General features: G+C 71.3%; 46 protein-coding genes (1 of these 46 running past the window's edge). 29 read left to right on the top strand and 17 right to left on the bottom strand.

What is annotated here, in order from left to right:
• Both ABZ840_RS35665 and ABZ840_RS35660 read right to left on the bottom strand, forming a co-directional pair.
• On the bottom strand, positions 1 to 1,725 hold the 5' portion of the coding sequence (locus ABZ840_RS35665) for an acetate--CoA ligase family protein (RefSeq protein WP_361567564.1). 363 nt of this gene lie to the left of the window's left edge; 1,725 of the gene's 2,088 nt are visible here — the first part of the coding sequence; the start codon lies at positions 1,723 to 1,725; the stop codon falls past the left edge of the window.
• Positions 1,722 to 2,570 (bottom strand): SDR family oxidoreductase, encoded by an 849-nt coding sequence (locus tag ABZ840_RS35660; protein ID WP_361567561.1) that lies wholly within the window; start codon positions 2,568 to 2,570, stop codon positions 1,722 to 1,724. The genes ABZ840_RS35665 and ABZ840_RS35660 overlap by 4 nt, the downstream gene beginning before the upstream one ends.
• A gap of 219 nt (positions 2,571 to 2,789) precedes the next feature.
• On the opposite strand from ABZ840_RS35660, the gene ABZ840_RS35655 reads away from it, so the two are divergent.
• Entirely contained in the window at positions 2,790 to 3,434 is a 645-nt protein-coding gene (locus tag ABZ840_RS35655) for a TetR/AcrR family transcriptional regulator (protein ID WP_361567558.1), read from the top strand.
• A 199-nt stretch (positions 3,435 to 3,633) separates the two neighbouring features.
• On the opposite strand, the gene ABZ840_RS35650 is transcribed toward ABZ840_RS35655, so the two are convergent.
• From ABZ840_RS35650 to ABZ840_RS35625, 6 genes are all read right to left on the bottom strand, one after another.
• Positions 3,634 to 4,785, bottom strand: a complete 1,152-nt coding sequence (locus tag ABZ840_RS35650; protein WP_361567556.1) for a glycerate kinase — start codon at positions 4,783 to 4,785, stop codon at positions 3,634 to 3,636.
• Between the two features lie 39 nt (positions 4,786 to 4,824).
• Positions 4,825 to 6,243 (bottom strand): SLC13 family permease, encoded by a 1,419-nt coding sequence (locus tag ABZ840_RS35645; protein ID WP_361567553.1) that lies wholly within the window; start codon positions 6,241 to 6,243, stop codon positions 4,825 to 4,827.
• A 56-nt stretch (positions 6,244 to 6,299) separates the two neighbouring features.
• Positions 6,300 to 6,962: a response regulator transcription factor gene (locus tag ABZ840_RS35640; protein WP_361567550.1), complete on the bottom strand. Its 663-nt coding sequence runs from the start codon at positions 6,960 to 6,962 to the stop codon at positions 6,300 to 6,302.
• Positions 6,959 to 8,425, bottom strand: coding sequence for an ATP-binding protein (locus ABZ840_RS35635; RefSeq protein WP_361567548.1), 1,467 nt, complete (start codon positions 8,423 to 8,425; stop codon positions 6,959 to 6,961). The genes ABZ840_RS35640 and ABZ840_RS35635 overlap by 4 nt, the downstream gene beginning before the upstream one ends.
• Positions 8,412 to 8,735, bottom strand: coding sequence for a small secreted hydrophilic protein (locus tag ABZ840_RS35630; protein WP_361567546.1), 324 nt, complete (start codon positions 8,733 to 8,735; stop codon positions 8,412 to 8,414). Before ABZ840_RS35630 ends, ABZ840_RS35635 begins: the two co-directional genes overlap by 14 nt.
• A gap of 165 nt (positions 8,736 to 8,900) precedes the next feature.
• Entirely contained in the window at positions 8,901 to 10,430 is a 1,530-nt protein-coding gene (locus tag ABZ840_RS35625) for a UDP-N-acetylglucosamine 1-carboxyvinyltransferase (protein WP_361567544.1), read from the bottom strand.
• Between the two features lie 240 nt (positions 10,431 to 10,670).
• Here ABZ840_RS35625 and ABZ840_RS35620 point away from each other — a divergent pair, with 240 nt between their 5' ends.
• From ABZ840_RS35620 to ABZ840_RS35595, 6 genes are all read left to right on the top strand, one after another.
• A complete protein-coding gene (locus tag ABZ840_RS35620; RefSeq protein WP_361567542.1) occupies positions 10,671 to 11,786 on the top strand; it encodes a DUF1648 domain-containing protein in 1,116 nt (371 codons plus the stop codon).
• The gene (locus ABZ840_RS35615; RefSeq protein WP_361567540.1) at positions 11,786 to 12,157 is read left to right on the top strand and encodes a GntR family transcriptional regulator; all 372 of its coding nucleotides are present in this window, start codon (positions 11,786 to 11,788) and stop codon (positions 12,155 to 12,157) included. The genes ABZ840_RS35620 and ABZ840_RS35615 overlap by 1 nt, the downstream gene beginning before the upstream one ends.
• A 97-nt stretch (positions 12,158 to 12,254) precedes the next feature.
• Positions 12,255 to 12,887, top strand: coding sequence for a TetR/AcrR family transcriptional regulator (locus ABZ840_RS35610; protein ID WP_361567538.1), 633 nt, complete (start codon positions 12,255 to 12,257; stop codon positions 12,885 to 12,887).
• Complete coding sequence (locus ABZ840_RS35605) at positions 12,887 to 13,510, top strand: DUF4865 family protein (protein WP_361567537.1); 624 nt, start codon at positions 12,887 to 12,889, stop codon at positions 13,508 to 13,510. The genes ABZ840_RS35610 and ABZ840_RS35605 overlap by 1 nt, the downstream gene beginning before the upstream one ends.
• A 239-nt stretch (positions 13,511 to 13,749) precedes the next feature.
• On the top strand, positions 13,750 to 16,485 hold the full coding sequence (acnA, locus tag ABZ840_RS35600) for an aconitate hydratase AcnA (RefSeq protein WP_361567536.1): 2,736 nt from the start codon (positions 13,750 to 13,752) through the stop codon (positions 16,483 to 16,485).
• A 248-nt stretch (positions 16,486 to 16,733) separates the two neighbouring features.
• The gene (locus ABZ840_RS35595) at positions 16,734 to 16,958 is read left to right on the top strand and encodes a hypothetical protein (RefSeq protein ID WP_361567534.1); all 225 of its coding nucleotides are present in this window, start codon (positions 16,734 to 16,736) and stop codon (positions 16,956 to 16,958) included.
• Between the two features lie 74 nt (positions 16,959 to 17,032).
• On the opposite strand, the gene ABZ840_RS35590 is transcribed toward ABZ840_RS35595, so the two are convergent.
• The gene (locus ABZ840_RS35590; protein WP_361567532.1) at positions 17,033 to 20,863 is read right to left on the bottom strand and encodes a GH92 family glycosyl hydrolase; all 3,831 of its coding nucleotides are present in this window, start codon (positions 20,861 to 20,863) and stop codon (positions 17,033 to 17,035) included.
• A gap of 110 nt (positions 20,864 to 20,973) precedes the next feature.
• A complete protein-coding gene (locus ABZ840_RS35585; protein WP_361567529.1) occupies positions 20,974 to 21,615 on the bottom strand; it encodes a hypothetical protein in 642 nt (213 codons plus the stop codon).
• Between the two features lie 547 nt (positions 21,616 to 22,162).
• On the opposite strand from ABZ840_RS35585, the gene ABZ840_RS35580 reads away from it, so the two are divergent.
• The 17 genes from ABZ840_RS35580 to ABZ840_RS35500 all read left to right on the top strand — a co-directional run bounded on the left by ABZ840_RS35580 (position 22,163) and on the right by ABZ840_RS35500 (position 45,166).
• The gene (locus ABZ840_RS35580; RefSeq protein WP_361567527.1) at positions 22,163 to 22,942 is read left to right on the top strand and encodes a phytanoyl-CoA dioxygenase family protein; all 780 of its coding nucleotides are present in this window, start codon (positions 22,163 to 22,165) and stop codon (positions 22,940 to 22,942) included.
• Positions 22,943 to 22,983: 41 nt separating this feature from the next.
• Positions 22,984 to 24,837 (top strand): NAD(P)-dependent oxidoreductase, encoded by a 1,854-nt coding sequence (locus ABZ840_RS35575; RefSeq protein WP_361567524.1) that lies wholly within the window; start codon positions 22,984 to 22,986, stop codon positions 24,835 to 24,837.
• Positions 24,838 to 24,933: 96 nt separating this feature from the next.
• A complete protein-coding gene (asnB, locus tag ABZ840_RS35570; protein WP_361567522.1) occupies positions 24,934 to 26,772 on the top strand; it encodes an asparagine synthase (glutamine-hydrolyzing) in 1,839 nt (612 codons plus the stop codon).
• Positions 26,773 to 26,814: 42 nt separating this feature from the next.
• The gene (locus ABZ840_RS35565; protein WP_361567519.1) at positions 26,815 to 28,074 is read left to right on the top strand and encodes an MFS transporter; all 1,260 of its coding nucleotides are present in this window, start codon (positions 26,815 to 26,817) and stop codon (positions 28,072 to 28,074) included.
• Positions 28,075 to 28,088: 14 nt separating this feature from the next.
• On the top strand, positions 28,089 to 29,402 hold the full coding sequence (locus tag ABZ840_RS35560) for a UDP-glucose/GDP-mannose dehydrogenase family protein (RefSeq protein ID WP_361567516.1): 1,314 nt from the start codon (positions 28,089 to 28,091) through the stop codon (positions 29,400 to 29,402).
• A 347-nt stretch (positions 29,403 to 29,749) separates the two neighbouring features.
• Positions 29,750 to 31,180 carry an N-acetylglucosamine/diacetylchitobiose ABC transporter substrate-binding protein gene (gene ngcE, locus ABZ840_RS35555; protein WP_361567513.1) on the top strand — a complete coding sequence of 477 codons (1,431 nt, stop codon included), beginning with the start codon at positions 29,750 to 29,752 and terminating at the stop codon, positions 31,178 to 31,180.
• A 226-nt stretch (positions 31,181 to 31,406) separates the two neighbouring features.
• Positions 31,407 to 32,321 (top strand): sugar ABC transporter permease, encoded by a 915-nt coding sequence (locus ABZ840_RS35550; protein ID WP_361567591.1) that lies wholly within the window; start codon positions 31,407 to 31,409, stop codon positions 32,319 to 32,321.
• A gap of 19 nt (positions 32,322 to 32,340) precedes the next feature.
• Positions 32,341 to 33,246, top strand: coding sequence for a carbohydrate ABC transporter permease (locus tag ABZ840_RS35545; protein ID WP_361567511.1), 906 nt, complete (start codon positions 32,341 to 32,343; stop codon positions 33,244 to 33,246).
• Positions 33,247 to 33,303: 57 nt separating this feature from the next.
• Positions 33,304 to 34,566 carry an extracellular solute-binding protein gene (locus tag ABZ840_RS35540; RefSeq protein ID WP_361567508.1) on the top strand — a complete coding sequence of 421 codons (1,263 nt, stop codon included), beginning with the start codon at positions 33,304 to 33,306 and terminating at the stop codon, positions 34,564 to 34,566.
• Positions 34,567 to 34,605: 39 nt separating this feature from the next.
• Positions 34,606 to 35,544, top strand: a complete 939-nt coding sequence (locus ABZ840_RS35535) for a sugar ABC transporter permease (protein ID WP_361567588.1) — start codon at positions 34,606 to 34,608, stop codon at positions 35,542 to 35,544.
• A complete protein-coding gene (locus ABZ840_RS35530; protein WP_361567506.1) occupies positions 35,544 to 36,407 on the top strand; it encodes a carbohydrate ABC transporter permease in 864 nt (287 codons plus the stop codon). Before ABZ840_RS35535 ends, ABZ840_RS35530 begins: the two co-directional genes overlap by 1 nt.
• A 252-nt stretch (positions 36,408 to 36,659) precedes the next feature.
• Complete coding sequence (locus tag ABZ840_RS35525) at positions 36,660 to 37,859, top strand: ROK family transcriptional regulator (RefSeq protein ID WP_361567503.1); 1,200 nt, start codon at positions 36,660 to 36,662, stop codon at positions 37,857 to 37,859.
• 171 nt (positions 37,860 to 38,030) lie between these two features.
• The gene (locus ABZ840_RS35520) at positions 38,031 to 39,122 is read left to right on the top strand and encodes a substrate-binding domain-containing protein (protein ID WP_361567500.1); all 1,092 of its coding nucleotides are present in this window, start codon (positions 38,031 to 38,033) and stop codon (positions 39,120 to 39,122) included.
• A gap of 83 nt (positions 39,123 to 39,205) precedes the next feature.
• Positions 39,206 to 40,009, top strand: coding sequence for an ATP-binding cassette domain-containing protein (locus ABZ840_RS35515; RefSeq protein ID WP_361567497.1), 804 nt, complete (start codon positions 39,206 to 39,208; stop codon positions 40,007 to 40,009).
• Positions 40,006 to 41,295 carry a sugar ABC transporter permease gene (locus ABZ840_RS35510; RefSeq protein WP_361567494.1) on the top strand — a complete coding sequence of 430 codons (1,290 nt, stop codon included), beginning with the start codon at positions 40,006 to 40,008 and terminating at the stop codon, positions 41,293 to 41,295. Before ABZ840_RS35515 ends, ABZ840_RS35510 begins: the two co-directional genes overlap by 4 nt.
• A 241-nt stretch (positions 41,296 to 41,536) precedes the next feature.
• Positions 41,537 to 43,486: a 1-deoxy-D-xylulose-5-phosphate synthase gene (dxs, locus tag ABZ840_RS35505; protein WP_361567492.1), complete on the top strand. Its 1,950-nt coding sequence runs from the start codon at positions 41,537 to 41,539 to the stop codon at positions 43,484 to 43,486.
• A gap of 174 nt (positions 43,487 to 43,660) precedes the next feature.
• Positions 43,661 to 45,166 carry an amino acid permease gene (locus tag ABZ840_RS35500; RefSeq protein WP_361567489.1) on the top strand — a complete coding sequence of 502 codons (1,506 nt, stop codon included), beginning with the start codon at positions 43,661 to 43,663 and terminating at the stop codon, positions 45,164 to 45,166.
• Between the two features lie 7 nt (positions 45,167 to 45,173).
• Here ABZ840_RS35500 and ABZ840_RS35495 read toward each other — a convergent pair whose 3' ends face one another.
• Entirely contained in the window at positions 45,174 to 45,587 is a 414-nt protein-coding gene (locus ABZ840_RS35495) for an NTP pyrophosphohydrolase (protein WP_361567486.1), read from the bottom strand.
• Positions 45,588 to 45,687: 100 nt separating this feature from the next.
• Here ABZ840_RS35495 and ABZ840_RS35490 point away from each other — a divergent pair, with 100 nt between their 5' ends.
• Positions 45,688 to 46,437, top strand: coding sequence for a Clp protease N-terminal domain-containing protein (locus tag ABZ840_RS35490; protein WP_361567483.1), 750 nt, complete (start codon positions 45,688 to 45,690; stop codon positions 46,435 to 46,437).
• 38 nt (positions 46,438 to 46,475) lie between these two features.
• Positions 46,476 to 46,985 carry an NUDIX domain-containing protein gene (locus ABZ840_RS35485; protein WP_361567481.1) on the top strand — a complete coding sequence of 170 codons (510 nt, stop codon included), beginning with the start codon at positions 46,476 to 46,478 and terminating at the stop codon, positions 46,983 to 46,985.
• Between the two features lie 141 nt (positions 46,986 to 47,126).
• Here the strand turns inward: ABZ840_RS35485 and ABZ840_RS35480 are convergent, their stop codons facing one another.
• Complete coding sequence (locus ABZ840_RS35480) at positions 47,127 to 49,253, bottom strand: 3-hydroxyacyl-CoA dehydrogenase NAD-binding domain-containing protein (RefSeq protein ID WP_361567479.1); 2,127 nt, start codon at positions 49,251 to 49,253, stop codon at positions 47,127 to 47,129.
• Positions 49,250 to 50,470: an acetyl-CoA C-acyltransferase gene (locus ABZ840_RS35475; RefSeq protein ID WP_361567477.1), complete on the bottom strand. Its 1,221-nt coding sequence runs from the start codon at positions 50,468 to 50,470 to the stop codon at positions 49,250 to 49,252. Before ABZ840_RS35475 ends, ABZ840_RS35480 begins: the two co-directional genes overlap by 4 nt.
• A gap of 239 nt (positions 50,471 to 50,709) precedes the next feature.
• Between ABZ840_RS35475 and ABZ840_RS35470 the strand changes: the two genes are divergently transcribed.
• A complete protein-coding gene (locus ABZ840_RS35470; RefSeq protein ID WP_361567475.1) occupies positions 50,710 to 51,408 on the top strand; it encodes a PepSY domain-containing protein in 699 nt (232 codons plus the stop codon).
• Between the two features lie 86 nt (positions 51,409 to 51,494).
• Here ABZ840_RS35470 and ABZ840_RS35465 read toward each other — a convergent pair whose 3' ends face one another.
• From ABZ840_RS35465 to ABZ840_RS35455, 3 genes are all read right to left on the bottom strand, one after another.
• On the bottom strand, positions 51,495 to 52,769 hold the full coding sequence (locus ABZ840_RS35465; protein WP_361567472.1) for a ribonuclease D: 1,275 nt from the start codon (positions 52,767 to 52,769) through the stop codon (positions 51,495 to 51,497).
• A gap of 133 nt (positions 52,770 to 52,902) precedes the next feature.
• Positions 52,903 to 53,565 (bottom strand): response regulator transcription factor, encoded by a 663-nt coding sequence (locus ABZ840_RS35460; protein ID WP_030261220.1) that lies wholly within the window; start codon positions 53,563 to 53,565, stop codon positions 52,903 to 52,905.
• Between the two features lie 239 nt (positions 53,566 to 53,804).
• Positions 53,805 to 54,452: a DUF3000 domain-containing protein gene (locus ABZ840_RS35455; protein WP_361567468.1), complete on the bottom strand. Its 648-nt coding sequence runs from the start codon at positions 54,450 to 54,452 to the stop codon at positions 53,805 to 53,807.
• Positions 54,453 to 54,611: 159 nt separating this feature from the next.
• Between ABZ840_RS35455 and hemE the strand changes: the two genes are divergently transcribed.
• On the top strand, positions 54,612 to 55,676 hold the full coding sequence (hemE, locus tag ABZ840_RS35450) for a uroporphyrinogen decarboxylase (protein ID WP_361567465.1): 1,065 nt from the start codon (positions 54,612 to 54,614) through the stop codon (positions 55,674 to 55,676).
• 78 nt (positions 55,677 to 55,754) lie between these two features.
• Here the strand turns inward: hemE and ABZ840_RS35445 are convergent, their stop codons facing one another.
• Complete coding sequence (locus tag ABZ840_RS35445) at positions 55,755 to 57,137, bottom strand: FAD-dependent oxidoreductase (protein ID WP_361567462.1); 1,383 nt, start codon at positions 57,135 to 57,137, stop codon at positions 55,755 to 55,757.
• A gap of 202 nt (positions 57,138 to 57,339) precedes the next feature.
• Here ABZ840_RS35445 and ABZ840_RS35440 point away from each other — a divergent pair.
• The coding region (locus ABZ840_RS35440; protein ID WP_361567460.1) for a hypothetical protein at positions 57,340 to 57,671 on the top strand (332 nt) is incomplete at its 3' end.

Below are 57,671 nucleotides of genomic sequence, written 5' to 3'. Positions count from 1 at the left end.
CATGGCCTCGACGCAGAAGCCGGGCGGGGCCAGCCGGTCCGTCATGTCCTGTGCCGCGGCCCGTACGGCGTCGGCGTCCGTGAGGCCGAGGGCCACGCCGCCCGCGTCGGACTTGTGCAGCAGCCCGAGCGCCTTGACGACGAACGGACCGCCGCCGATCGCCCGGGCCGCCTCCGCCGCCCCGTCCGGGGACGCCGCCCGCCGGGCGGCGGGGAACGCCACGCCTGCCGTGCGGACCAGCTCGCGCGCGGTCCAGTAGCCGTCGTCGGTGACCGCCCCGCTGCCGGAGCCGTCCGGCCGGCCCGGCGGCTCCGCCGGTTCGGCGCGCCGGGCGAGCATGCCCAGGCACCGCGCGGCGTCCTCCACCGCCGCGAACACCGGTACGCCCTGCCGGCGCAGCTCCTCGCTGGTGGCGGTGTCGGGGCACATCGTGTGCACCACGACCGGCTTGCCGTACTCGCGGACCAGCGCGCCCAGTTCGGTCGCGGTGGCCAGCTCCGCCGCCGCCAGCCGTTCGCCGTAGCTGCCGTACCCGCCGAAGTAGCCGGTCAGCAGCGCCGCGTCGACGTCCGGCGCGGCGAGCAGCAGCCGCAGCGTGCGGGTGAAGGAGGCGATGTCCCGTTCGCCGGCGCCCGCGATGTCGACAGGGTTGCCGACGCCGGCGGAGGGCGGCAGCCCGGCCCGCAGCGCGCCGGCCAGCCCGGGGCCGAACTCCGGTACGGACAGGCCCTGGGCCTCGGCCAGGTCGCAGGCGACGGCCGCGTGCCCGCCGCCGTCGGCCAGTACGGCCACCCGGTCGGCGCGGGCCCGGCCGAACCGGTGCAGCGCGGCCAGCAGGTCGGCCATCTGCCGGGGGCTGGTCACCCGGTCGATGCCGGCCGCCCGGCAGGCCGCGTCGATGACGCTGCTGTCGCTGGTCAGCGCGCCGGTGTGGGACTTGGCTCCGCGTACGGAGGCGGCGCTGCCGCCCACGGTGAGCAGCACGACCGGCTTGCCCGCCGCCACCGCGTCCGCGGCCGCCGCGACGAAGGCCCGCCCGTCCCCGAAGTCCTCGCAGTACAGGGCGATCAGCTCGGTACCGGGGTCCTCGGCGCAGCTGCGGATGAGGTCGGCGGCGCCCAGGTCGGCCTGGTTGCCGAGCGAGGCGAAGCGGGAGAAGCCCAGGCCGCGGTCGGTGAGGAAGCGGCTCAGTTCGAGCGCCATGTTGCCGCTCTGGGAGATCAGGGCCACCGATCCGGCGGGCAGCGGGTTGGAGGCGAGGGACAGGCCGGTGGTGCTGTCCAGCACGCCGAGGCAGTTGGGGCCGAGGAGGACGGCACCGGCGGCGCGTACCCGGGCGACGAGTGCCGCCTCCCGTGCCCGGCCCTCCGCGCCCAGCTCGCCGAAGCCCGCGGTGATCCCGACGATCGCTTTGGCCCCGGCGGCGAGCGCGTCCTCCACGGCCGCCTCGAAGCCGGCGGCCGGCACCGCGATCACGACGAGGTCGACCGGCTCGGGGAGTTCGGCGAGCGTCCGGTACGTGGGCTCGCCGAGCACCGGTTCACCCCGCCGGCCGACCAGGTACACCGCCCGCCGGCCCTGCATCCGCAGCGCCTGTACGGAGAGCCAGTTGCCGTACTTGGACTGGTCGTTGCTGGCCCCGACCACGGCGACGGCGCGGGGTGCGAACAGGGCGGACAGGTCGCGCGCCCGGACCTGTCCCTCATCAGGGGCGAGCACCGTCATGGGTTGGCCTCCTCGGAACGCAGCGGGGACAGGGCCGGGGCGGGGTGCCCGGCGCCCCAGGCGTCGGCGCCGCCGTCGACGACCACCGTGGTGCCGGTGACGTAGGCGCCACCGGGCGAGGCGAGGAAGGAGAGCAGCCCGGACACGTCCTCGGCCCGCCCGAGCCGCCCCATCGGCACGGCGGCCGCCCAACGGTCGCGGTCCGCCTCGCTGTAGGTCTCTTCGAGCCCTTCGGTGGCGATGGTGCCGGGCGCGACGCACACCGTGCGGATGCCGTACCGGCTCCACTCCAGGCTGAGCCCGGCCGCCAGGTTCTCCACGGCGGCGCGGGCCGCGGTGGCGTGCACCATGCCGGGGATGCCGCGGCGCGGCGAGAAGGCGAGGAAGAACACCGCCCCCGACCGTTGCGGGATCATCGCCCGCCGCGCGACCTCGCGGGTGACGTTCCAGGCGGCGTCCACGGCGAGCCGGTGCACCGCCCGCCAGCCGTTGGCGCTGATCTCCTCGGCGGGCGCGGTGAACTGCCCGCCCGCGTTGTTGACCAGTACGTCGATCCGTCCGTACGCCGCCAGCGTCCGGTCCACGGCCGCGGTGACCTGCTCCTCGTCGCGGATGTCGGCGGTGATCTCCAGGCAGCTGCCGCCCGCCGCCTCGATCTCCTTGCGTACGTCGGCCGGCGGCCCGGGGCGGCGGCCGCAGACCACCACGCTCGCCCCGCCCGCCGCGAGGTCGAGCGCGGTGGCCCGGCCGATGCCGGTACCGCCGCCGGTGATCAGTGCGACCTTGCCTTCGTGGATGCCGGGCCGCAGCACGGACCGCCCGGCATACGGGGGTGATGCGCTCACCACAGAGCCCTCCTCATTGCGGACAACTCGTCTGACTGATGCGTCAGTCAGCCTCATCACAAGGGAGACCGTCAAGGGGTACGCAGCAGTAATCCCAAGGGGGTTGACGGGGGTGACGGAGGAGTGGTCTCGTCTTTGACTGACGCGTCAGTAGGCCGACCGGGACGCACCCGCCGGCACCCCCGGCGCGGGCCCGTGTCGCCGGACGCAGGAGGCAGGATGACCGACCGGTCACGTACGGACGAGGACCGCCGGCAGGCGATACTCGAAGCCACGTGGCAGCTCATCGCCGAGCGCGGCATCCACTCCGTACGGATCGCCGACATCGCCCGCGTCTGCGGCACCAGCACGGGCACCGTGCACTACTACTTCCCCGGCAAGAGCGACGTGCTGGCCGAGGCGCTCAAGTTCTGCGTGGAGCAGGCGTTCGTCCGCCAGAGCGAGGTGCTGCGGACCATCGACGACGCGCACGAACGGCTGCTGAAGCTCATCGACATGCAGCTGCCGCGGCTCGGCCGGGTGCGCGACGAGTGGTCGATCTGGCTGCAGTACTGGGCCGAGGCGGTCGTACGACCCGAATTCCGCGCCGCGCACAACGAGTTCTACGCCCGCTGGCAGGACGCCGTGATCCGCATCGTGCTGCGCGGCCAGCGACAGGGTGTCTTCCGCGCCGACGTCGACCTGGAGGGCGTGGCCCTCCGCCTCACCGCCCTCACCGACGGCGCCGCCATCCAGGTCCTCACGGGAGCCCCGCGCATGACGGTCTCGGTGATGCGCGAGCTACTGATCGACTTCGTCGGCCGGGAACTGGTGGCGCCGCCCGAGATGCGGAAGGGCGCCGCCGTCAGGTACAGTCGATCTTGAGCTCGCCGCCGGAAACCCGGCGAACGGCCCGGCGTTGGTGGTCCAAGGAAAGACGCCCCGCTTCCTGCGGGGAAATGCAGGTGCAAGGCCTGCCCAGCGCTCGTGACGAACCCCGGTCCCTCCGCACGGAGAGACCGGGGTTCTTGTCTTTCCGGGGCCGCCCGGCAGCCGGGAAGGCGCCCGGGGAGTCCCGTACCGGTCACGCGGCCAGCCGGGCCCCGAGCAGCACCATCCGCAGCGCCCGCTCGGTCGCGTCCGTGAGGAACTCGGTGCCTCTGCCGAGCGCCTCGTGCAGCGACACGGGGGCCGGCAGGATCGAGCTGTACGCGTCCACGCCCACGGCCTCGACCTGGTGCGCGCCCTCGCCGATGGTGCCCGCGAGCGCCAGGACCGGGCGCCCGAACCGCTTGGCGCGCCGGGCCACCTCGGCCGGCACCTTGCCGCGCGGCGTCTGGTGGTCGAGCGCCCCCTCGGCGGTGACCACGAGGTCGGCGCGGGCCAGGCGGGCGTCCAGCTCGAGATGGTCGAGGAGCACGTCGAAGCGGGGGAGCAGCCGGGCGCCGAGGGCCGCGAGCCCCGCGCCCAGGCCGCCGGAGGCGCCGGTACCCGGGGCGAGCCGGAGGTCGGTGCCGCAGGACAGGTCGCGCCCCAGGACGTACGCCCAGCGCTCCAGGGCGGCCGAGAGCTCCTCCACCTGCCGCGGCGTCGCGCCCTTCTGCGGCCCGAAGACGCGGGCCACACCGCGCTCGCCGCACAGGACGTTGTAGGGATTGCACGCGACGAGCAGTTCGACGTCCTTCAGGCGGGGATCCAGCCGCGTCGGGTCGATCCGGTCGAGGCGCCCCAGCTCCCGGCCGCCGGGCGGCAGTTCGTACCCCTTGGCGGTGAGCAGCCGGGCGCCGAGGGCCTGGAGGGCGCCGGCACCGCCGTCGGACGTGCCGGAGTCGCCGCAGCCGATCAGGATGCGGCGGACGCCCGTGCCGAGGGCGGCGCGGATCAGCTCGCCCACGCCGTACGTGGTGGTGGCTCCCGGGTCGCGGCGCCCGCGCGGCACCAGGGAGAGCCCGGCGACGGCGGCCATCTCGACGACGGCCGTGCCGGAGCCCAGCAGCGCGAAGTGGGTGCCGACGGGCTCGCCGACCGGGCCCGTCGCGGGCCGGGAGACCAGCCGTCCGCCGGTCGCGGCGGCCAGCGCGGCGGCCGTGCCCTCACCGCCGTCCACCAGCGGAATCAGATCGATCTCGGCCCCGGGGACCACCCGGCGTACACCGGCGGCGATGGCCTTCGCCGCCTCCTGGGCGGAGAGCGACTCCTTGAAGCCGCTGGGGGCGACGGCGAATCGGGTCAGCATTTCGGGGTTCCTTCCGGAAGGGCCGGCACTCGGGGAGCGTCAGGGCTTGAGGAGCGGTACGCCGAGCAGTGGCCACACCGCGAGGGCGAACAGCAGGACCAGGGCGGCGGTCAGCGGGGCCAGCACGGCGGACAGCCGCAGCAGGTCACGCGGGGTGTAGGTGGGGGCACCGGGCAACTCGGCGAAGAGTGCGACCGGCTTCGCCGAGGCGGGCAGGGTGTGGCAGAACCCGGCCGCCGCGGTGGACGCGAGCGCCGCGGCCACCGGGTTGACCCCGGCACCCACGGCGGCGGCCACGACGAGCGGTACGAGGACCGAGGAGCGGGCCGAGCGGGACTGCAGGACCAGATGGGCGGCCGTGCTGATGATGATCACGGCGGCCAGGAAGAGGCCGGGCGGCACCGCGACGGGCAGGCCGGAGACCAGCCACCGGGCGGCGCCGGAGTCGGCGAGCGCGACGCCCATCGCCATCGTCGCGGCCATGAAGAGCAGCAGCGACCAGGGCACGGATTTCAGCGCGTCCTTCAGGCGTACCGTGCCCAGGGCCGGGGAGGCCGCGACGACCGCGCCGGTCAGGGCCACCACCGCGGGCGGCACCTGGTGCAGCGGCTCGCTGCACCACAGCGCGACCACCGTGCCGAGCAGCAGCGCGCAGCGGGTCTCGTCGGTGCTGAGCGGGCCGGTGACCGGCTTGTCGCTGTGCTCCTGGATCTGCTCGGCGGTGATCCGCACGGGGCCGCGGCGGTCGGCCCGCCGGGTCGTCGTCAGCAGCACGGCCTCGGCGGCCAGATGGGACGACGCGACGGCGAGCGGCAGGCCGAGCAGCAGCCACCGGGTGAAGCCGATGCGCTCACCGGTCGCCTCCCACAGCACCGAGACGGTGATCAGATGGGCGCCGGCGCCGATCAGGGTCGCCACCGCGGAGAGCAGGATCACGGTGGGGAAGAGCAGCGCGAGCATCACGACCAGGCGCCGGCGGCCGGCGAGCACCTTGGCGAGTGCCAGGAACACCGGCAGCGCGAGCGCGGCCCGCCCCGAGGTGGCCGGCACGGCGAAGGCCGTGACCACCAGCGCCGCGGTCGTCAGATGCGTCAGCTGCCGCACGCTGCGGGCCCCGCTGACCAGGAAGGCGGCGGCCCGCCCCGCGAGCCCGGTGCGCGTCACGGCGGCGGCGAGCACGAAGGCGCAGATGAGCAGCCACACCGTGGCGTCGCCCAGGGTGCCGAACAGCGTCTCGCTGCTGATCACGCCGGTCGCCGTGAGCGCGAGACCGGCACCGAGGGCGATGTACGTGTCGTCGATCGGCGTGCCGATCCAGGCGCAGGCCGCCAGCGCGAAGACGCCGAGCGTCAGGCGGGCCTCACCCGTGAGCCCGGGGAAGTTCCCGGGGACGACGAGGAGGGCGCAGAGGCTGAGGGCCACGCACAGGGCCGCGGCGTGGCGGAGGTTCACACTCACCCTCACAGCGTCGGGCGACGCCGTGAGTCATCGATGAGCCGTACATGAAGGGAACTTCACGCGGGCAGCCGGTACCCCATCCCGCGTACCGTCTCTACCCGCTCGGCGCCCAGCTTCTTGCGCAGCGCCCGTACGTAGACGTCCACGATGTTGGAGCCGGGGTCGAAGTCGTACCCCCAGACGTGGGAGAGGATCTGCTCGCGCGAGAGGACCTGCCCCGGGTGGCGCAGGAACAGCTCCAGCAGCACGAACTCCCGGGCGGTCAGGTCCACCAGCCGGTCGCCCGCACGTGCCCGGCGGGTCCGCAGGTCGAGCGTCAGCCCGTCGCAGCGCAGCACCGTCACCTCGGGTGCCCGCGCCGCCGTGCGCAGCCGCAGCCGTACCCGGGCGAGCAGTTCCTCGAAGCGGAACGGTTTGGTCATCCAGTCGTCCGCGCCGCCCTCCAGCCCCGCCACCGTGTCGCGTACGGAGTCGCGTGCGGTGAGCACGATGACCGGCACGGTGACCCGGGCCTCGCGCAGCTCCCGCAGCACGGTGAAGCCGTCCCGCCCCGGCAGCCCGATGTCGAGCACCATCAGGTCGAAGCCGCCGGTGAGCGCGTACTCGTACGCCTCGTCGCCGTCGCCGACGACCGTGGTGGTGAAGCCGTTGGCGCGCAGGCCCTTCTCGACGAACGAGGCGATCCGCTCCTCGTCCTCGACGATGAGTATCCGCTTCAACTGCCCGCCCCGTTCCTCTCCGTGTTCTTCTCGGCGTTCTCGATCTCCAGGACGAAGGTGGCTCCGCCGCCCTCGGTGTCGTGCAGCCGGACCCGGCCCCGGTGCCCCTCGGCGATCGCGCGGACGATCGCCAGGCCGAGCCCGGCCCCGCTGGTACGTGCCCCGCGGCGGGCCGTACCGCGCCGGAACCGATCGAAGATCACCTCGGCGTCCTGCGGCTGTACGCCCGGGCCCGAGTCGGCGACGTACAGCTCGATGCGGCGGCCCGCGGCGCGTGAGCCGATCCGGATCGTCTGCCCCTGCGTGGTGTGCTGCACGGCGTTCTGCGCGAGCTGCACCATCGCCTGCGTGATGCGCTGCGGGTCAAGCCGGGCCTCGCGGTCGGCGACCCCGTCCAGTTCCCAGCGGCGCTCGCCCAGCGTACGGGCCTTGACGAAGACGTCCGCCGTGAGTTCGGCGAGCTGCACCGGTTCGGGGCGGACGAAGTCGGGCCGCTCGGCCTTGGCGAGGAGCAGCAGGTCCTCGACGATCCGGCTCATCCGGTCCAGCTCGTCGGTGACCAGCCGTACGGTCTCCTCGCGCTCGGCCGGGTCGTCACCCATCAGCTCCAGGTGGCCGCGGACGATGGTGATGGGGGTGCGCAGTTCGTGTCCCGCGTCGTCGACGAACTCGCGCTGCGCGGCGAAGGCGCGCTCCAGGCGGTCCAGCATCCCGTTGAACGTGTCGGCCAGGGCGGCGATGTCGTCCCGCCCCTGCACGGGGATCCGCCGGGTCAGGTCCTGCTCGGTGAGCTGGGCCGCGGCGGTGCGCACCACCCGTACGGGCTTGAGTATGCGGCCGGCGACGGCCCAGCCGATGCCGGTCGTCATCAGCAGCGCGACCCCCGAGATGGCGAGCAGGATCCGGAACACCTCGTCGGCCTTGGCGCGTTCGCGTTCCGGGTGGAAGGCGACGACGAAGGCGGCCTCGGGGCTGCCGCCGTGCCGGGCGACGTCGACCTTGGCCCAGCGGATCTCGCCGGCCGGGCGGCGCAGGGTGCCGGTCGGCCCCTTCGAGGCGAAGATGGCCCGGCGGGCCGCGGCGTCGTCGCGCAGCGGCCGCCCGGTGGGGATGTCGCGCGGCTGGACCAGCTTCGCGGGGTCGCGGCCCGCCCGGCGGACCAGGCCGATCAGTTCCTCGTCGGCATCGGCGTACTGCCGCTCCAGGAAGACCCGGAGCAGCCGGTCGGGTTCGGTGAACCTGCGGCCGGTCTCCGGGTCGAAGCCCTGCTCCTCGAAGTGGGCGAACTCGCCGGCCTCCTGCGCGAGCAGCCGGGTGATCCGGTGCTCCACGTCGCGCAGCAGGATGGAACGGGTGGTGGCGGCCACGGCGGTGAGCGCGACGGCCATCACCACCAGCAGCCAGAGCAGGATGCGGACCCGGGCGGATATGCGCCTGCGCGGCGCCGGTTCATCCGTCGTCACGGTCTCCGGCACCGTGGTCGTCACCGTCGTCGGAGGAGTCGTCGGCGCCGTCATCGGAGGCGTCGCCGGACGGCCCGTCGGAGGCGTTCCCTGAGCTGTCGTCGCTCACCGGGGGCCGCGGGACCACCTCGTCGCTGGGCGCGGGGCCGGGGCGCGTCGGGCCGGCCGACGGGGAGCCGCTGTCCAGCTCGACCTTCGGGGGAACCTTGGGGGATTCCGGGCTGTCGGTGAGGGCGTAGCTGGTCGCCGCGATACCGAGCGGTATCGCCACGACCGCGGCGAGCGCCGCCATGCGTTGCGAGAAGGCCATGGCGACGAGCCTGGGGGGCGTACCGCACCGTCACGATGAGCCGGAGATGAAGAAGTCTTCATCCCGCGAGTCCGTCCCCCGGGCGCGGGACGGCCACCGGCACCCGGGCGCGCGCGGGACGCGCACGGGTGCCGCGGGCCGGGACGCCTGTACCGCAGCCGCCACTCAGATGTCCCGGAAGATCTCGATCTGGGCGCCCAGGGAGTTCAGGCGTTCGGCGAGGTCTTCGTAGCCGCGGTTGATGACGTAGACGTTGCGGAGGACGGAGGTGCCCTCGGCGGCCATCATGGCCAGGAGGACGACGACGGCGGGGCGGAGGGCCGGCGGGCACATCATCTCCGCCGAACGCCAGCGGGTCGGGCCGTCGACCAGGACGCGGTGCGGGTCGAGCAGCTTGACCTGCGCGCCGAGACGGTTGAGGTCCGTCAGGTAGATCGCGCGGTTGTCGTAGACCCAGTCGTGGATCAGGGTCTGGCCCTGGGCGCTGGCCGCGATCGCCGCGAAGAACGGCACGTTGTCGATGTTCAGGCCCGGGAACGGCATCGGGTGGATCTTGTCGATCGGGGCGCTGAGCTTGGACGGACGAACCGTCAGGTCGATCAGGCGGGTGCGGCCGTTGTCGGCGGTGTACTCCGCGCTGCGCTCGTGGTCCAGGCCCATCTCCTCCAGGACCGCGAGCTCGATCTCCAGGAACTCGACGGGGACGCGGCGGATCGTCAGCTCGGACTCGGTGACGACCGCGGCGGCCAGCAGGCTCATCGCCTCGACCGGGTCCTCCGACGGCGCGTAGTCCACGTCGCGTTCGATGTGCGCGACGCCGTGCACGGTGAGGGTGGTGGTGCCGATGCCCTCGACCCGTACGCCCAGCTGCTCCAGGAAGAAGCAGAGGTCCTGGACCATGTAGTTCGAGGAGGCGTTGCGGATGACCGTGACGCCGTCGTGCCGGGCGGCGGCGAGCAGCGCGTTCTCGGTCACGGTGTCGCCGCGCTCGGTCAGCACGATCGCGCGCTTCGGGGCCACGGACCGGTCGACGTGCGCGTGGTACGTGCCCTCGGTGGCGGTGACCTCCAGACCGAAGTGGCGCAGGGCGGTCATGTGCGGGGTGACCGTACGGGTACCGAGGTCGCAGCCGCCCGCGTACGGGATCTTGAAGTGCTCCATGCGGTGCAGCAGCGGACCCAGGAACATGATGACGCTGCGGGTGCGCCGCGCCGCCTCGGTGTCCATGGCGTCCAGGTCCAGCTCGGCCGGCGGCACGATCTCCAGGTCGTTGCCGTCGTTGATCCAGCGGGTGCGGACGCCGATGGAGCCGAGGACTTCGAGGATGCGGTAGACCTCCTCGATGCGGGCGACGCGACGGAGCGTGGTGCGGCCGGCGTTGAGCAGCGTCGCGCAGAGCAAGGCCACGCAGGCGTTCTTGCTCGTCTTGACGTCGATGCTGCCGGACAGCCGCCTGCCGCCGACGACGCGGAGATGCATGGGTCCTGCGTACCCCAGGGAGACGATTTCACTGTCGAGCGCTTCGCCGATTCGGGCGATCATCTCAAGGCTGATGTTCTGGTTGCCGCGCTCGATGCGGTTCACCGCGCTCTGGCTGGTGCCGAGCGCCTCCGCCAGCTGCGTCTGCGTCCAGCCCCGGTGTTGGCGGGCATCACGGATGAGCTTGCCGATGCGTACGAGGTAGTCGTCTGCCATGAGGAAAACGGTATCTCAGATATGAGATGGATGTTCAATCGCCTATTGTTCTACTACTATGCGAACAATAGGCCGTACGGCGGTAGCGACAGAAGCGTCGCGACGGCTGCGGACGGACCGGAGGGGGAGCCGGAAATGGCCGGAGACTGGGGCATTACCGCAGGACAGCGAGGTGGCGGGGCGGGTGCGCGCGGGCGGCCGAACGTCCGCCGGGTGATCGTCGCGGCGGCACCCTTTCCGGTGGCCGCCGCAATCGTCGCAACGGCGTACGCGCGCCTCGCCGAACGGCTGCCCGAGACGCTGGCCACGCACTTCCGTGCCGACGGCCGCGCCGACGGCTTCTCCTCGGCCGGCGGCTTCCTCTCCGTCGCGCTCGGCACGCTCCTCGTATGCGGTGCGCTTTTCGGGATTCTTGTCCTCGCGCCGGCCGCCGGTCGGCGTACGAATGCCGTGCGGAGCGGGGCGGACGGGGGTCGTGCGGACGGCGTACGGAGCGCGGACCCGCGCCGTGCGACCGTCCGGGTGACGCCGCCGCGCTCCGGGCTCGGCGGGGCCCGCGCCTTCATCACGCTCGGTTACGGCCTCGCCGGCCTGCTCGGGTACGCCTTCGCGGCCACGCTGTACGCCAACGCCGCGACCGACGGCGACAGCGCCGCGGCGGGCCTCCCGCTCTGGCAGCTCGCCGCGGCCCTGGGGGCGGGCGTGGTGGCCGCCGCGCTCGGCCGGCTGCTGGCCGGCAAGGACACGCCGCTGCCCGACGACGGCGCCGGCGGCGACGCGCCCCGCCTCGCCCTCGCCGCCTCCGAGGTCGCGGGCTGGTCCCGGACGGTCACCTCGCCGCTCCTGTACGGCCTGGGGGCGGCGCTGCTCCTCGCGGGCCTGATCACGGGCCCGGCCGCCGGCTGGTCCGTGACACCGGGCCTGTTCGTCGGCGGACTGCTGGTCCTCGCGCTCGCGGGGCTGCGGGTGACCGCCGACCGGCACGGCCTCACCGTCACCCCGCCGCTCCTCCCGTACCCCCGGATGCGCATCCCGCTGGCCCGCATCCGGGAGGCCGACAGCCGGGAGATCGCCGCGCTGCGCGAGTTCGGCGGCTGGGGCTACCGGATGCGGCCGGGCGGCAGCGGGTTCGTCCTCCGCTCCGGCGAGGCGCTGTCGCTGCGGCTGGCGAGCGGAAAGGAGTTCGTGGTGACGGTCGGCGACGCGGCGACCGCCGCGGCCCTGCTCAACACCCTCGTCGACCGCTCGGGCGCCGACGGTACCGGCCACGCCCGCGGCCCGGAGGGGCCCGCGAAGGGTGCGGGCGACCCGGAGGGGCCCGCGAAGGGTGCGGGCGACCCGGAGGGCGGCGCCTGATGCTCGTCCGTATCGACCCGGCCTCCGCCGTGCCCCTGGGCGACCAGATCGCCGCGTCCGTACGGGGCGCGATAGCCGACGGCTCGGTGCACGCGGGGGAGCGGCTGCCCGCCGCCCGTACCCTCGCCGTCTCCCTCGGCGTCAACGTCCACACCGTCCTCCGCGGCTACCAGCGCCTGAAGGAGGAGGGCCTGATCGAACTGCGCCGCGGCCGCGGTGCGGTGGTGACCGGCGCCGCCTCCCCGGCCCGCGTCCGCCTCACCGACGCCGCCGCGGGCCTGATCACCCAGGCCCGCGCCCTCGGCCTCTCGGACGACGAGATCGTCACCCTGGTCCGCACGAATCTGAGCAGGTCGCTGGGCACCGGCTGAGCCCCGCCGGACCGACGCGACCGCGTACGTCATCGCCTCTGCGTCCACCGCCCTTGCATCTGCCGCCTCTGTACCTACTGGTATGTATGCTGACCGCATGACCCCAGTGACCAGGCCGGAGGGCGCGCCGGACGGCCGCGCGAGCGCCACCGCGAGCAGCGCCGCCGAACGCCTCATCGAGAGCACCCGCGAACTGCTGTGGGAGCGCGGCTACGTCGGCACCAGCCCCAAGGCGATCCTCCAGCGCGCCAACGCGGGCCAGGGCAGCATGTACCACCACTTCAGTGGCAAGCCGGACCTCGCGCTGGCCGCCATCCGCCGGACCGCAGAGGAGATGCGGGCCGAGGTGGCGCGGCTGCTCGACGGGCCCGGCACGGCGCTGGACCGGGTCGGCGCGTACCTGCGCCGCGAGCGCGACGCCCTCAAGGGCTGTCCGGTCGGGCGGCTCACCCAGGATCCGGACGTGATGGCCGACCCGGCGCTGCGCGCGCCGGTCGACGAGACCTTCGACTGGCTGCGCGGCCGTCTCACGGAGGTGCTGGCCGAGGGCCGCGCGCGGGGTGAGCTGGACGCGGGGCTGGATCCGGAGGCGACGGCCGCGAGCGTGGTCGCGGTGGTGCAGGGCGGCTACGTGCTCGCCCGCGCCGCCGGTTCGCCGGCCGCCTTCGACCAGGCCGTCACCGGCGTGCTCGGCCTGATCGAAGGCCACGCGGCCGCCGGGAGCCGCTGATGTACGCCGCGCAGTACGGGATCACCCTGCCCGCCGACTACGACATGGGCGTCATCCGCGAGCGGGTGGCGGCCAGTGGGCATCTGCTCGACGACCGCGCCGGGCTGGCCCTGAAGGCGTACCTGGTCCGCGAGCGCGGTGTGTACGGCTCGCCGGTCAACCAGTACGCGCCGTTCTACCTCTGGCAGGACACGGGCGCGATGGGCCGTTTCCTCCTCGGCGGGGGCGGCTTCCAGAACATCGTGCGCGACTTCGGCCGCCCCGCCGTACGGCACTGGACGGGCGCCGCCGTCGTGGCCGGCCCGGCGCGCGGCACGCCCCCGCGCACCGCCTCCCGCCGTCTCACCCCGATCCCGGCCGACCTCGGCCCGGACCCCGACGGCCTGGCCCTCGGCCGCCTCCTGGAAGCGGAGACCGAAGCCCTCCGGGAGCTGGCGCGGCACCCCGCCGTCCACACCGCGGCCCTCGCCGTCGACCCCCACCACTGGACCCTGCTCCGCTTCGTCCTCCGAACGGACGCAGCGCCCGAGGCCGATGACGGCAGCGGGGACAGCACCGAGCGCTACGAGGTCCTGCACCTCTCGGCCCCGCAGCTCTCCGCCCTCCCGGCAGGGCTGGTGTGACGGTGACATATGCGGTTGTCCCCGGGCGAGCGGAGCGAAGCGGACATCGGGCGGGCAGGGCATGACCGCACGGCAGCGATGTACTAGAGTTATCTCGACATCGAGATATCTGCCGAGAGGCGTACCGCTGCCGCGCTAGTAAGGCTCACCTAACTAAGCCTTACCTTAGCTGATGTGCTGGGGCCGGCGACGGCAGGATCGTGGTGGTACGCGCGAATTCATGCATGAAGGAGACTGTCGTGTCGGCGAACAGCTTCGACGCCCGCAGCACCCTGCAGGTGGGCGACGAGTCGTACGAGATCTTCCGGCTGGACAAGGTGGAGGGCGCCGCCCGCCTGCCGTACAGCCTGAAGGTCCTGCTGGAGAACCTGCTCCGTACCGAGGACGGCGCGAACATCACCGCCGACCACATCCGGGCGCTGGGCAGCTGGGACTCCCAGGCGCAGCCCAGCCAGGAGATCCAGTTCACGCCGGCTCGCGTGATCATGCAGGACTTCACCGGCGTGCCCTGCGTCGTGGACCTCGCCACCATGCGTGAGGCCGTGAAGGAGCTCGGCGGCGACGCCGACAAGATCAACCCGCTGGCCCCGGCCGAGCTGGTCATTGACCACTCCGTCATCGCCGACAAGTTCGGCACCAACGACGCGTTCGCGCAGAACGTCGAGCTGGAGTACGGCCGCAACAAGGAGCGCTACCAGTTCCTGCGCTGGGGCCAGACCGCGTTCGACGAGTTCAAGGTCGTCCCGCCCGGCACCGGCATCGTCCACCAGGTGAACATCGAGCACCTGGCCCGTACGGTCATGATCCGCAACGGTCAGGCCTACCCCGACACCCTCGTCGGCACCGACTCGCACACCACGATGGTCAACGGCCTGGGCGTCCTGGGCTGGGGCGTCGGCGGCATCGAGGCCGAGGCCGCGATGCTCGGCCAGCCGGTCTCCATGCTGATCCCGCGCGTGGTCGGCTTCAAGCTGACCGGTGAGCTGCAGCCCGGCACCACCGCCACCGACCTGGTCCTCACGATCACCGAGATGCTGCGCAAGCACGGCGTCGTCGGCAAGTTCGTCGAGTTCTACGGTGAGGGCGTCGCCGCCACCTCGCTCGCGAACCGCGCCACCATCGGCAACATGTCGCCGGAGTTCGGCTCCACCGCCGCGATCTTCCCGATCGACGACGAGACCCTGAACTACCTCAAGCTCACCGGCCGCTCCGAGCAGCAGGTCGCGCTGGTCGAGGCGTACGCCAAGGAGCAGGGCCTCTGGCTCGACCCGGCCGCCGAGCCCGACTTCTCCGAGAAGCTGGAGCTGGACCTCTCGACGGTCGTCCCGTCGATCGCCGGCCCGAAGCGCCCGCAGGACCGCATCGTCCTGGCCAACGCCGCCGAGCAGTTCGCCGTCGACGTGCGCAACTACGTCGCGGACGACGAGGAGGCGGGCAAGGAGTCCTTCCCGGCCTCCGACGCGCCGGCCGTCCACAATGGCGTGCCCAGCAAGCCGACCCAGGTCGTCGCCGCCGACGGCTCGACCTACGAGATCGACCACGGCGCCGTGACCGTCGCCGCGATCACCTCCTGCACCAACACCTCGAACCCCTACGTCATGGTCGCCGCGGCGCTCGTGGCCAAGAAGGCGGTCGAGAAGGGCCTGACCCGCAAGCCCTGGGTCAAGACCACCCTGGCCCCCGGCTCGAAGGTCGTCACCGACTACTTCGACAAGTCCGGCCTGACCCCGTACCTGGACAAGCTGGGCTTCAACCTGGTCGGCTACGGCTGCACCACCTGCATCGGCAACTCCGGCCCGCTGGACGAGGAGATCTCCAAGGCGGTCAACGAGGCCGACCTCGCCGTCACCTCGGTGCTCTCCGGCAACCGCAACTTCGAGGGCCGGATCAACCCCGACGTCAAGATGAACTACCTGGCGTCCCCGCCGCTGGTCGTCGCGTACGCCATCGCCGGGTCGATGAAGGTGAACATCACCGAGGAGGCGCTGGGCGCCGACCAGGACGGCAACCCGGTCTACCTCAAGGACATCTGGCCCAGCGAGGCCGAGGTCAACGACGTCGTGGCGAACGCCATCGGCGAGGACATGTTCAACAAGTCCTACTCCGACGTCTTCGCGGGCGACGCCCAGTGGCAGGCCCTGTCGATCCCGACCGGCAACACCTTCGAGTGGGACGCCGAGTCCACCTACGTCCGTAAGCCCCCGTACTTCGAGGGCATGACGATGGAGACCACCCCGGTCGAGGACATCGCCGGCGCCCGCGTGCTGGCCAAGCTGGGCGACTCGGTCACCACCGACCACATCTCCCCGGCCGGTGCGATCAAGGCCGACACCCCGGCCGGCAAGTACCTCACCGAGCACGGCGTCGAGCGTCGCGACTTCAACTCCTACGGCTCCCGCCGTGGTAACCACGAGGTCATGATCCGCGGCACCTTCGCCAACATCCGCCTGCGCAACCAGATCGCGCCGGGCACCGAGGGCGGCTTCACGCGTGACTTCACGCAGGAGGACGGCCCGGTCTCCTTCATCTACGACGCGTCGCAGAACTACCAGGCCGCCGGCATCCCGCTGGTCATCCTGGCCGGCAAGGAGTACGGCTCCGGCTCCTCCCGCGACTGGGCCGCCAAGGGCACCGCGCTGCTCGGCGTCAAGGCCGTCATCGCCGAGTCCTACGAGCGCATCCACCGCTCGAACCTGATCGGCATGGGCGTCCTGCCCCTGCAGTTCCCCGAGGGCGCCACCGCCCAGTCCCTGGGCCTGACCGGCGAGGAGACCTTCTCCATCACCGGCATCACCGCCCTGAACGACGGCGGCATCCCGGAGACCGTGAAGGTGAAGGCCGCCCGCGGCGGAGCCGCTGATGGTGACAGTGTGGAGTTCGACGCCAAGGTCCGCATCGACACCCCCGGCGAGGCCGACTACTACCGCAACGGCGGCATCATGCAGTACGTGCTGCGCTCGCTCATCCGCAAGTAAGCGCGGCGCCGCACGCGCGCACCGGCTGCCCGTAGCAGCCTGAAGGGCCGCACCCCGCTCCCGGGGTGCGGCCCTTCGCGCGTGCGCTGCCCGCCGCCGGCGCGGCCGTCCCGGAAGGCGCAACGGGGTGGGGCCGGACGGGGGGTCCGCTCGGCCGGGAGGGTGGTGTACGGGGCGGGGAGGATGGGGTGCTGTCGTTCCGAGGTAGATCTTCGCTCGTCCATATTCCCTGCTTGTAGGAGAAGCGCATGCGCAAGACCATCGGCCGCTCCGTGGCGGCGGCGGTGCTCGCGGCAGTCACCATCGTTCCGGTCGCGGGCGTTGCCCAGGCCGCCCCGAAGGCCCCGGCCGCCATGTCCTGGAAGGACAAGTGCGACTGCAAGAAGGGCCACCACCACGACGATGACGACTGGGGCCGTTGGGGTCACTGGGGCGGTGGCCTGCTCTCCGACCTGCTGAGGATCCTCCTCTGACGCGATGTCGGATGCGCTCGGGGCCGTACCTCCTGGAGGAAGGGGTACGGCCCCGAATGCTGTGGCGGAGCGGGTCAGGAGATCAGCTCCACCTCCGCGAGGGTGGCCCGGCCGGACGGGACCAGGCGGTAGTGCCGGTACGTGCCCGGGTGGTCCACCGCGAAGACGCGGGTCTGCTTGTCCCACGTGAAGGACTCGGCGGAGCGGCGGTCGACGGTGGTCCACCGCTCGCCGTCACGCGAGCCCTGGAGCGTCCAGCCGCCCGGCGCCGCGGCCTTCGCCGACGAGGTCAGCGTGTACGAGGTGACGCGCGCGGACTTCGTGAGGTCGGCGGCGGCCGTCTCGAAGGACGCCTCGGTGTCCGAGGTGTTGTCGAAGAGCGCCGAGCCGCCCGGTGAGGTCACGTCACCGGCCGGGGCCGGCACCTTGTCGTCCTTGGTGAGCGAGGTGGGCCCTGCGTTCTTGCCGGTGCCCCAGCGGGACGGCTCCGGGCCCATGGTGAAGTCGAGCGTGCCGCCGCGGGCCAGGACCGAGTGGGGGAGCGCCGTGGAGTTCCACGTCTTCCCGTTGACCTTCACGCCCTGCACGTAGATGTTGCGCGCGCTGTTTTTCGGGGCCTTGATGACCAGGTCGCGGCCGTTCTCCAGGTGGACCGTGGCCTTGGTGAAGAGCGGGGAGCCGATGGCGTACTCGGGCGCTCCCATCACCAGCGGGTAGAAGCCGAGGGCGCTGAAGACGTACCAGGCCGACATCTCGCCGTTGTCCTCGTCGCCCGGGTACCCCTGGCCGATCTCGCTGCCCAGGTAGAGCCGGGAGAGGACCTCGCGGACCTTCTCCTGGGTCTTCCACGGCTGCCCCGCCGCGTCGTAGGCGTACGCGATGTGGTGCGACGGCTGGTTGCTGTGGCCGTACATGCCCATCCGGGTGTCGCGGGCCTCGGTCATCTCGTGGATCACGCCGCCGTAGCTGCCGGCGAACTCCTTGCCGCCGGTCTCGGGCGTCGAGAAGTACGTGTCGAGCTTCTTCGCCAGGCCCGCGCGGCCGCCGTAGAGGTTGGCGAGCCCCTTCAGGTCCTGCGGGGCCGTGAAGGCGAAGGACCAGCCGTTGGTCTCGGTGTAGTCGTTGCCCCAGACGCGCGGGTCGTACTTGTCGGGCGACAGCCGCCAGTTGCCCTTCTCGTCCTTGCCCTGGAAGAAGCCGACCTTGTCGTCGAAGAGCTTCACGTAGTCCCGGGCGCGGTTGAGGAAGTACGCCGACTCCTCCTTGTACCGAGTCTCGTAGGTCTTCTTGTAGAGCGCCTGGCCCATGCGGGCGATGCCGGAGTCGTTCAGGTAGCCCTCCAGCGCCCAGGAGAGGCCCTCCTTGGTCTTCGTCGAGGTGTAGCCGAGGAAGGGGGAGGTCTCCATGCCCTTGCGGCCGACGCCGGGGCTGGGCGGCGCGACCGTGGCGTTCTTCAGCGCCGCCTCGTACGCCGCCTTCGCGTCGAAGTCCACGCCCTTGCCGTAGGCGTCGGCGAAGGCCACGTCGGAGCTGGTGCCGGTCATCAGGTCGGCGTAGCCGGGGGAGGACCAGCGGGAGATCCAGCCGCCGTCCTTGTACTGCTGCACGAACCCGTCGGCCAGTTCGCCGGCCCGCTTCGGGGTGAGGAAGGAGTACGCGGGCCAGGTGGTCCGGTAGGTGTCCCAGAAGCCGTTGTTGACGTGCACCTGGCCGTCGACGATCTTCGACCCGGTGTGCGTCGGGGTGTCGGGGCCGGTCTGCGGGGAGAAGGGGCTGGCGTAGCGGACCTTGCCGTCCACCTTCTCGGAGCCGGAGTTGGGGTACAGGTAGAGCCGGTAGAGGTTGGAGTAGAGCGTGGTGAGCTGGTCCCGGCTCGCGCCCTCGACCTCGATGCGGCCGAGGATGCCGTCCCACTGTGCGCGGGCCCGGTCCCGTACGGACGTGAACGAGGCGTCCTCCGCGATCTCCTGGCCGAGATTCGCCTTCGCCTGGTCGACGCTGATGAGGGAGGTGGCGATGCGCATGGTGACGGTGCGGTCGGCGCCGGGCTCGAACCGCAGGTAGCCGGTGACGTCGGGGCCGCCGCCCCCGGAGAGCTTGCCGCCGCCGGTGACCGGGGCGTCGAAGACCGCGTACACGAACATCCGGGTGGCGCCGGTGGAGAGGCCGCTCTTGACGTCGGAGAAGCCGCTGACCACGCCCTTGTCGGTGTCGAGCGTGAGCCCGCCCTTGTTGTTGACGTTGTCGAAGATCAGGCTCGCGTCGTCACCCGGGAAGGTGAACTTCATCATCGCGGCGTGGTCGGCGGGAGCGATCTCGGTCTTCAGCCCGTTGTCGAAGGTGACGCCGTAGTAGTGGGGCTTGGCCGTCTCGCGGGAGTGGTGGAAGGGGAGCGCGCGGGCGGTGCGGGAGGCGTCGGGGGTGCCGGCCGCGGTGGACGGCATCACCTGGAAGGTCTGCCGGTCGCCCATCCAGGGGCTGGGTTCGTGGCTGGCGCCGAAGGCCTGGAGGGTGGGGAGGTTGTCGGAGTTGTTCTTGCGCGCGTATTCGTAGAGCCAGTCCTGGGAGCCGGCGTTGGTCACCGGCGTCCAGAAGTTGAAGCCGTTGGGCACGGCGGTCGCGGGGAAGGTGTTGCCGCGCGAGAAGCTGCCGCTGGAGTTCGTGCCGCGGACGGTCGAGGCGTAGTCGGCGACGTGGGCCAGCGGCTTCTCGGGCTGCTTCTCCCGCACGCTGACGTCGTCCAGCCAGCCGCGGAAGGAGGCCGGACCCTTCGGGGAGTCGTACGCGATCAGGATCCGGTCGATCGTCCTGCCGTTCGCGACCTGCCCGATCCGCGAGGCGACGTGGTTCCACTGGTTCACGTACAGGCCCTTGGCGGCGCCCTGGCCCTGCGGGGTGAGGGCGAAGCCGTGCTGGTCGACGGCGTGCAGGTCGCTGAGGTAGCTGCCGTCCGTGAAGGCGAGGTCCACGGCCACGTTCGTGGCGGCGTAGTCGCGGTCGCCGTCGGCCATGGACGGGAAGACGCGGTAGGAGAGTTCGGTGTCGCGCCGGACGTCGACGTTCACGTCGAAGACCTTGTTGTACGAGTAGCCGTGGCCGTCGGCCGTGTGCGTCCCGGCGTAGCGCAGGGCGCGGGTGCCGGTGAAGCCGGCCCGGGCCTTGGCGGTCGGCGAGCCGCTCGGGCCGCGGTCGACGAGGGAGAGCATGTCGCCGGGGGCGGGGGTGTCGTCGCCGCCCACCGACAGCTGGACCTCGGCGAGTTGCAGCGCGTCGTCGGCGCCGTTGTTCGCGGTCACTTCGAGGCGATAGTGCGCGTAGTCGCCCGCGTCGCCGAGGTCGTACGTCCTGGTCTGATGGCGCTCCGGGAACGACTGGTCCGCCCGGCTGTCGAGGACCTTCCAGTCCTTGCCGTCCGTGGACCCCTTGAGGGTCCAGTCCGCGGGGTCGCGCTCGGCGTGGTCATTGGCCGAAGTCAGTGCGTAGGTGACGGCCTTGACGCTCTTGTCGAGGTCGAACTCCACCCAGCCGGTGGGCTCGAAGGTGAGCCATTTGCTGCCCGGGTCGCCGTCGGCGAGGTTCTCCTTCACCTCGCCGCCGCCGGTGTTCTCCGCACTGGCCCGGACGTCGGTGACATGGTCCGTGACATTGCCCGGGATGCCGGAGCTGTACCCGCCGTTGACGCCGGCGGCCTTCTTCCTGCCGTCCGGGCCGGTCTCCACGGTGTTCAGCCAGTCCGGCGCGGCGTCGCGTTCCTCGAAGGAGGAGCTGAACGCCCGGTCGGTACGGGCTGCCGCGTCCGGCTTCGCGACGGCCGCGCCCTGGCCCGCCACGACGAGGGCGAAGGAGAGCGCTCCGGTCATCGCCACGGCCGCCGGCCGGCGTCTGTGTCGAGGTCTGTGCCCCATCCGCGTGGTGCCTCCCTACGAGTTGGACAACGTTGTCAGCGTGCTCGCAAAGGACCAGTAGGGCGGCAAGCGGCAAGGAGTGTCAAGGGCGACGGCCGGGAAACGGCCCCTCAGGCGGGCGCGGACGCCGGGGAGAAGAAGCTCACCATGTCGACGTACTCCTGGTGCGGCGCGTCGTCAGCGGCGAGCCAGTCGCCCGGACCCACCCGCTCCTCCCACGCGCGGTGCGCCGCGGTGACGGCCTCGACGAAGTCCCTGGCCAGCTGCCCGGCTTCGAACAGGTCCTGGTCAGGGGACTGCGAGCTGGCCCCGACGATCTGCCCGCGCACCTCGGCGGAGTGCCCGTAGCGGAAGCCGGCGCTGCCGCACAGATGGGTGTCGACGAGGACCGCCTCGCCGTAGTTGCGTCCGAGCCGCCGGTGGCCGGCGGCCTTGGCGGCCGCGTTGGGCAGGAAGCGGTGGGCGTCCTCGCCGATGGTGATCACGCCGAGCACCGCGGCCTCGTTGGGTGTCCAGGGGCCGGCCGTGGGGTCCAGGAGGACGAAGCCCATGGCCGCGCGGGGGTAGGTGCCGAGGGGTGCGGCGGACGGATCGGCGGTGTGGTGGCGGTGGATGCTCGCCGCGCGCTTCCGCCCGAGCTCCAGCAGGAGCGCGTCGAGCCGGTCGCCGTCGAAGAGGTAGTCGTAGGGGTTCCGGCGATGCCGGGCGCGCACCGTCAGCCCGTGCTCCGGGACCGTCTCCTGAACGCTCATTGTCGTCTCCTCCGATGGTGTACCGGCCATGATCGCAACGACAGGGCGTGCGGGCCGTCGCAGATCATAGAGCGGGATCCGCCCGCTGCCCCGGGAAAGCCCGGAATTCCTCCCGGAGCGCGGGCCGTTACCCATTACGCAAGGACACTGAATAATTGTCACGAAGGCGGGCGCCCTCGAATTTCCGCTGGTCGGTGCGGTGTTCCGGCGGAAAGCGGAAGCGCCGATAGAAATACTTGACCGGCGGGACGGCCGCCCCTTAGATTGCTCGGCGCTGCGAAGAACGAAGGTCGAACGGGGGGCGATCGGATCATGGGTGTTCAGGGATCATCATGATTTTCCTGCTGCCGAGTACGTGGAGTAACTGACTCCGTATTCGTGCCCCGACCGCATCGGGCATCAGTCGTTCCGCCCGTTTCCCGGTTCGCGTTCAAGCATTACCGAGATCATCACAGATTCGGCGTGGTCGCCTTTCTCTGTCGACGTTTCCGCCCTGCCCGGGCTGAATGCGGCATGCCGTGCGACCGCTCATGGGGAAGGGTTCGGCATGACAGTGAGCGCTCATCTCGAAGTGGCGCAGGTGTTCCGGCAGGACGGCTTCGCCGCCACCGGACCGCTGCTCTCCGCGGACGAGGTCGAGATGTACCGGGACATCTACGACCGCTTTCTGAGCGGCGAGATAGAGAGCGGGGACAAGCGCTCCGACCTCGGCTCCCACGTTCCGCGCCGGGACGGCGTGCGGGAGAACATCACCCAGATCATGTGGCCCTCCGCGCTCCACAAGCCGCTGCTGGACCTCCCGCTGCACAGCCGGGCGCTGGCGGTGGCCCGCGAACTCATCGGCGACGACGCCGAGCTGGACTTCGACATGCTGATCCACAAGGACCCGCACACCGGAGTCCCGACGCCCTGGCACCAGGACGCCGCCTACTGGATCGACCTCCCCGACACCCGTGCGGTCACCGTGTGGGTGGCGCTCGACGAGGCCGTCCTCGACAGCGGCTGCATGTGGTACGTCAAGGGCTCGCACCGGCAGCCGCTGCGCCCGCACCGCCCGACCAGCGACGGCAAGAACATCGAGACCGACTGCGCCGAGGACGAGCCCGGTGCCACCGCGGTCCCCGTGTCGGCGGGCGAAGGGGTCGCGCACGACGGCCACACCCTGCACTACTCCCGCGGCAACACCACGGACGGGGTGCGCCGCGCCTACATCCTCAACTACCGCCCCGCCGGGATGATCCGGCTCGAACGCGAGCGGGGCGCGGACCACGGCCTGCAGGAGAACGTGCGCAAGGTGCGCAACACCGACGCCACCACTGCCGGCTGACCGTCCGCCGACCGCCCCGACCACGCCTGTGAGGTAATGCCATGGATTCCCCCCGTCGACCGGTGACGCTGAGCGGTGCCGTGATGGCGCATCCCAAGCGCCTGAAGGAGGCCCGGCTCCTCGCCGAGGCCGACCCGGAGGGCCGGATACGGGTCACCACCGACCCCGAGCCGGAAGGGCGGCCGACGGCGCTGCGCACCGCGCTCGTCTCCTGGGGCTGCGTCGCGCCGGACGCCACCCACCACCTGGTGCTCCAGGACGACGTCCTGCTGGCCGACGGGTTCTACGAGCAGGTCGAGCGCGTCGCGTCGCGGGTCCCGGACGAGGCCGTCTCCTTCTACGCCGGATGGGAGGCGCGCAACGGCGCCGTGGCCCGTCTCGCGGCGCTGACCGGCTCCCCGTGGGCGTACACCCTCCAGGAGCACGTGCCCTGCCAGGCGCTGATGCTGCCCGCCGACGTCGCCCGCGGGTACGTGCGCTTCCAGGAGGAGCACGGCGAGGGCTGGCCCTACGACGTCGTGATGCAGCAGTACCTCAACTCCCTCGGCATCCCCGTGCGGTTCACCACGCCCAGCACGGTGCAGCACGACGAGGTGCCCAGCATCGCCGGCAACAGCTACCACGGCTTCCGCCAGGCGACGCTCTTCGCCGACCGGGCCGAGGAGCCGGCGACGTACGACTGCCCGCGCTTCCCGGTCGTCCCCTTCTACCAGTACGGCGACGCCCGGTGCGCGGTGCGGCGCGGCACGGAGTGGGAGTACCTGGAGACGGAGCGGTACCTGCGGCGCGAGGGGCTGCTCGACCAGTGCCGTACGGCTTACGCGGCGGCCGGACCGGGCGCGCTGCCCGAGCGGGTGACCCGGGCCGTGTGGGCGACGGGCTTCGCGCTCGGCGTCGTCACCGCCGGGGCGCCGGAGCCCGACCCGGCGGTGGCGGCCGCGGTGCTGGAGACGCTGGTGCCGGGCGGCCTGTGCGAGGAGTACACCGCCGCCGAACTGCTCGCCATGGCTCCTGTGGCACGGGACCTGGCCCTGGCGGCGCTGGCGGAGGGACGCCGCGCCGAGTCGCGCCCCGTGGCCCCGGAGCCCGGCGCCGCCCGCCTCGCCGTCACCGGTGGCGACGCCCGCTTCGGTGGTCAACTGGCGCGGCTGCTGGGCGACCTGGGCCACCGCGCGGAATACGTGCCGGGCGTGCCGGACGCCGGGGACCTGGACGGTGTCCCGTGCGTGGTCCACCTGGGCTCCCCGGCCGACGCCGACCTGACCGACGCGGTGCTGACGGCGGCGGGCAAGGCGGGGGTGGCGCGGTTCGTCCTCGCCGGCTCGGCGGCCGTCTACCGCGGCAGCCCCGAAGGGCCCGTGCCGGAGACGGCGCTCGCCGGGCCGCCGGCCGACCCCGTCGCCCTGGGCTGGTGGCAGGAGGAGGAGCGCTGCCGCCAGTGGGGCGAGCGGACCGGGACCCCGGTCCAGGTGCTGCGCCTCGCCGCGCCGGTCGGGCCGCACGCGCCCGCCGGCAGCGCCCCCGTCGAGTGGGTCCACCTGGCGTGGACCCGCCACTCGCTCACCCTGAACGAGCGGCGGGCGCACCAGATCCTGGACTACCGGGACATGGCCGACGCGATCGGCGCCGTCCTCGCCGCCCCGGCCGACCGGCCGGTCCTCAACGTGGCCTCGGCGACGTACACCGAGGAGGAGCTGGCCGACCTGGTCTCCGACGTCTCGCGCCGTACGCCCCGGGAGGAGAGCCGGGAGCCCGGAGCGGAGCGGTGGACCATGTCGACGGACCTGATCACGGCCGAACTCGGCTGGCGCCCCGCCGCGTCGGTCTTCGAGGGCATGCGCGCCATGGCCCAGTGGTACGCCTGCGACATCCACGGCGACTACGACGTCCCGTAGCCGCCCGCTGCCGGCCGCGTACGCGCGAGAACCCCGCGTACGCGGCCGCGCGCCGCACACCCACCCCACGCTCACCGACTTCTCAAGGAGTACCGCATGTCCGGTATCGCCGGCCTGGTCGACTTCTCCCGCAACGTGGCCCCCGACCGGGACACCGTGCAGGCCATGACGGCCACGCTGGCCCGCCGCGGCCCGGCCGGCGAGGGCCTGTGGCTGTCGGGGCACGCAGCGCTCGGCCACCGGCGGCGGTCCGCGGCCGTACCCGAGGGCGGCGCGCTGCCGCTCGTCGTGCCGGACGGTTCGGGGCCGCGCGCGGTACTCACCCTCAACGGCGAGGTCTTCAACGCGCGCGAGCTGCGGAGCAGACTCCGCTCGCTCGGCCACGACCTCAGGACCGGGACCGACGCCGAGGCCGTCGCGCACGCCTACCTCGAATGGGGCGCCGACTGCGTCACGCGCATCGAGGGCACCTACGCCTTCGCGCTCTGGGACGTACGCCGCGAGGAACTTCTCCTGGTCCGGGACCGGATGGGGGTGAAGCCGCTGTTCTACGCGATCACGCCCGCCGGCGTGCTCTTCGGCTCCGAGCCGAAGGCGATCCTCGCCCACCCGGACTTCACCCCCGTCGTCGACGCCGACGGCCTCCGCGACATCCTCTCCGTCGCCCGGGTGCCGGGCCACGCGATCTTCCGCGGCATGCACGAGGTCCGCCCCGGCCACACGGTGCGGGTGACCCGGGCCGGCACGGTCGAACGACGGTACTGGGGACTGCGGATCGCCGACCACCACGACAGCCTGGACGCGACCGTCGACGCCGTCCGCGGCCTCCTCGAAACCGTCGTCACCGAGCAGATGGCGGGCGACACGCCGCCCTGCGCCCTGCTCTCCGGCGGCCTGGACTCCAGCACCCTCACCGCCCTGGAGGCCAAGGTGGCCGGGGAGCAGGGCCTTGGCCCGGTCCGCTCCCTCGCGGTCAACGACCACGACCCCCGCCGGCCCGCCGGTGAACAGGGCAACGACGACCACCTCTATGCCCGGCAGCTGGCCGAGCACGTCGGCACCGACCACGGCGAGATCTCCCTGAAGGACCTGGACCTGCTCGACCCGGAGCTGCGCGCCTCCGTCCTCGCCGCCTACGACGTGCCCCTGAACAAGGGCGACCAGTACGCCTCGCTGCACCTGCTGTTCCGCGCCGCGCGGGAGCACGCCGCCGTCGCCTTCTCCGGGGAGTGCGGCGACGACGTCTTCGGCGGGTACAACTGGAACCGGCTGCCCGAATGGATCGCCACCTCCACCTTCCCGTGGGTCGCGGAGGGCAGGCCGCGCTTCCGGGGCAATGCCGCCGTCTTCGACGCGGGCCTGCTCACCAAGCTCGACCTGGCCGGGTACGAGCACGACTGCCACCGGGACGCCGTCGCGGAGATCGCGGCGGACCGGCTCGACGACGCGGACGAGGCCCGCTACCGGGAGGTCACGTACCTGGCGCACACCCGCCACTCCCGGGTCCTCTTCGACCGCCTGGACCGCCTCGGCATGGCGTCCGGGCTGGACATCAGGGTCCCGTTCGCCGACCACCGCCTGGTCGAGTACACCTTCAACATCCCCCGGGCCATGAAGGGCTTCGACGGGCGGGAGAAGAGCCTGCTGCGCGCGGCGATGAAGGACCTGCTCCCCGAGCCGGTCGCCATGCGGGTCAAGACCCCCTACCCCAACCTCCGGGACACCGGCTACGACCGGGTGCTCCGGGACCGGCTGGTGGCCGTCGTCCGGTCCCCCGAGAGCCCGGTCGGCCCGCTGCTCTCCGCCGATCTCGCGGCGGCGGTGGCCCGGGGCGGGGCCGCGGCCCTGACGGACGGGGTGAGCCGGGCGGTGCTGGAGACGGCGCTGCAGCTGGACAGCTGGCTGCGGACCTACGGGGTGCGGGTGGACCTCTGAGCGGTCCGACGCCTCCGTAACGGAACGATCGAAGGAAGCCGCATGGTTCTGTCCGGCGCAGCGCCGTCCCGTCTGTGGACCCGGAACTTCAGTCTCTATTTCATCGCCCGCATCGCGTCGATGCTGGGCGACGCGATGCTCCCGGTCGCGCTGTCGGTCGCGATGCTCGCGCTCGGGTACGGGGTGAGCGCGGTCGGGTTCGCGCTCGGCGCCTGGATGGGCGCGTTCGCGCTCTTCGTCGTGTTCGGCGGGGTGATCGCGGACCGGTTCCACCCCCGGCCGCAGATGATCGCGGCCGACGCGGCGCGGTTCCTGCTCATGGGCGCGCTCGCCGCCTACTTCCTGCTCGGGCACCCGCCGCTGTGGTTCGTGGTGGGCGTGGCCCTGTTGGGCGGAACCGCGACCGCGATGTTCCAGCCGGGCGTCACCAGCCTGGTGCCCCAGGTCGCGGCCGACCCGCAGCAGGCCAACGGCGTGCTGCGGGTGGCCCAGGGGATGTCCACGATGGCGGGGCCCGCGCTGTCCGGGGCGCTCGTCGCGACCACCTCGGCGGCCGTGGCGTTCGCCGTCACCGCGGGGACCTTCGCGGTCAGCGGGCTGTGCCTGGTGGCGCTGCGGCTGCCGCGCTTCGTGGTGGACCGGTCGGCCTCCACGCTGGAGAACCTGCTGACCGGCTGGCACGAGTTCCGGTCCCGGTCCTGGTTGTGGGCGGTCATCCTCATCTGGTGGATGCTGGGCATGTTCGTCTGGGGCCCCATCACCCCGCTGGGCGCGGCCTCCATCACGGAGGCGCACGGCAGCGCCGCGTTCGGCTACGCGGAGGGGGCGTTCGGCGCCGGCTGCGTCCTCGGCGGCGTCATCGCGATCCGGGTCCGCCCGTCCCGGCCGCTCTTCGGCGGCGGAATCGCGATGTTCCTGTTCCCGCTGATGCCGCTCGCGGCGTCCCTGGTACCGGCCCAGCCGCTGCTCATGCTCGGGTACGGGATCAGCGGCGTCGGCTGGGCGTTCTGGGGCGTCCAGTGGGCCACCACCATGCAGACCCAGATCCCCGAGGACCGGCTCAACCGGGTGTCCGCCTACGAGATCGCGGGTTCGATCCTGGCCGTCCCGCTCGGGCAGATGATCGCGGGCCCCGCGAGCACCGTCGTCGGCGTCCACCGGATGCTGATGGTCGCCACGGTGATCGGCTTCTGCTGCGCCGCGGCGCTGATCGCCGTCACCCCCGTCCGCCGCCTCCCGCGCGCCCCCGAGCGCACGGTGCCGGCGGCCGGCTCTCCCTCCCTCGACCCGACCGTCACATGAATCGAGGCTCGTCCATGCGGTACCGCACCACGGTGATCGGCAGCGGCTATCTCGGCATCACCCACGCCGCGTGCATGGCCGAACTGGGCCATGACGTCCTGGCCCTGGACGTCGACGCGGACAAGGTGAGACGGCTCAACGACGGCGAGCTGCCCATCCACGAGAAGGGGCTCGGCGAGCTGCTGCGCCGGGGGCTGGCCACCGGGAAGCTGCGGTTCACCACCTCCTACCGGGAGGCCGCCGACTTCGGCGACGTGCACTTCCTGTGCCTCGGCACGCCGCAGCGCGCCGACGGGTACGCGGCCGACGTGTCGCAGCTCGACGCGGCCGTCGACGCGCTGGCCCCGCACCTGACGCGGACGTGCCTGGTCGTCGGCAAGTCGACCGTGCCCGTCGGCACGGCCGAGCGGCTCGCCGGCCGACTGCGGGGGCTCGCGCCCGCCGGTGACCGGGCCGACCTGGCGTGGAACCCCGAGTTCCTGCGCGAGGGCTTCGCGGTGGCGGACACCCTCACCCCGGACCGCATCGTCCTCGGCGTCCGCACCCCGTACGCCGAGCGGGTGCTGCGCGCGTTCTACGCGCCGCTCGGCGAGGTCCCCGTCGTGGTCACCGACTTCGCCACCGCCGAGCTGGTCAAGGTGGCCGCGAACTCCTTCCTGGCCACGAAGATCTCGTACATCAACGCCATGGCCGAGGTGTGCGAGGCGGCCGGTGCGGACGTGGTGCGGCTCGCGGAGGCGCTGTCCCACGACGACCGCATCGGCGGGCGCTTCCTCAGCGCGGGGCTCGGCTTCGGCGGCGGCTGCCTGCCCAAGGACATCCGTGCCTTCATGGCCCGCGCCGGCGAACTGGGCGCCGGAGAGGCGCTGTCGTTCCTCCGCGAGATCGACGCGATCAACCTCCGCCGCCGGGACCGGGTGGTGGAACTCGCCCGCGACCTCGTCGGCGGCTCGTTCGACGGCCGTACCGTGGCCGTCCTCGGGGCGGCCTTCAAGCCGGACTCCGACGACATCCGCGACTCGCCCGCCCTGCACGTGGCCAGGGAGATCCAGCAGCGGGGCGGCCTGGTGTCCGTGTACGACCCGGTCGCGCTGGACAACGCGCGCAAGGCGTACCCGGAGCTGGGCTTCGCCACCTCGGCGACGGAGGCGGCCCGCGGGGCGCGGGTGGTGCTGCTGCTCACCGAGTGGCAGGAGTTCGTGCGGCTGGATCCGGCGGAGCTGGGCGCGGTGGTGGCGGGGCGCGGGATCGTCGACGGGCGCAATGTGCTCGACCCGGCCGTGTGGCGGCGGGCCGGGTGGCAGTACCGGGCGCCGGGCCGCCCCTGACGGACGGGCCGCCCCTGCGGACGGAGCGTCGGGGATGCACGGTTGGTCCGGAGGTCTCAACTCGGAAAAGACCGGCGCCCAAACCTGCTTTCGATCTTGCCCGATTCGTGTGGAGAGGACTATACCTGTCGGCGTCAGCATCGCCGTTCGGCCGGATGCTGGCCCGTGGCGGGAGGGGCCGGGCGAACGCCCGGGCTGCGAAAAGGACTTGAGTGTCCTCCCATGCCGTCACGCTCACTACAGGCTGAGCGCCACAGCAGCACCGTACGACCCCAGCTTCACACCACCGCGGTGCCGGGGAGGGTCCGGTTCACCGCCTGAGTCCCGGAGAGAGCGAGGACTTGAGCATGGGATCCACCAGCCTCAACCGTCGTGACGTGATGAAGAGGGCGGCGGCGGCAGGCATCCTCACGGTGCCCGCGGTCGGCGCTCTCAGTTCGTGCGCCAGCGCCGGCGGTGATGAGAACCGGGCCGAAAAGGGTAAGAAGAGCAAGGACAACCCGCTCGGCGTGAAGGCGGACGCGGGCCTCGCGGTCTACATCTTCAACGGCGGCTACGGCGACAAGTACGCGCAGTACGTGACCGACATGTACGCGGAGAAGTACCCCAAGGCCAAGCCGGTGCAGAAGGCCACGGAGCGCATCGCGACGCAGGTGCAGCCGAAGATCATCAGAGGCAATCCGACGGCAGACGTGATCAACAACTCCGGCGCCGACGACATGAACATCGGCAAGCTCGTGAAGAACGAGCAGGTGGCCGATCTCACCGAGCTGCTCGACGCCCCGTCGTGGGACGACCCGAGCGTCAAGGTCCGGGACACCCTCGTCGCCGGCATGGAGAAGATGGGCAGCTTCGGCACCGACGGCTGCTACCAGCTGAACATCGCCATGACGGTGTACGGCAACTGGTACTCCAAGCGGCTCCTGAACGACGAGCTGGAGATGGAGTACCCGAAGACCTGGGACGAGATGCTGGCCGTCTGCCGCAAGGCCAAGACCAAGGGCATCCACGGCTGGAGCTACCCGGGCGGCCACGCCCGCTACATGCTCTTCAGCATGTACGCGATGTTCGCGCAGGCCGGCGGGCGCGAGGTCATCGAGGCGATGGACTACCTGGAGCCGAACGCCTGGAAGCACGACGCGGTGAAGTCCGTCCTGGAGGCGTTCGAGGAGCTGGTCGCCAAGAAGTACGTGCTCAGCGGCTTCGACGGCCAGGACGCGCACACCGAGATGCAGACCGCCTGGACCAAGGGCAAGTGCGTCTTCATCCCCGACGGCTCCTGGGTGGAGAGCGAGGCCAAGGACACCGTGCCGAAAGGCTTCGGCATGACCGTCGGCGCCACCCCCTCGCTCGACAAGAGCGACAAGCTGCCGTTCGGCACGCTCTACGCCCCGCCGGGCGAGCCCTTCCTCGTACCGGCCAAGGCCAGGAACGTCCAGGGCGGCATGGAGTGGCTCCGGATGATGTACAGCAAGAAGGCCGCGCAGAACTTCTTCAAGGAGGTCTCGTCGATCCCCGCGCTCAAGGGCGCGATCGACGGCATGGACCTGCCGCCCGGCGTCGACAGCGCCCAGCAGGCCATCACGGCGGCCGGCGACAACATCGTCATCCCGTACTTCAAGGAGTGGTACGAGGAGCTGTTCGAGAACGACTTCGACGGCGCCATGGCCAGGTTCATGGTGGGTGACATGTCGGTGAAGGGCGTGATGGACACCATGCAGAAGGCGTCCGACCGCGTGGCCAAGGACCCCGACATCAGCAAGGTCAAGAAGGCCTGACGACACCGCGACGGCGGCGTGGCACGGGCACGACCGAGTACGGCACGGACCAGTACGGAGCACGGGTACCACAGATCTGAAGCGGGGCGGCGTGATCGCACAAGCACGGGTGGACAAGTCTCCGCCCTCCACGACGAGTGACCACCGGACGCACGACGTCGCCGCACCGGGGCGGCTCGCCTTTCTCGCGGCGGTCTTCCTGCCGCCCCGGTTCACGCCTCAGAGCGTGCGGAACGACCGGAGATACCGCACGCTCGACAAGTACCGCTTCATCGCCGGCTTCCTGGTCCTGCCACTCGTCTTCTACGCGATATTCGTCGTCTCGCCGTTCATCCAGGCGATCTACTACTCGTTCACCGACTGGTCCGGCGGGCCGGTGGCGAACTTCATCGGGCTCGGCAACTTCGAGAAGATGTGGCACGACGAGCGGTTCTGGGACTCGCTGACCACCAGCCTCTCGCTGCTCGTCATCGCCCCGCTCATCACCCTCGTCCTGGGCATGTTCTTCGCCTACATGCTCACGGCGGGCGGCCGGCACCGCAGGGGACAGGCCGTCGCGGGCGTCGCGGGATCCGCGTTCTACAAGGTCGTCTACTTCTTCCCGCAGGTCCTCTCCGTCGCCATCATCGCCGTCGTCTGGGGACGGGTATTCAGCACCAACAGCGGCCTGCTCAACGGCGCGCTGAAGAGCGCGGGCGTGGCCGGCCCCGCCTGGCTGGGCGGGAACCACACCCTCGCCCTCATCGCGGTGCTCACCGTGCTGTCCTGGAGCTTCGTCGGCTTCTACGTCGTGCTGTTCTCCGCGGCGATGGGCGCGATCCCCAAGGACATCTACGAAGCCGCGCTGCTGGACGGCGCGGGCCGGTCCCGGACCTTCTTCCACGTCACGCTCCCGCTGATCTACGACACGGTGCGGACCAGCTGGATCTACATGGGCATCCAGGCCCTCGACTCGTTCGCCATCGTCCTCGTCATGGTGCCGGGGAACGCCCTGAAGGTGACCCCGGTCTTCCTCTACGAGCGTTTCCGTGACGGCCAGTTCGGCTATGCCACCTCCATCGGTGTCGTGCTCCTCGTCCTCAGCGTGGTGTTCTCCCTGATCATCATGAGGCTCGGGAACCGCGACCGGATCGAATACTGACCGCGGGAGCCATACCGCCATGACGACCACATCCGGAACCGCGGAGCAGTCGCGGGAGACCCCGTCCCGGCGCGCCCCCGGCCGCGGCCGTTCCTCCGAGAGCGCCACCCTCAACGTCTTCTCGCACGCCTTCCTCATCCTCTGGGTGGTGATGGCGGCGGGCCCGCTGATCTGGGTCGCGGTGACGTCGTTCCGCACGTCGGGCGACATCCTCAGCGACCCGATGGGCATCCCCCTGTCGCTGCACTGGGAGAACTTCTCGCACGCCTGGGCAGAGGCGAACATCGGCCGGTACGCGCTGAACTCCCTGCTGATCCTCGCGGGTTCGCTCACCGGCACCATGCTGCTCGGCTCGATGGCCGCCTACGTGATCGCCCGCTTCGCCTTCCCCGGCAATCGCGTCATCTTCCTGCTGTTCGCGGGCGGCATGATGTTCCCGGTCATCCTCGCCCTCGTCCCGCTGTACGCCGTGATGGAGAACTTCGGCCTCCTCGACACCCGGCCGGGCCTGATCATCGCGTACATCGCCTATTCGCTGCCCTTCACCGTCTTCTTCCTGACCTCCTTCTTCCGCACCCTCCCGACCGGGGTGCAGGAGGCGGCGATGGTGGACGGCGCCTCGCACACCCGCACGTTCTTCCAGATCATGCTGCCGATGGCCAAGCCGGGCCTGGTGAGCATCGGCATCTTCAACTTCCTCGGCCAGTGGAATCAGTACCTGCTGCCACTGCTGCTCAACAACGAGAGCGAGGGCAGTTACGTGCTGCCGCAGGGACTCGCGTCGCTCGCGATCTCCCAGGGCAGTCACGGCGACTGGGGAGCGCTCTACGCCGGCCTGACGATCGCGATGCTCCCGGTGCTCGTCGTGTACGTGGTCTTCCAGCGGCAGGTACAGGCGGGGCTGACCGCGGGCGCCCTGAAGTGAGCTCTTACCACGTCTTTTCCGGTCCTTTACCGGTATGAATGTCGAAGGGTTGAACACATGAGGAATCGGATGATCGCCACGGGAGCGGCGATGTGTGCCATGTCCTTGGCGCTCGCCGCCTGCGGCGGTGGGGGAGACAGCGGCGACAGCAAGACCATCAAGCTGGTCGCCGCCGATTACGGGGACAAGGCATCCAATGCGTCCAAGGTCTACTGGGCGGATGTGAAGAAGGAATTCGAGAAGGCGAACAAGGGCTACAAGGTCGATGTCCAGGTGGTCAACTGGAACGAGATCGACAAGACCGTGAAGAACATGATCCAGGCGGGCAACGAGCCCGACCTGCTGCAGACCGGCGGCTATGCCGACAAGGTCGCGGACGATCTGCTCTACAAGGCGGACGAGGTGCTGTCGCCGAAGACCCGCGCCAATCTCATCCCGACCTTCGCCAAGGCCGGCGAGGTCAAGGGCACGCAGTACGGCATTCCGTGGGTCTCCTCCAGCCGCGTGCTGTTCTACAACAAGGACGTCCTGAAGAAGGCGGGCGTGAAGACGCCCCCGAAGACCTGGGACGAACTCGCCGGCGCCGCGAAGAAGATAAAGTCCTCGAAGGCCGCGGAGACCCCCTACGCGCTGCCCCTCGGCCCCGAAGAGGCCCAGGGCGAGACGATGATGTGGGAACTGGGCAACGGCGGCGGATACACCGACGCGAGCGGCAAGTACACCATCGACAGCCCGAAGAACGTCGAGACGTTCGGCTGGCTGAAGTCCGAGCTCGTCGACCCCGGTCTGACCTATGCCAACCCGGCGTCCACCGACCGCAAGACGGCCTTCGCCGACTTCGCGGCCGGCAAGGTCGGCATGCTCAACGGCCACCCGAGCCTCATCCAGATGGCGAAGGAGGGCAAGGTCGACTACGGCGTCGCGCCCATTCCGGGCAAGAACGGTCCGCTGGACAGCACCCTCGGCGTGGCCGACTGGATGATGGCATTCAAGGACGGCGGCGCCGACAAGGAAGGCGTGAAGAAGTTCCTGGACTTCACGTACTCCAAGAAGATGCTCCAGTTCGACGAGATGTACAACCTCATGCCGGTCACCCAGGACGTGCTCAAGGAGATGCAGAGCAACGGCAAGCACAAGGACCTGGAGCCGTTCTTCGAGGTGCTGCCGAAGGCCAAGTTCTACCCGCTGGGCGACACCTCCTGGGACGTCATCTCGGCCGAGATCAAGAAGACCGGCGGCAAGGCGGTCACCGACAATCCGAAGCAGGTCCTCGGAGACCTCCAGAAGAAGGCCGAATCGGCGGCGGCCGACGCCAAGTAACGGGCAGCGCCCCCCTTTTCGCAAGGAGCTTCCGTGTCACTGAAGGCCCCACCGTCCCCGGCCGCCGGCCGGGGACGGGACGGGCGCGTGTCCGGGCCGGCGCGGCGCCGCGGCGGCCTCGCCAGGCTCGGCCCGCTGCCCTGGATAGCGCCCGTCATCCTGCTGATTCTCGCCGTGGTCGTCTGGCCGGTCGTCGAGCTGATCCGCACCTCGTTCCTGAACATCTCCATCGCCGGAAAGGTGCGCGGCGGCGCGGGGACGGACAAGTTCGCGAAGCTCTTCGCGGAGAGCGACTTCGGCGCGGTGCTGCTGTGGACGGCGGTGTGGACCGTCGTCGTCGTGGCGGTCACCATGCTGCTCTCGCTGGCCCTCGCCCAGCTGTTCAACCAGAACTTCCCCGGCCGCCGCATCACGCGCTGGGCGCTCATCGCCCCCTGGGCGGCATCCGTGCTGATGACCGCGGTCGGCTTCAAATGGATGCTCAACCAGACGGCCGGCGTGCTCAACACGCTGATGCTGGACCTCGGCCTCATCGACAGCTCCCGGGACTGGCTCGGCTCCCCGGGCACCGCCTGGCCGTGGATGATGGCCGTCGCGGTGTTCGTCTCCCTGCCCTTCACCACGTACACCCTCCTCGCCGGGCTGCAGACCATCCCGCGGGACGTGTACGAGGCGTCGCGGATCGACGGGGCGGGGACCTGGCAGACGTACCGGCGGATCACGCTGCCGCTGCTGCGGCCGGCGTTCCTCGTCGGCGTGGTCATCAACCTCATCAACGTCTTCAACTCCTTCCCCATCATCTGGGCCATGACGCAGGGCGGCCCGGGCTATGACACCTCCACGACCATGGTGTTCATGTACAAGCTGAAGGAGACCGACATCGGCGAGTCCGCGGCCATGTCGGTGGTCAACTTCGCGATGGTCGTGGTGCTCGTGCTGATCTTCCTGAAGGTCAGCCGGTGGAACGAGGAGGACTGATGGCCACCGCGACGGCGGCCCGCCCCACGGCCCGCGCGCCCCGGCGTACGTTCCGGCCGCGCACCCTCGTCATCGCGGTCTGCGCCTGGGCGCTGGCCGCGGTCTTCCTCGCCCCGTACCTGGAGATGATCGTCACCGCGCTGCGCCCCAAGAGCGAGCTGCGGGACCGTACGTACCTCCCGCAGCACTTCGAGTGGGCGAACTTCGTCGAGGTCTGGAAGGAGTCGACGCTCGGGCAGAACCTCCAGGTCAGCCTGGTCGTCGCGGGCGGCGCCACGCTGCTCGTGCTGCTGGTCTCGCTGCCGGCCGCCTACTACACGGCGCGGATGCGCTACCGGGGCCGCAAGCTGTTCCTGCTGCTCGTCCTGGTCACCCAGATGTTCCAGCCCACGGCGCTGCTCGTCGGCCTGTACCGGGAGTTCCACCAGCTGGACATGCTGAACTCCGTCTGGACGCTGATCCTCGCCAACGCGGCGTTCAACCTCGCGTTCGCGGTGTGGATCCTGACGGCCTACATCGGCTCCATCCCGCCGGAGCTGGAGGAGGCCGCCATGGTGGACGGCACCAGCCGCTTCGGCGCCATGGTGAAGGTGACGCTGCCACTGGCCCTGCCCGGCGTCGTCACCACGGTCATCTTCACGTTCATCTCGGCGTGGAACGAGTTCGTCATGGGCCTCACCCTCACCACCGAGCCGGACAAGCAGCCGCTGACGGTCGGCATCAACAATTTCATCGGCGCCTACACGGTCGAGTGGAACTACCTCTTCGCCGCGTCCGTGGTGGCGATCGTGCCGGTCGTCGTGCTGTTCGCCTTCATCGAGCGGCACGTGGTCTCGGGCCTGACGGCGGGTTCGGTGAAGTGAAGCGGCCGGCCGCCGGGCCGGATTCCCAGGGGCCTTCCGCCGCCGGACGACGGAAGGCCCCGAGCCGTGTCCACGTGAGGCGTCGGCCGTCGTGCGTGGATATCCGCCCTCCTGCGGTCGAGGACTTGACGGGAGCGGACCCGGGCGGCTCGACTTAGATTCACATGTTGGAGACAAGCCGGGCCTCATGGATGCGGCCCGGCCGGCGGGCGGTCGTCGTGCCGCCCGCGGCAGGCGGGAGTGGATGAGTCGATGGAGACTCCGGGGTCGCAGTCCTCGCTGCACCGGGCCAATCTTGAGCGGGTCGTGCGTGCCGTTCGGATGGCGGGATCGCTCACCCAGGCGGAGATCGCCCGGACCACAGGACTGTCGGCGGCCACGGTCTCCAACATCGTGCGGGAGCTGAAGGACGGCGGGACCGTCGAGGTCACCCCCACCTCGGCCGGCGGCCGCCGGGCCCGCAGCGTCTCGCTCTCCGGCGACGCCGGCGTGGTGGTCGGCGTCGACTTCGGCCACAGCCACCTGCGGGTCGCGATCGGCAACCTCGCGCACCAGGTGCTCGCCGAGGAGTCCGAGCCGATCGACGTGGACGCCTCGGCAGCCGAGGGCTTCGACCGGGCCGAGCAGCTGGTCAGCCGGCTGGTGGAGACGACCGGCATCGACCGGTCCAAGGTCGTCGGGGTGGGCCTCGGCGTGCCGGGCCCGATCGACGTGGTCTCCGGCACCCTCGGCTCGACCGCGATCCTGCCGGGCTGGACGGGCACGAACCCGGGGGAGGAGCTGTCGGCCCGGCTCGGCGTGCCCGTGCACGTCGACAACGACGCCAACCTCGGCGCGCTCGGCGAGCTGGTGTGGGGCGCGGGCCGGGGTGCGGTGGACCTCGCGTACATCAAGGTGGCCAGCGGCGTCGGCGCCGGGCTGGTGATAAGCGGGCAGATCTACCGCGGCCCCGGCGGCACGGCGGGCGAGATCGGGCACATCACGCTGGACGAGTCGGGCCCGGTGTGCCGCTGCGGCAACCGCGGCTGCCTGGAGACCTTCACCGCGGCCCGGTACGTCCTCCCGCTGCTCCAGCCGGGGCACGGCCCGGACCTGACCATGCCGGGCGTGGTCCAGCTGGCCCGGGACGGCGACCCGGGCTGCCGCCGGGTGATCGCGGACGTCGGCCGGCACATCGGCAGCGGCGTGGCGAACCTGTGCAACCTGCTGAACCCCAGCCGGGTGGTGCTCGGCGGGGACCTGGCGGAGGCCGGTGAGCTGGTGCTGGCGCCGATCCGGGAGTCGGTGTCGCGGTACGCCATCCCCAGCGCGGCGCGGCAGCTGAGCGTCGTACCGGGCACGCTGGGCGGCCGGGCCGAGGTGCTGGGCGCGCTGGCGCTGGTGCTGAGCGAGATGGGCGACTCCACGCTGCTGGACGGCTCCCTGAGCCCGGACACTGCCGCCATTGCCTGAAGCGAGCGGGGCGCCCCAGCACTGCTGGGGCGCACTGTGAGTTCACACAGCTAACGGATGGCACCGTTGTCATCTCGTTAAGGATTTACTCCTTGACGCCCTGCGAGCGGCCGAGTTGACTCCAAACACCTCGGCCGCAAGGACGCGGCCATGTCAGGGAGGGCCATCCCCATGAACGCATTTGTGCGTCGCGTCGTCATAGCCACCACCGCGGTCTCCATGGCCGCGACCGTGGCCGCCTGCGGCAAGGCCGGCGGTGGCAGTGACGGCGGCGGTGACAACAAGACCATCGGCCTGTTGCTGCCGGAGAACAAGACCACGCGCTACGAAACCTTCGACCGGCCGTTCATCGAGCAGAAGATCAAGGAACTCTGCTCGGACTGCGAGGTCAAGTACAACAACGCAGCGCAGGAGACCGAGACCCAGAAGAAGCAGTTCGACGCGCTGATCACGCAGGGCGTCAAGGTGATCATCCTGGACGCGGTCGACTACAAGGCCACCAAGTCCTGGGTGAACCAGGCCGCCAAGAAGGGCGTGAAGGTCGTCGCGTACGACCGACTCGCCGAGGGCGACATTTCGGCCTACGTCTCCTACGACAACGAGAAGATCGGCCGCCTCCAGGGCGAGGGCCTGGTCAAGGCCCTGGGCAGTGACGCCAAGAATGCCAACGTTGTCATGATCAACGGGTCGCCGACCGACCCGAACGCCCCCTTCTTCAAGAAGGGCGCGCACAGCGTCCTGGACAAGCAGGTCAAGAAGATCGCTTACGAGCAGGACATCCCGGACTGGTCGACCGACGAGGCCAACAAGAAGATGAACTCGGCGATCGACGCGCTCGGCAAGGACGGCTTCCAGGGCGTCTACTCCGCCAACGACGGCATGGCCGGTGGCATCCTCACCGCCCTGAAGCAGCGCAACATCGACGTCCCGGTCGGTGGCCAGGACGCCGAGCTGGCCGGTCTCCAGCGGATCCTGAAGGGCGACCAGTCCTTCACCATCTACAAGCAGATCAAGCCGCAGGCCGAGACCACCGCCGAGGTCGCCGTCAAGCTCCTCAAGGGCGAGAAGATCGACTCCGTCGCCCCCGACAAGGTCGACAGCCTCAGCGGCGAGGTCAAGGGCATCCCGGCGAAGCTGTACGACGCGCAGATCGTGACCAAGGACGACATCAAGGACACGATCATCAAGGACAAGGTCTACAAGGCCGGCCAGATCTGCACCGCGGACTACAAGAAGGCCTGCGAGGAAGCCGGCATCAAGTAACCCCCTCGGCGGCCCGCGCCCCGAGCGGCGCGGGCCCCGGCAGCCTCGTACGCACCATTCCCGCCCGACAGGCGGCGAAGGAGATGATTCACGTGTCCGCTGCGCCCGTGCTGGCGTTGCGCTCGGTCTCCAAGCGGTTCGGCGCCGTCCAGGCGCTCACGGACGTCACGCTGGAGATCGAACCCGGTGAGGTGGTCGCCCTGGTCGGCGACAACGGCGCCGGCAAGTCGACCCTCGTCAAGACCATCGCCGGGGTCCACCCCATCGACGAAGGCACCATCGAGTGGGAGGGGCGCCCGGTCCGCATCAACCGGCCGCACGACGCCCAGGAGCTCGGCGTCGCCACCGTCTACCAGGACCTCGCGCTCTGCGACAACCTCGATGTGGTCGCCAACCTCTTCCTCGGCAGCGAGCTGCGCCGCGCCTCCGTGCTGGACGAGATCGCCATGGAGAAGCGCGCCAAGGAGCTGCTGGACACCCTGTCCATCCGCATCCCCAGCGTCCGCATCCCCGTCGCGGCGCTCTCCGGCGGTCAGCGCCAGGTCGTCGCCATCGCCCGCGCGCTGATCGGCGACCCCAAGGTCGTCATCCTCGACGAGCCCACCGCGGCGCTCGGCGTCGAGCAGACCGCGCAGGTCCTCGACCTCGTCGAGCGGCTCCGCGAGCGCGGCCACGGAGTGATCCTGATCAGCCACAACATGGCCGACGTGCAGGCCGTGGCGGACCGGGTCGCGGTGCTGCGCCTCGGCCGCAACAACGGTGTCTTCTCCGTGGCGGACACCTCCCACGAAGAGATCATCGCCGCGATCACCGGCGCCTCGGACAACGCCGTCACCCGCCGCAAGGCACGTACGGACCAGGTCAAGAAGGAGCAGGGCGCGTCATGAGCAGCGACCTCACCAAGAGCGAGGCGACCGTCCCGGCGGAGCAGGGCGCCGTCCCGGCCGCGGCCGTCGACCCGCGGCTGCTCGTCCGCGAGCAGGGCTTCAAGGGGTACTGGACCGACTTCACCCGGCGGATGCGCGGCGGCGAGCTGGGCTCGCTCCCGGTCGTCCTCGGGCTGATCGCCATCGCGGTGATCTTCCAGCTGCAGACCAGCAGCTTCCTGTCCGCCGGCTCCCTCGCGAACATCGGCGTCTACACCTCCGGCCTCGGCATCATGGCCGTCGGCATCGTCTTCGTCCTGCTGCTGGGCGAGATCGACCTCTCGGTCGGCTCGGTGGCCGGCGTCGGCGCCGCGGTCTGGGCCGTGCTCAGCGTCACCAACGGCCTGAACGACTGGCTGTCCGTACTGGTCGCCATCGCCTGCGGCACGCTCATCGGTGCGCTGCACGGCTTCTTCTTCGCCAAGATCGGCGTGCCCGCCTTCGTGGTCACCCTGGCCGGCTTCCTCGGCTGGAGCGGCCTGCAGATCTGGATGATGGGCAAGGAAGGCTCCATCAACACGCCGGACGACAGCGTGGTCGCCTACCTCACCGGCTACTACTTCGAGGACAAGGCCGCGGCGTACGGCCTGGCGCTGATCGCCGTCCTGGCGTACGCCGGCTCGCTGCTGCTGGACACCAAGCGGCGCAAGGCCGCCGGGCTGCCCTCGCGGCCGCTGAGCGAGGTGGGGCTGCGGACCGCCGTGGTCGCGGTGATCGCCTTTGTCGTCGCGTACGTGCTGAACGAGCCGGCGGGCGCGCGCGGCCTGCCGCTGGCCCTCGTGCTCTTCCTGGCCGTCCTGGTGATCGCGGACTTCGTTGTCCGCCGGACGAGCTACGGCCGGCAGATCTTCGCGGTCGGCGGCAACGCGGAGGCCGCCCGCCGGGCCGGCATCAACGTCGACAAGGTCCGGATCACGGTCTTCGCGATCTCCGGGATGCTGGCCGCGTTCGGCGGTCTCTTCATCGCCAGCCTCTCCGGCGGCGCCACGAAGAACCTCGGTGCCGGCAACACGCTGATGAACGTGATCGCCGCCGCGGTCATCGGCGGCACCAGCCTCTTCGGCGGCCGCGGCAAGATCTGGTCGGCGCTGCTGGGCATGCTGGTCATCCAGTCCATCCAGCAGGGCCTGAACCTGCTGGGCATGGCCAGCGAGATCCAGTTCATGATCACCGGCGCGGTGCTGCTCGCCGCCGTCGTCATCGACTCGGTCTCCCGCCGGACCCAGAAGACGGCCGGCCGCACGTAACAGCTCTGCCACGGAATCGGACACGCGCGGCCCTCCGCAGGGCCCGCCGCCGCCCATTCCGTCCGACCCCGTACGGCCCTGCCAGGCACGATGCCCAAGGCGGGGCCGTTCGGGTGACATAGATCGCACAGCCCGGGCGCCGGTGTCCGAGGCGGAACATTAGACTCGACTGATCGGCAAGCTCGATCAAGCTCGAACCGGCGACCAGGTTCGAACAACGCTCGAACGCAAGGAGGCACGGGTGGCCCTGCTTACCCGTATCAGGGAACCGCGCGATCTGGACCGGCTCGGCCCGGAGCAGCTGGAGCAGCTGGCGGCGGAGATCCGCACGTTCCTGGTCGACGCGGTCTCCAAGACCGGCGGACACCTCGGCCCGAACCTCGGCGTGGTCGAGCTGACCATCGCCCTGCACCGCGTCTTCGAGTCGCCCAAGGACAAGGTCCTCTTCGACACCGGCCACCAGTCGTACGTCCACAAGCTCCTCACGGGGCGCCAGGACTTCGGCAAGCTGCGGGCCAAGGGCGGCCTGTCCGGTTACCCCTCGCGCGCCGAGTCCGCCCACGACGTCATCGAGAACAGCCACGCCTCCACGGTGCTCGGCTGGGCCGACGGGCTGGCCAAGGCGAGCCAGGTCCGCGGTACGGACGACCACGTCGTCGCGGTGATCGGCGACGGCGCGCTGACCGGCGGCATGGCCTGGGAGGCGCTGAACAACATCGCCGTCGCCAAGGACCGCCCGCTGGTCATCGTCGTCAACGACAACGAGCGTTCGTACGCGCCGACCATCGGCGGCCTCGCCAACCACCTCGCCACCCTGCGCACGACCGACGGCTACGAGCGGTTCCTCGCCCGTGGCAAGGACCTCCTGGAGCGCACGCCGGTCGTCGGCAAGCCGCTGTACGAGACGCTGCACGGCGCGAAGAAGGGCCTGAAGGACTTCATCGCCCCGCAGGGCATGTTCGAGGACCTGGGCCTGAAGTACGTCGGCCCGATCGACGGCCACGACATCGAGGCGCTGGAGTCCGCGCTGCAGCGCGCCAAGCGCTTCGGCGGCCCGGTCATCGTGCACTGCCTCACCGAGAAGGGCCGCGGCTACGAGCCCGCCGAGCAGGACGAGGCCGACCGCTTCCACGGCATCGGCGTGATCCACCCCGACACCGGCCTCCCGGTCTCCGCCTCCGGCGCCGACTGGACCTCCGTCTTCGGCGAGGAGATGGTCAAGCTCGGCCGGGAGCGCGAGGACATCGTCGCGATCACCGCCGCGATGCTCCAGCCCGTCGGCCTGAAGAAGTTCGCGCAGGCCTTCCCCGACCGCATCTACGACGTGGGCATCGCCGAGCAGCACGGCGCGGTCTCCGCCGCCGGCCTGGCCACGGGCGGCCTGCACCCGGTCTTCGCGCTGTACGCGACCTTCCTGAACCGCGCCTTCGACCAGATCCTGATGGACGTGGCGCTGCACAAGTGCGGCGTCACCTTCGTCCTGGACCGCTCCGGCGTCACCGGCACCGACGGTGCCTCGCACAACGGCATGTGGGACATGTCGATCCTCCAGGTCGTCCCGGGCCTGCGGATCGCCGCGCCGCGCGACGCCGACCAGGTACGCGCCCAGCTGCGCGAGGCCGTCGACGTCGACGACGCGCCGACCGTGGTGCGCTACTCCAAGGGCGCGGTCGGCCCGGCCGTCGAGGCCGTGGAGCGGGTCGGCGGCATGGACGTGCTGCGCAAGGCTCCCGAGGGCGTGGACCGGCCGGACGTGCTGCTGGTCTCCGTCGGCGCGCTCGCCCCGATGTGCCTGGAGATCGCCGACCTGCTCGACAAGCAGGGCATCTCCGCCACCGTCGTCGACCCGCGCTGGGTCAAGCCGGTCGACGCGGCCCTGCCGGGCCTGGCCGCCCGGCACCGCGTCGTGGTCACCGTCGAGGACAACATCCGCACCGGCGGCGTCGGCTCCGCGGTCGCGCAGGCGCTGCGGGACGCGGGCGTGGACGTGCCGCTGCGCGACTTCGGCATCCCCGAACGCTTCCTCGACCACGCCTCCCGCAAGGAGATCATGGCCGAGATCGGACTCACCGCGCCGGACATCGCGCGCCAGGTCACCGGCCTGGTCGCGAAGATCGACGGGCGTTACGACGACGCCGCGGACTCCGGGAACGGGCGGGCCGCCGAGCCGGCCCGGGCAGCCCGGGACTGATCCGGCACGCGGCCCGGGGGGCCGGCGCTCACTCCACCGGGTGAGTGCCGGCCCCTCCGCATATCGAGTGATCTCGGGCCCGCCCGGGCAAGCCGTGAACGAGCCTTTTCCGCCAATTGACGAAACTCGGTCAGTTGGGGATTCATGCACGGTCGCCCAGGCGGAGGTTCGCACATGAGCAGTTCGTTGCCCGAGCCGGAGGGCCGCCGGCGCGGCCTCTTCCGGACCAAGACGGTCGAGGAGTCGATCCGCGACACCGAGGAGCCCGAGCACGCGCTCAGGAAGTCGCTGTCCGCACTGGACCTCACGGTCTTCGGCGTCGGCGTGATCATCGGTACCGGCATCTTCGTCCTCACCGGCAAGATCGCCAAGGAGTCGGCGGGGCCCTCGGTCGCCCTCGCCTTCGTCGTCGCCGGTGCGGTCTGCGCGCTGGCCGCCCTCTGCTACGCCGAGTTCGCCTCCACCGTCCCGGTGGCCGGCTCCGCGTACACGTTCTCCTACGCCTCGCTGGGCGAGTTCCCCGCCTGGATCATCGGCTGGGACCTGGTGCTGGAGCTGGCGCTGGCCTGTGCCGTGGTGTCCGTCGGGTGGTCCGGCTACATCCGCTCGCTGCTGGACACCGCGGGTTTCCACCTGCCGCAGAGCCTTTCGGGGACGCATGAGGGGCAGTTCGGGTTCGACCTGCTGGCCTGCATCCTCGTCCTGGTCCTGACGGTCATTCTGGTCGCGGGCATGAAGCTGTCCTCGCGGGTGACCGCGGTGGTCGTCGGCGTCAAGGTCACCGTCGTGCTGCTCGTCATCATCGTCGGCGCGTTCTTCATCAACGGCGCCAACTACGAGCCGTTCGTTCCGGAGGCCGTGCCCAGCGAGGGCGGCAGCGGCTGGCAGGCGCCGCTGGTCCAGCTGATGTTCGGCTTCACCCCGGCGAGCTTCGGCGTGATGGGCATCTTCGCGGCCGCCGCCGTGGTCTTCTTCGCCTTCATCGGCTTCGACATCGTCGCCACCGCGGCGGAGGAGGCCCGCAATCCGCAGCGCGACGTACCGCGCGGCATCCTCGGCTCGCTGCTCATCTGCACGGTGCTCTACGTCGCGGTGTCCATCGTCGTCACCGGCATGCGGAAGTACAGCCGGCTGTCCACGGACGCGCCGCTGGCCGACGCCTTCAAGGACGTCGGGCACCCGTTCTGGGCGGGGCTGATCAGCTTCGGCGCGGCGGTCGGCCTCACCTCGGTCTGCATGATCCTGCTGCTGGGCCAGAGCCGGGTGTTCTTCGCGATGAGCCGCGACGGACTGCTGCCCCGGGTGTTCTCCACGGTCCACCCCCGCTTCGGTACGCCCTACCGGTCCACGATCGCGCTCGGCGTGGTGGTCGCGGTGGTGGCGGGGTTCACGTCCATCGACGTCCTGGCGGAACTGGTCAACATCGGCACCCTGTTCGCGTTCGTCGTGGTCGCGCTGGGCGTGATCATCCTGCGCCGCACCCGGCCCGACCTGCCGCGCTCCTTCCGTACCCCGCTGGTGCCGCTGGTGCCGGTCCTGTCCGTGCTGGCGTCCCTGTGGCTGATGATCAACCTGACCGCGGAGACCTGGATGCGGTTCGCCGCCTGGATGGTCCTCGGGCTCGTCTTCTACTTCGTGTACGGGCGGTCGCACAGCCGGATGGGCCGCAGCGAGCGCTGACGCCCTCTCAGCGGCCGTGCGCCCGGCCGCCTCCGGTGCCGGCCGGGCGCACGGAACGCGGCCCCGCCACCCGGGCGCCCAGCGCCTCGACGCGGGCGCGCAGGCCCCGGTCGGCGGTCACGACCACGCAGGGCTGCCCGGCGGGCAGGGCGGCGACCAGCTCCACGATGCGGTCGTCGCCGCTGCCGTCGGCGGACTCCACCCGTACCCCGTCGACGCTCGCCACGCCGCGGGCCGCGCCCTCCACGACGAGCACCAGCTCCACGGGCGGGTCGGCGATCCCGGGCACGCCTGTCCCGTCGTACGCCACGAGTCCGTCGCGCAGCCGCTCGGCCGCGCCCCGCCGGTCGTGCCACCAGCCGTCGGGCACCGAGCCGACGACGTTGGCGCCGTCGACGATGAGGGTGGTTGTCGCTGTCATGGGTTCATCGTGGCACCGATGGGGCGCCGCGGGCTCACGGTGCCTCAGAATCGACAACCCGGGGTTGACGGTGGCTGGTGCGTCAACCTATGGTTGACGCATGGCAGATTCCGTGGAACCCGTACGTGACACGCATCCGGTACGCCTCGACGACCTGATCGAGGCCATCAAGAAGGTCCACACCGACGCGCTGGACCAGCTGACCGACGCGGTCCTCGCCGCCGACCACCTCGGCGACGTGGCCGACCACCTGATCGGCCACTTCGTGGACCAGGCACGCCGCTCGGGCGCCTCCTGGACGGACATCGGCAAGAGCATGGGCGTCACCAAGCAGGCCGCCCAGAAGCGCTTCGTCCCGAAGGGGCCCGCGACCTCCGACCTCGACCCGAACGAGGGCTTCGGGCGCTACACGCCGCGCGCCCGCAACGTCGTCGTCACCGCCCAGAACGAGACCAGGGCGGGCGGCCACGCCGAGATCGGCACCGGGCACCTGATCCTCGGCCTCCTCGCCGAGCCGGACGGGCTCGCCGCACGTGCGCTGGCCGCCCAGGGCGCATCGGCCGAGGCCGTGCGCGAGGCGGTCGCCGCCGCGCTGCCGCCCGCCGCTGAGGGCGAGTTGCCCGCCCTGATCCCGTTCGACGCGGCCGCCAAGAAGGCGCTGGAGCTGACCTTCCGTGAGGCCCTGCGGCTGGGCCACAACTACATCGGCACCGAGCACGTGCTGCTCGCCCTGCTGGAACAGGAGGACGGGGACGGTGTCCTGGCCGGCCTCGGGGTCACCAAGGAGGCCACCGAGGCATGGGTGACCGACACGCTCGACGCCATCGTGGCGGACCGCGCGGCCGAGTGACGGAACCAGGGGTGACGGCGCGGCAGTAGGCTGCGCCGATGCCGATATTCAGACGGTCCGGGACCCGGCGCTCGGCACGGGTCCTGCTCATCGACGGCGACGGCCGCACGCTCCTCTTCCGGTCCCAGCAGGTCCCGGGCAGGCCCGAGGAGGGGTACTGCTGGTTCACGCCCGGCGGGGGAGTGCGCCGCTGGGAGCGCACGGCGCGGGCCGCCGCACGCGAACTCGCCGAGGAGACCGGCCTGTCGGTGCCGCACACGGCGCTGACCGGGCCGGTGGCCCGCACCTCCGGCCACGCCGACCTGGGCTGGCACTCGGGGATGTTCGAGGACGTCTTCTACGTGTACCGGGTGGCCCGGCACGACGTCGACACCGGCGGCTTCGAGGCCCACGAGCGGGCGACGATCGTGGCCCACCGGTGGTGGAGCGCGGAGGAGCTGACGGCGGCGACGGAGGAGGTGTACCCGTACGGCCTCGCCGGCCTCCTCACGGACATCCTGGCGGACCGGCTGCCCGCCGGACCGGTACGGCTGCCCTGGCACCACTGAAAGGCGCTCACGGCCGCCCCGGAGCCCCGGGAAACGGCACGGCGAACCGTCGCTTCCGCACATACGGAACTGCCCCGGCACCACTGAGGGATGGTGCCGGGACAGTGACCCGTGGGGGCGGCAGGACCGCCCACCCGTGTGTTACGCGGGGACGCTCGCGACGCCCGGCGCGAGGAACTTCTTGCCGTTGACCCGCTCGGAGACGCCCTCACGGTCCAGGTACGGCGTGATGCCGCCCAGGTGGAAGGGCCAGCCGGCGCCGGTGATCAGGCACAGGTCGATGTCCTGCGCCTCGGCCACCACGCCCTCGTCCAGCATCAGGCCGATCTCCTGTGCGACGGCGTCCAGGACGCGGTCGCGGACCTGCTGCTCGGTGAGGACCGTGTCGCCCTGCTGGAGCAGCGCGGCGACCTCCGGGTCCAGCTCGGGCGCGCCCGAGTCGTACACGTAGAAGCCGCGCTTGCCGGCGTCCACGACGGCCTTCAGGTTCGGCGAGACCGTGAAGCGCTCCGGGAAGGCGCGGTTCAGGGTCTCCGAGACGTGCAGGCCGATGGCCGGGCCGACCAGCTCCAGCAGCACCAGCGGGGACATCGGCAGGCCCAGCGGCTCGACCGCCTTCTCCGCCACGGCCACCGGGGTGCCCTCGTCGATCACGTTCTGGATCTCGCCCATGAAGCGGGTCAGGATCCGGTTCACGACGAACGCCGGGGCGTCCTTGCACAGGACGGCAGTCTTCTTCAGCGACTTGGCGACCGAGAAGGCCGTGGCCAGCGACGCGTCGTCGGTCTGCTCGCCGCGCACGATCTCCAGCAGCGGCAGGATCGCGACCGGGTTGAAGAAGTGGAAGCCCACGACCCGCTCGGGGTGCTTCAGCTTCGACGCCATCTCCGAGACGGACAGCGAGGAGGTGTTGGTCGCCAGGATGGCGTGCGCCGGAGCGACCGCCTCGACCTCGGCGAACACCTGCTGCTTGACGCCGATCTCCTCGAACACGGCCTCGATGACGAAGTCCGCGTCCGCGAAGCCGTCCGCCTTGTCCAGGACGCCGGAGACCAGGCCCTTGAGGCGGTTGGCCTTGTCCTGGTTGACGCGGCCCTTGAGCAGCAGCTTGTCGATCTCGTCGTGGACGTACTTCACGCCCTTGTCGATGCGCGCCTGGTCGATGTCGGTCAGCACGACCGGCACCTCCAGGCGGCGGGCGAAGAGCAGCGCCAGCTGGGAGGCCATCAGACCGGCGCCGACCACGCCGACCTTGGTGACCGGGCGGGCCAGGCTCTTGTCCGGGGCACCGGCCGGGCGCTTGGCGCGCTTCTGCACCAGGTTGAACGAGTAGATGCCGCTGCGCAGCTCGCCGCCCATGATCAGGTCCGCGAGGGCCTGGTCCTCGGCGTCGAAGCCCTGGCGCAGGTCGCCGTTCTTGGCCTTGGCGATGATGTCCAGCGCGCGGTAGGCGGCCGGGGCCGCGCCGTGCACCTTGCTGTCGGCGATGGCCTTGCCGCGCGCCACGGCCTGGTCCCAGGCGTCGCCGCGGTCCAGCTCCGGGCGGACGACCTCGACGTCGCCCTTGAGGACGGAGGCGGTCCACAGCAGCGACTGCTCCAGGAAGTCAGCGCCCTCGAAGATCGCGTCGGCGATCCCCAGGTCGTAGACCTGCTGGCCCTTGAGCTGCTTGTTCTGGTTGAGCGAGTTCTCGATGATGACCGAGACCGCGCGCTCGGGGCCGATGAGGTTCGGCAGCAGGACGCAGCCGCCCCAGCCGGGCACCAGGCCGAGGAAGACCTCGGGCAGCGAGAAGGCGGGCAGCGCCTTGGAGACGGTGCGGTACGAGCAGTGCAGGCCGACCTCGACGCCGCCGCCCATGGCCGCACCGTTGTAGTACGCGAAGGTCGGCACGGCCAGCTTCGCCAGCCGCTTGAAGACGTCGTGGCCGCCCTTGCCGATGGCGAGCGCGTCCTCGTGCTTCTTCAGCAGCTCGACGCCCTTGAGGTCGGCGCCGACCGCGAAGATGAACGGCTTGCCGGTGATGCCCACACCGACGATCGAGCCGTCCGCGGCCTCCTTCTCGACCTGGTCGATCGCCACGTTCAGGTTGGCGAGCGACTGCGGGCCGAAGGTGGTCGGCTTGGTGTGGTCCAGGCCGTTGTCCAGCGTGATGAGCGCGAAGCGCCCGGCGCCGTACGGGAGGTCGAGGTGGCGTACGTGCGCCTGGGTCACGACCTCGTCGGGGAAGAGCTCGGCCGCCCCCTTGAGAAGTTCTGCGGTGCTCACTTGCCTGCCCCCTCGAAGTGCGGGTTCTCCCAGATCACGGTGCCGCCCATGCCGAAGCCGACGCACATGGTGGTGATGCCGTAGCGGACGTGCGGCTGCTCCTCGAACTGCCGTGCCAGCTGCGTCATCAGACGCACGCCGGAGGAGGCGAGGGGGTGGCCGAACGCGATCGCGCCGCCGTACTGGTTGACGCGCGGGTCGTCGTCGGCGATGCCGTAGTGGTCCAGCAGCGACAGCACCTGGACGGCGAACGCCTCGTTGATCTCGAACAGGCCGATGTCGTCGATCGACAGACCGGCCTTGGCCAGCGCCTTCTCGGTCGCCGGGACCGGGCCGATGCCCATGACCTCCGGCTCCACACCGGCGAACGCGTAGTCCACCAGGCGCATCTTGACCGGCAGGTCCAGCTCGCGCGCCACGTCCTCGGCGGCGATCAGCGAGGCGGTGGCGCCGTCGTTCAGGCCCGCCGCGTTACCGGCCGTCACCCGGCCGTGCGCGCGGAACGGGGTCTTGAGGCCGGCCAGGTTCTCCAGCGTGGTGCCCGGGCGCATCGGCTCGTCGGCGGTGGCCAGACCCCAACCGGTCTCGCCCGCCTCCTCGTTCGTCCGGCGGACGGAGATCGGCACCAGGTCGGCCTGGATCTTCCCGTCCGCGTACGCCTTGGCCGCCTTCTCCTGGCTGCGCACGGCGTACTCGTCGGCGCGCTGCTTGGTGATGTGCGGCAGGCGGTCGTGCAGGTTCTCCGCGGTCATGCCCATGAACAGCGCGGACTGGTCGACCAGCTTCTCGCTGACGAACCGCGGGTTCGGGTCGACGCCCTCGCCCATGGGGTGGCGGCCCATGTGCTCGACGCCGCCGGCGACGGCGATGTCGTACGCGCCGAAGGAGACGCCGCCCGCGATGGACGTCACGGCGGTCATCGCACCGGCACACATCCGGTCGATCGAGAAGCCGGGCACGGACTGCGGCAGACCGGCCAGAATTCCGGCGGTCCGGCCCAGGGTCAGGCCCTGGTCACCGATCTGCGTCGTCGCGGCGAGCGCGACCTCGTCGATACGGGCCGGGTCCAGGTCCGGGTTGCGGCGCAGCAGCTCCCGGATGCACTTGACGACCAGATCGTCGGCGCGGGTCTCGTGGTAGATGCCCTTCGGGCCCGCCTTGCCGAACGGGGTGCGGACGCCGTCGACGAAGACGACGTCCCTAGCGGTACGAGGCACGTTGGCTCTCCTCCAGGTGCGGGGTGGCACTGCTGCGGGGCGCGCTCATGGCGCGCTGCCCACCGTCATGCTACTTGCGGGTAACCAACCTGCCCACCCCCCTCGGCCGGAGCGGCGAACATCACATTCCCCGGCTGTGGTCAAGGGTGACTTCCGGGGCTTCCCGCGATCCGGGTGGCTTCGGCCGGTCTTCGCTGCGTCGCGGACGTACAGGGACGTACCGGCCCTACTCTGCCCCCATGGATACGAAGCGAAGCGGAATGCTCGCGCAGCGGAACCGTACGGCGGGACTCCGCGCGGCCGGCCTGGTGTGCGCCGTCGCCATGGCGGGCGCGCTGATCACCGGCTGCGGCGACGACAAGAGCAGCGGTGGAGACAGCTCCTCGTCCCCGTCGGCCTCCGGCGGCGGAAAGTCCGCGGCCGCCACCGCGTCCCCCAGTGGCAAGCTCACCGAGGACCAGGCCGAGCGCAAGGCGCTGATCCCCAAGGCCAAGATCACGTACGACAAGGCGCTGTCGGCCGCCACCGGCGCGGTCTCCGGCGCCGAGCCGGTCTCGGCCGAGCTGAAGAACGGCTCCGGCAACAAGCCGGTCTGGGAGACCACGGTCGCCAAGACCGACGGCACCAAGAGCATGGTCACGGTCGACGCGGTCTCCGGGAAGGCGGCCGAGCCCCGTACCGACAGCGACGAGGACGCCGACGACAAGAAGAAGCTCGCCGACTGGCTGAAGAAGGCCACGGTCACGCCCCAGCAGGCGGCCGAGGTGGCCACCGGCAAGAAGAAGGGCACGGTCAGCTCGATCGAGCTGGACGACAACGACCAGGGCAAGGCGATCTGGTCCGTCGACGTCGTCACCGAGAACGACTGGAACAAGACGACGTACGACATCGACGCGACCAACAAGAAGGTGCTCCGCACCCACGTCGACAAGGACTGAGCTCACCGGCAGGGGACCGCAAAACGCCGGACGGGCTGGTAAAGACCAGCCCGTCCGGCGATTGAGGACAAGACGTCCGGCAGGTGTCAGCCCGCAGCCGAGGTACTGAGCGCTCGCACCAGCAGCGGCGTCACCAGCTCGACCTGCCAGGGCCGAGCCCCGTACCCGGTCAGCGCCTCGGAAACCGCCGACGAAGTCGGCTCAGGCGGCTCCCAGCACACCCGCCGCACCGTGTCCGGCGTGATCAGGTTCTCCTGCGGCAGGTGCAGCTCCTCGGCGAGCGCCGTCACCGCCGTGCGGGCCGCGGAGAGCCGGGCCGCGGCCGCCGGGTCCTTGTCGGCCCAGGCGCGCGGCGGCGGGGGGCCGTTCAGCGGCTGGCCCGGCTGCGGCAGCTCGGACTCGGGCAGCGCCCGCGCCCGGTCGACCGCCGCCTGCCACTGCTCCAGCTGCCGGCGGCCCATGCGGTGCCCGAACCCGGACAGCGCGGCGAGCGCGTGGGCGTTCGGCGGGACGTTCAGTGCGGCCTCCACGATCGCCGCGTCGCCCAGCACCTTGCCCGGCGAGACGTCCCGCTTCTGCGCGACCCGGTCGCGGGCCGTCCAGAGCTCCCGTACCACTGCCATCTGCCGCCGTCGCCGCACCTTGTGCATCCCGGACGTACGGCGCCAGGGGTCCTTCCGGGGCGGCGCCGGCGGAGCGGCGGCGATGGCCGCGAACTCCTGCCGGGCCCAGTCCAGCTTCCCCTGCCGGTCCAGCTCCTCCTCCAGCGCGTCCCGCAGATCGACCAGCAGCTCCACGTCCAGCGCGGCGTACCGCAGCCAGGGCTCGGGCAGCGGGCGGGTGGACCAGTCCACCGCCGAGTGGCCCTTCTCCAGCGCGTAGCCGAGGACGTTCTCGACCATCGCGCCGAGGCCGACCCGGGCGAAGCCGGCCAGCCGGCCGGCCAGCTCGGTGTCGAAGAGCGAGGCGGGGAGCATCCCTATGTCACGGAGGCAGGGCAGATCCTGGGTCGCCGCGTGCAGGACCCACTCGGCGCCGGCGATCGCCTCGCCGAGCGCGCTCAGGTCGGGACACGCGACCGGGTCGATCAGGACGCTGCCCGCGCCCTCGCGGCGCAGCTGGACCAGGTAGGCACGCTGGCCGTAGCGGTACCCGGAGGCCCGCTCGGCGTCCACGGCGACCGGGCCACTGCCGGCCGCGAAAGCCGCGACGACCTGTGCGAGGTCCTCGTCGGTCGCGGTCACGGGCGGGATGCCCTCGCGGGGTTCGAGAAGCGGGACCGGTGCCGGCCGGGGGTCTTCCGTTGCGTCCCCGGGGGTTCGCAGTGTCGAGTCTTCTGCGGTCTTTTGGGCGTCGGTCACCAGTCAAGGGTATCGGTGTATGCACCACGTCCGCCGAGGGAACGTTCCCTCGACGGACGCTGCGCCTGTGTAAAGACGCGGTAAGGGGGGGGCGGGTGGGCGGCAGAGCGGCCTCAGTGGCCGGTCCCGGTGCTCAGTGGATGATCCCGGTACGCAGTGCGACGGCGACCATGCCGGCCCGGTCGCCCGTGCCGAGCTTGCGGGCGATGCGGGCGAGGTGGCTCTTGACCGTCAGGGCCGACAGGCCCATCGAGACGCCGATGGCCTTGTTGGACTGGCCTTCGGCGACGAGTCTGAGCACCTCGACCTCGCGCCCCGAGAGCTCGCGGTAGCCGCCGGGGTGGCCGGGGGCGCCGGGCGGGCGGCGGTGCATGCGGGCCGCGCCCGCGCCGATGGGGGCGGCGCCGGGCCGGCCCGGGATGCCGAGGTTGGTACGGGTGCCGGTGACGACGTAGCCCTTGACGCCGCCGGCGAGGGCGTTGCGTACCGCGCCGATGTCGTCGGCGGCGGACAGTGCCAGGCCGTTCGGCCAGCCCGCCGCCCGGGTCTCGGACAGCAGGGTGAGGCCGGAGCCGTCGGGAAGATGTACGTCGGCCACGCAGATGTCGCGCGGGTTGCCGACGCGGGGGCGGGCCTCCGCGATGGACGATGCCTCGATCACGTCGCGTACTCCGAGGGCCCACAGGTGGCGGGTCACGGTGGAGCGGACGCGCGGGTCGGCCACGACGACCATGGCCGTCGGCTTGTTCGGGCGGTAGGCGACCAGGCTGGAAGGTTGCTCGAGGAGAACAGACACCGGGCCTCCTGGGGAGTGGCGGGGACGGAAGCCGGCTTCAGGGGAGAGTGAACCGGAGTGCTTCCGTGTTTGAAGGGTCACCCACCTCTTCGGCAGTAATCCGGCCGGACTTTAGAGTTTGATCACGATTTAATTGGGACCAATTCGGGCAAATCGGATGAGTGATCGAGGGTCCGGGCAGCACACGTACAGCCCGGAACCGACCCGCCGCGGTCCGGGCTGTGACGTGAAGAGGGAGCTCAGCGGGGCTGCGGCCCCCGTCGCTGGGGGAGCGGTACCACGCCGCCCCGGCCCGCCGGTTCGACCGGCGCCGGCGGCAGCCCGGCCACCTGGCACAGCAGGTCGCACCAGGCCGTCAGATGGACCGCCGCGTCGCGCACCCCGTGCGGCCCCTCGGCCGGCGTCCACGAGGCACGCAGCTCGATCTGGCTGTCCGGCGCCCGGTCCCCGAGCCCGCCGAAGTAGTACGAGCCCGCGCGCGTGACCGTGCCGCTCGGCGCCCCGTACGGCACGCCGCGCGCCTCCAGCGCCCCCGTCAGCCAGGACCAGCACACCTCCGGCAGCAGCGGATCGGTGGCCATCTCCGGCTCCAGCTCGGCGCGGGCCAGCGTCACCACCCGGAAGGTGCCCTGCCAGGCGTCGTGTCCGTCGGGGTCGTGGAGCAGGACGAGCCGCCCGTCGGCCAGGTCCGTGTCGCCGTCCGAGTCCCGGTCGAGAACCGTCGCCTCCAGCGCGTGCGCGAACGGCGCGAGCCGTTTCGGCGCGGGCATCGGCGCGATGTCGATCTCGGGTCGCAGCCGGGCGGCATGGAGTGCCTCGACCGCCCGACGGAAGGCGATCGGGGTCTCGTCCGCGCTGTCCGCGAGGTGTTCGTGAGCCGCTGCCATGCTGGGAAGGTTAGGCGCAATGCGGCGTTCATATGCGGAGGACACCCGGTGGGCGGGTCGCCCGTTCGGAGGTGTCTCCCCGCGCGTGCGAAGATTTGGGGCGTGAGTGCCAACGACTTCCCCCAAGCTCTCCACTCCGTTCGAGCCGGGGAGACCCCGATGACGGGCCAGCAGACCGCGTCCTTCGCCCCGGAGAGCACGCGGGAGTCCGCGTTCCTCAAGGCCTGCCGGCGCGAGCCGGTCCCGCACACGCCGGTGTGGTTCATGCGTCAGGCCGGGCGCTCACTGCCCGAGTACCGCAAGCTCCGCGAGGGCATCGCGATGCTCGACTCCTGCATGCGGCCGGACCTGGTCACCGAGATCACGCTGCAGCCGGTCCGCCGCCACAATGTGGACGCCGCGATCTACTTCAGCGACATCGTCGTCCCGCTCAAGGCCATCGGCATCGACCTGGACATCAAGCCCGGCGTCGGCCCGGTCGTCGAGCGGCCGATCCGCACCCGCGCCGACCTGGAGCGGCTGCGCGACCTCACGCCCGAGGACGTCTCGTACGTCACCGAGGCGGTCCGCATGCTCGTCGGCGAGCTGGGCACCACCCCGCTCATCGGCTTCGCGGGCGCCCCCTTCACCCTCGCCAGCTACCTCGTCGAGGGCGGCCCGTCCCGCAACCACGAGCACACCAAGGCGCTGATGTACGGCGACCCGCAGCTCTGGGCCGACCTGCTGGACCGCCTCGCCGACATCACCGCCGCCTTCCTGAAGGTGCAGATCGAGGCCGGCGCCAGCGCCGTGCAGCTCTTCGACTCCTGGGTCGGCGCGCTCGCCCCGGCCGACTACCGCCGCTCGGTCATGCCGGCCTCCGCGAAGGTCTTCGAGGCCGTCTCGGGGTACGGCGTACCGCGCATCCACTTCGGCGTCGGCACGGGCGAGCTGCTCGGCCTCATGGGCGAGGCCGGCGCCGACGTCGTGGGCGCCGACTGGCGGGTGCCGATGGACGAGGCCGCGCGCCGGGTCGGTCCCGGCAAGGCCCTGCAGGGCAACATCGACCCGGCCGTCCTCTTCGCCCCGCGCGAGGCGGTGGAGGCCAAGGCCCGCGAGGTGCTGGACGCCGCCGCCGGCCTGGAGGGCCACGTCTTCAACCTCGGCCACGGCGTCCTGCCGAACACCGAGCCCGAGGCGCTGACCCGCCTGGTCGAGTACGTCCACGAGCAGACGGCACGCTGAGCCGGTCCGGGGCGCCCGCATGCGGCGGGCGCCCCGCGGCACGGCCTCGCATACCGCGGCGCGGGCCGTCTGCTGCGCCTACTGCGGTGCCGCGTCCGCCCGTACCGCCTGTACGGCCTTCCGCGCGGCCACCAGCACCGGGTCCCACACCGGTGAGAACGGCGGTGCGTAGCCCAGGTCCAGCGCCGTCATCTGCTCGACCGTCATCTTCGCCGTCAGCGCGACCGCCCCGATGTCCACCCGCTTCGCCGCGCCCTCCCGGCCGACGATCTGCACGCCCAGCAGCCGCCCCGTCAGCCGCTCGGCGAGCATCTTCACCGTCATCGGCGCGGAGTCCGGGAAGTACCCCACCCGGCTCGTCGACTCGATCGTGACGGCCACGTACTGGAGCCCGACCGCCTGCGCGTCCTTCTCGCGCAGCCCCGTCCGCGCGATCTCCAGGTCGCAGACCTTGCTGACGGCCGTGCCGACCACGCCGGGGAAGGTGGCGTAGCCGCCGCCCACGCCCGAGCCGATGACCTGGCCGTGCTTGTTCGCGTGGGTGCCGAGCGCGATGTGCCGGGTGCGCCCGGAGACCAGGTCCAGCACCTCCACGCAGTCGCCGCCCGCCCAGATGCCCTCGTACCCGCGGACCCGCATCGCCAGGTCGGTGAGGATGCCGCCGGAGGGGCCCAGCGGCAGCCCGGCCGCCTCGGCGAGCGCGGTCGCCGGCCGTACGCCGAGCCCCAGCACCACCACGTCGGCCGGGAACTCCTGCTCCGCCGTCACCACCGCGCAGGCCCGGCCGTCGTCACCGGTACGGATCTCCGTCACCTCGGCGCCGTTGACCATCTCGATGCCGAGCCCCTTCATGGCGTCGTGCACCAGGCAGCCCATGTCCGGGTCCAGCGTGGACATCGGCTCCGAGCCGCGGTTGACGACGGTCACCTCGTACCCGCGCTGGATCAGCGCCTCGGCCATCTCCACGCCGATGTACCCGGCGCCCACCACGACCGCGCGCCGCCCCTCGGTACGGGAGAGCGTCTCCAGCAGCGCCTGGCCGTCGTCGAGGGTCTGCACGCCGTGCACGCCCGGCGCGTCGATGCCCGGCAGCGGCGGCCGCAGCGGAGTCGCGCCGGTCGCGATCACCAGCTTGTCGTACCCGGTCCACTCCTCCGCGCCGCTGTCGAGGTCGCGCGACCGCACCCGCCGCTCGTCGAGGTCGAGCTCGGTGACCTCCGTCCGCATCCGCAGGTCGATGTCGCGGGCCCGGTGCTGCTCCGCCGTCCGCGCGATCAGCGAGTCCCGCTCGTCCACGACCCCGCCGACCCAGTACGGAATGCCGCAGGCGGAGTACGACGTGAAGTTCCCGCGCTCGAACGCCACGATCTCCAACTCGTCGGGCTTGCGCAGCCTGCGGGCCTGCGACGCGGCGGACATCCCGGTCGCGTCCCCGCCGATGACCACCAGCCGTTCCGCCATGACCGGCCCCTTTCCCGTTCCACGGACTGTTCGGGCGGACCCGCCCGGTACCGCAAAGGCTACGACCTGCCGCTCCTGTCGCCGGGCGCCCGCGCCGCGTCACGCGTCTGTCACAGCGGTGTGCCCACTGTTGGCACCGATGCCCCTGAGTTGCCACGATGTATCCGCAAACAACCGTTCAGTTCGTGGCAGGAGGAACCTGATGAAGTTCGACATGGGTTCGCAGGTGCTGTCGACGCTGCAGTCGAAGTCGCGGGGATCGAGCGAGGACCTCGGCGGGCTGATCCGCCAGCTGGTGGACGCCGCGGCGCCGTTGGAGGGCAAGTTCAACGGCTCGGGCAAGGCGGCCTTCGACCAGTTCAAGGCCCGCTCCGACGAGATCGCGTCCTCGCTGCAGAGCTCGCTGTCGGGCATTCTCGGCGGTCAGGCCGGCATGGATTCGGCGTTCAGCTCGGGTGACCAGGAGCACGGCGACAACGCCCGCACGCAGATGTCGTCGGCCAATTTCGACGCGGCCCGGTTCGGCGGCCGCTG

The sequence above is a fragment of the Streptomyces sp. NPDC047117 genome (assembly GCF_040643545.1).
Taxonomy (GTDB): domain Bacteria; phylum Actinomycetota; class Actinomycetes; order Streptomycetales; family Streptomycetaceae; genus Streptomyces.
The sequence above is the reverse complement of the archived record's forward strand: the minus strand, read 5'-3'. Positions and strand labels throughout refer to the sequence as shown.

What these genes read in the sequence shown, in the direction of transcription:
- ABZ840_RS35655 (WP_361567558.1), top strand. Translation starts at nt 2,790, where the DNA reads ATGACCGACCGGTCACGTACGGACGAGGACCGCCGGCAGGCGATACTC.
- ABZ840_RS35455 (WP_361567468.1), bottom strand. Translation starts at nt 54,452, where the DNA reads ATGGCAGCGGCTCACGAACACCTCGCGGACAGCGCGGACGAGACCCCG.
- ABZ840_RS35515 (WP_361567497.1), top strand. Translation starts at nt 39,206, where the DNA reads ATGATTCACGTGTCCGCTGCGCCCGTGCTGGCGTTGCGCTCGGTCTCC.
- ABZ840_RS35565 (WP_361567519.1), top strand. Translation starts at nt 26,815, where the DNA reads ATGGTTCTGTCCGGCGCAGCGCCGTCCCGTCTGTGGACCCGGAACTTC.
- ABZ840_RS35445 (WP_361567462.1), bottom strand. Translation starts at nt 57,137, where the DNA reads ATGGCGGAACGGCTGGTGGTCATCGGCGGGGACGCGACCGGGATGTCC.
- ABZ840_RS35525 (WP_361567503.1), top strand. Translation starts at nt 36,660, where the DNA reads ATGGAGACTCCGGGGTCGCAGTCCTCGCTGCACCGGGCCAATCTTGAG.
- ABZ840_RS35615 (WP_361567540.1), top strand. Translation starts at nt 11,786, where the DNA reads ATGCTCGTCCGTATCGACCCGGCCTCCGCCGTGCCCCTGGGCGACCAG.
- ABZ840_RS35580 (WP_361567527.1), top strand. Translation starts at nt 22,163, where the DNA reads ATGACAGTGAGCGCTCATCTCGAAGTGGCGCAGGTGTTCCGGCAGGAC.
- ABZ840_RS35590 (WP_361567532.1), bottom strand. Translation starts at nt 20,863, where the DNA reads ATGGGGCACAGACCTCGACACAGACGCCGGCCGGCGGCCGTGGCGATG.
- ABZ840_RS35490 (WP_361567483.1), top strand. Translation starts at nt 45,688, where the DNA reads ATGGCAGATTCCGTGGAACCCGTACGTGACACGCATCCGGTACGCCTC.
- ABZ840_RS35520 (WP_361567500.1), top strand. Translation starts at nt 38,031, where the DNA reads ATGAACGCATTTGTGCGTCGCGTCGTCATAGCCACCACCGCGGTCTCC.
- ABZ840_RS35540 (WP_361567508.1), top strand. Translation starts at nt 33,304, where the DNA reads ATGAGGAATCGGATGATCGCCACGGGAGCGGCGATGTGTGCCATGTCC.
- ABZ840_RS35500 (WP_361567489.1), top strand. Translation starts at nt 43,661, where the DNA reads ATGAGCAGTTCGTTGCCCGAGCCGGAGGGCCGCCGGCGCGGCCTCTTC.
- ABZ840_RS35495 (WP_361567486.1), bottom strand. Translation starts at nt 45,587, where the DNA reads ATGACAGCGACAACCACCCTCATCGTCGACGGCGCCAACGTCGTCGGC.
- ABZ840_RS35630 (WP_361567546.1), bottom strand. Translation starts at nt 8,735, where the DNA reads ATGGCCTTCTCGCAACGCATGGCGGCGCTCGCCGCGGTCGTGGCGATA.
- ABZ840_RS35610 (WP_361567538.1), top strand. Translation starts at nt 12,255, where the DNA reads ATGACCCCAGTGACCAGGCCGGAGGGCGCGCCGGACGGCCGCGCGAGC.
- ABZ840_RS35530 (WP_361567506.1), top strand. Translation starts at nt 35,544, where the DNA reads ATGGCCACCGCGACGGCGGCCCGCCCCACGGCCCGCGCGCCCCGGCGT.
- ABZ840_RS35560 (WP_361567516.1), top strand. Translation starts at nt 28,089, where the DNA reads ATGCGGTACCGCACCACGGTGATCGGCAGCGGCTATCTCGGCATCACC.
- ABZ840_RS35510 (WP_361567494.1), top strand. Translation starts at nt 40,006, where the DNA reads ATGAGCAGCGACCTCACCAAGAGCGAGGCGACCGTCCCGGCGGAGCAG.
- asnB (WP_361567522.1), top strand. Translation starts at nt 24,934, where the DNA reads ATGTCCGGTATCGCCGGCCTGGTCGACTTCTCCCGCAACGTGGCCCCC.
- ABZ840_RS35485 (WP_361567481.1), top strand. Translation starts at nt 46,476, where the DNA reads ATGCCGATATTCAGACGGTCCGGGACCCGGCGCTCGGCACGGGTCCTG.
- ABZ840_RS35470 (WP_361567475.1), top strand. Translation starts at nt 50,710, where the DNA reads ATGGATACGAAGCGAAGCGGAATGCTCGCGCAGCGGAACCGTACGGCG.
- ABZ840_RS35595 (WP_361567534.1), top strand. Translation starts at nt 16,734, where the DNA reads ATGCGCAAGACCATCGGCCGCTCCGTGGCGGCGGCGGTGCTCGCGGCA.
- ABZ840_RS35575 (WP_361567524.1), top strand. Translation starts at nt 22,984, where the DNA reads ATGGATTCCCCCCGTCGACCGGTGACGCTGAGCGGTGCCGTGATGGCG.
- ABZ840_RS35585 (WP_361567529.1), bottom strand. Translation starts at nt 21,615, where the DNA reads ATGAGCGTTCAGGAGACGGTCCCGGAGCACGGGCTGACGGTGCGCGCC.
- ABZ840_RS35650 (WP_361567556.1), bottom strand. Translation starts at nt 4,785, where the DNA reads ATGCTGACCCGATTCGCCGTCGCCCCCAGCGGCTTCAAGGAGTCGCTC.
- hemE (WP_361567465.1), top strand. Translation starts at nt 54,612, where the DNA reads ATGACGGGCCAGCAGACCGCGTCCTTCGCCCCGGAGAGCACGCGGGAG.
- ABZ840_RS35605 (WP_361567537.1), top strand. Translation starts at nt 12,887, where the DNA reads ATGTACGCCGCGCAGTACGGGATCACCCTGCCCGCCGACTACGACATG.
- ABZ840_RS35625 (WP_361567544.1), bottom strand. Translation starts at nt 10,430, where the DNA reads ATGGCAGACGACTACCTCGTACGCATCGGCAAGCTCATCCGTGATGCC.
- ngcE (WP_361567513.1), top strand. Translation starts at nt 29,750, where the DNA reads ATGGGATCCACCAGCCTCAACCGTCGTGACGTGATGAAGAGGGCGGCG.
- ABZ840_RS35545 (WP_361567511.1), top strand. Translation starts at nt 32,341, where the DNA reads ATGACGACCACATCCGGAACCGCGGAGCAGTCGCGGGAGACCCCGTCC.